We start from the raw sequence: 55004 nt of genomic DNA, 5'->3' as shown, positions 1-55004 counted from the left end.
GCGCGCACACACGCGCATTGACCGGCAACCCTGCCCCATCCGCCACCCAGGTCGTCGGGGACACCTCGCCGACACTGGTGGCGCTCGACTTGGGCACGACGCTGGGTTGGGCGCTGCGCCTATCCGGTCAGGCCATGAGCGGCACCGAGCACTTCAAGGTCGGCCGCTTCGAGGGCGGCGGCATGCGTTACCTCCGCTTCGTCCGATGGCTCGATGATCTGTGGCGCTTCGCAGGCCCGCCCTCGACGCTCTACTTCGAGGAGGTGCGTCGCCACCGCGGCGTCGATGCCGCGCACGTCTACGGCGGCTTCCTGGCGCAGCTCACCGCGTGGTGTGAGCGTCACGCCATTCCGTACCAGGGCGTGCCGGTCGGCACGATCAAGAAGTTCGCCACCGGAAAGGGCAATGCCGACAAGGCGGCGATGATCGAAGCGGCGAAACGTTGGGGCCATCGGCCGGAGGATGACAACGAAGCCGACGCCCTCGCGCTGCTGCATTGGGCTATCGCGCAGGAGGCGACGGCATGATCGTGTCCGAGTTCCGATACCGTTCGCCGCTGGGGCGCTTCGTGCCGCAGACGCTGGATCTGGATCGGCTTAAGCGAGAGGGCTGGCGCGACCAAGGCTTGCTCGTCGTATCGGCCGAGGACACACGCCTGGACTGGGTGGAGCGGCAACTACTGAGCCAGATTGCCGAGCGCCTGTACGGAAAGCGGGAGAAGGCGCATGACTGAGTGGACCGTGCAGAAAGTCGCAGATCAGTTCCAAGAAGCCGCCATCACGGCCCGCAGGTTGCCGGCGGCGAAGGTGCAGGGCTATGCATCGTACTGGCCGGACATCCAGCGACAATCGTGGGAGGGCTATGCCGACGAACGGATTGTCCTGCGCTTCGCCGCATCGCCTGCGGCGATCGACCGATTCGGCGAGACCGTGCGGTGGCTGCGGTGGCTGGACGAGGAGCAACGACGCCTGGTCTGGCTGCGGGCCCAGCAGGTGCCGTGGCGCGAAGTCTGCACACGCACGGGGCTGATCCGCAAGACGGCGTGGCGTCGTTGGCAACACGCCCTGGTGCTGGTGACCGTTCACCTCAATGGGCCGCTGCCCCGCTTCTCTACGGCGTCGTTGGAAGTATCGGCGGTGCCTTTGTCCTGCTGACACCGCATGTCACCTCGTGTCCCCAAGGTTGCGAAATCGGGGTGTCCCAACTACCCCGGTTTTGCCCTAGCCTAGTCGGCATGCTGATCGCGGTGCGTTGCGCAAGCTGGTCACCCGATGCTGTTAGGGACTACCTAGCGACCTCGATCTGAAACCGACGTGCCGAATGCTGCATGTTCCATACCGGGACACCCAATGATTCACATGCCTCTCGCACGGAAGCTTCACTTTCATTGCTGATGCGCGCTCCCAGATAAACGCCGATCGGACTAGGCATTCGGAACGGTCGTGCGGAATCTAGAAGGCCATGCGGAAACATCAGTCGCCATTCGCGCTCATAGCTCCAGTCCTTGGCCTTGAGAAGGCCAGCGAGAATTGAGTGACAAATATTTCGCTCTGCGGCATCACGCTGGAAGAATTCCGTGGCATCGAATATGTCATCGGAGTAAAGGACCGGGTACAAGGACCGCGCTCTCAGGTCAGATTCTGGAAGAGATCGAACGTCGTACTCGATGCAGAAGCCTTTGTGGCTATCCGCGTAATGTGACCACATCAGTGTCGAATCAACACGTTCCGAGAACGAGCAGAGCTTGAAAGAACTTCGTAGGGCCACCGAAAACTCGCGTGCCAAAGACTCGTTGTTCTCGTCGAGGAAGCGAAGTAGCAATGGCTTCAACTTCTCTCGCTCCTCGACTGAGTGGCCGGCATAGAGCGCATCGATCTTGGCCGAACGTGTTTCCTGCGTATCATCACACGCAGCGAGTAGCTCCTCGGGGAATCCACCTCGAACCAGGCGCTCAATAATCCCGTCCGGCAAAACCTTCGTGAGATCAAGTCGCAATCTCGCTGGATCAATCAACAATGAGCATTCGTAAGGGTCGTTCAGGGTTGCTGGATCGGCAAGCCAAACCGTTCCCTCGCGAAGGTTTTGCAATGACCGACTATCCACACTCCGATACTTGAATATCGAAATGGGAAGATTGTCGTGCTTCAGTTGGTAGGCTTTCTGTAGATCATTAAGATCGCTATTGATTGAGCAAAGCAAGGTCGCAAATTCGTCCTGCCAGGACATTGAATCACCTGTTTCTAGTTAGTACCGCTGAGCAATGAGGCAATAGAATACCGCCTTGCTTTCAATCTTTGAGGCAGGCGCCGAAGGCGCACACGTCGAGCACACACGGCTCACGTATCTCTGCCCACGGGGCCCCAGCCTCCACCGTCCGCTGCCCACGTCGGGCTGCACGTTGCGCCTTTCGGCCAGAAATCGCGGGTCCTTCCTGAGCGATTCCTGAAGCGGGGGGCCAAGCCGCAAAACCCCGCTAGCGTCAATCCTTTCATTCGGGTTTGCAGCCCCTGCAACCCGGTTCGCATTCGGACCTCCCTTGAGCCTTCAGATCGAACAGCGCCCGATCGAGGCGCTCATTCCATTTGCGCGGAACGCACGAACGCACTCCGACGCGCAGGTCGCGCAGATTGCCGCCAGCATCGTGGAGTTCGGCTGGACCAATCCGATCCTGGTCGATGGAACCAGTGGCATCATCGCCGGCCACGGTCGACTGCTTGCCGCACGCCAACTCGGACTTGCGCAGGTGCCGGTGATCGAACTGGCACACCTAACCCCGGCACAGAAACGCGCCTACGTCATCGCCGATAACCGGTTGGCTGAGAATGCTGGTTGGGACGAGGAACTGCTGAAGCTGGAGTTGGCCGAGCTTCGCGACGCGGAGTTCGATCTGGATCTGTTGGGCTTCACCGAAGACGAGCTGGATGACCTGCTGATCGATGACCAGGCCGGTCTAACCGATGATGACGAGGTGCCGGAGCCGACCGAGCATCCGGTTTCGCGCCCCGGAGACGTCTGGATCTGTGGTGGCCACAAGGTGCTGTGCGGCGATGCCACCAGCAGCGACGATTACGCCGCCCTGCTCGGCGATGAGCTGGTGGACATGACGTTCACTGATCCGCCTTACAACGTCGATTACGCCAACAACCCCAAGGACAAGCTGCGCGGCAAGCACCGCCCAATCCTCAACGACAACTTGGGCTCGGACTTCGGCGTATTCCTCCAGGCCGCCTGTCAGCAAATCCTGACGGCGACCAAGGGCGCGGTCTACATGGCGATGTCCTCGTCTGAGCTGGACCGCTTGCAGGAGGCCTTCCGTGCAGCGGGCGGTCGCTGGTCCACCTTCATCATCTGGGCCAAGAACAAGTTCACGATGGGGCATGCCGATTACCAACGGCAGTACGAACCCATTCTCTATGGCTGGCGGGACGGCAACGACCGGTTCTGGTGCGGCGCCCGTGACCAGGGCGACGTCTGGTTCATCGACCGCACCAGCAAGAACGACCTTCACCCGACCATGAAGCCAGTGGCGTTGGTCGAACGGGCGATCCGCAATAGCAGCAAGAGTCGCGATCTCATCCTCGATCCGTTCGGCGGTTCGGGCACGACGATGATCGCCTGCGAGAAGACCGGCCGCCGCGCGCGCCTGATCGAACTGGACCCGAAGTACGCGGACGTGATCGTCCGGCGCTGGCAAGACCACACCGGCCAGGCGGCCACCAGGCAATCGGATGGCGTCCTATTCGAGCATGCAGCGCGCGATGCTGAGGCCGAAACAAAGACCGCGCTCGCATGACCCGGCCCGCCTACTACAACGAAAGTGATTCCTACCTTTGCGGTTGGCTGCGCAATCTCATTGCGGCCGACCTGATTCCCCCTGGCGACGTCGATGACCGAGACATCCGATCTGTTCGCGCAGACGACCTGCGCGGCTACGGCCAATGCCACTTCTTCGCCGGCATCGGCGGATTCGCTTATGCCTGTCGGCTCGCGGGCTGGCCGGACGACGACTCGATCTGGACTGGCGGCTTCCCCTGCCAGCCGTTCAGCGTTGCAGGCCGCCAGCGCGCGCAAGCGGACGACCGCCACCTCTGGCCGGAACTGCGCCGCCTTATTGCATCGGCGCGACCCGCTCTATTCGTGGGCGAGAACGTTGCTGGCCTCATCGCGTTGGGGCTCGATGGAGTTCTTGCTGACCTGGAAGCCGAAGGCTACGCCGGCCGGGCGGTTGTTGTTCCAGCTTGCGCCGTCAACGCCCCGCATCGACGCGAGCGCGTCTGGATCGTCGGTCGCCGTTTGGCCGACTGCCGTAGCGAACGACGACAACAAGTCGCCCGAGGCGCATCTGGCCATGAAGTCGAGGATGCGAGGCGGGCAGCGACGGACGATTACGAGTTTGCAAGTGGCGGCAAAATTGGTCTGGCCGACCGCGACGGCGAACGATCCAGAGAAGCGCGGCGACTTTGCGGCCGAGCGACGCAATGGCCTACCGGGAGTCGTGAAGGCAGTCTGGAGCACGCCGCGCGCGAGCGACGGCGAGAAGGGCGGTCCGAATCAGCAGTTCGGCAGTGGGTCGACCCGACCGTTGGCGGCGCAGGCGGTCTGGGCGACGCCGACGACGCGGGATCACAAGGACGCGTCGAGCATTGGCAGCGCACCGGAGAATGGGATGCTTGGCAGACAAGTCAAACCCTCGCCGGTCGCCGGGTACCTGAATCCGGAATTCGTCTTCTGGCTGATGGGATATCCGCCCGAATTCCTAAGCTGCGCGCCGCCGGCAATGCGATCGTCCCACAGGTCGCCGCCGAAATCCTCCGTGCCCTGCGCGGCTGACGCCGCGCCCGGGGGCGACGCCAGCAGCGGCTTGGCTCAGTCGGTGCTCGCGAGGCCGGCGTAGCGCGGGTAAGGTGTCAGACGCGGACTCGGCTTACTCCGCCGCCAGCCCAACGGTGTGGGCGTAGTTGGTTCCCTTCGACTTCACGTAGAGCGTCGGGCGGCCCGGGCACCGCACTTCCAGTACCTCGTGGCAGATACCGTCGAAGTTGGCCAGCCAGTCTCGCGCGCGCAGCAGCCGTTTGGCGAACGCGTCGTATTCCTCGGCGGTCAGCTCCTTGACCGCGACGACCAAGGCAAGCTCGGCTCGGACGTTGAGGTCGCCCAGTTCCCGCTGTACCCAATACAGGCTCTCGGCCTTGCGCGTAAATCGGACCATTTGGTTGCGGGGCGCAATGCTCGTCGTGGTCATGTCGGTCTTCCGTGGTGGGCGTGCGGACATGAACGCTTCATTCCCGGAGGAAGCCAAGTCATTAATTGCGGAATCTCGCTGAAACTCCAAGTCATTAACGTGTCAGACGAGAACGGCCGTTCTCAACACAAACGCGGCACACATCCCGGCCAGCTGAATCGGAGAGAAGAGAACCGCCGCGCGGTCGGCGGCGGTGCAGGATTCAAGTTACTTCGTACTCGCCGCTGGCCCCGTTTGTAACGAACTCGGACAGCGCTGCGAATAGGTGTGTAGCAATCCATCCACATGTTGAGGCGGTACACGTCGCGGTAGCTCACCGCATGCCGGGCCTGTTCGTCGGTCAGGCCGATATCCAGTAGGTACTGCGCCATCTCAGCGTCGGTGGACGACTCATCATTGGATAGGGCGTCCTCGACCACAACGAGAATTCGTTCGGGCAGTGAAGCGAACACAGGGTCCGGGCCTTTGATTTCGTGTGGGTGCATCGTTTGTCTCCGTATTGCGGAGCCCATGAACGCTTCGCTACCAGGGAACTCCAGCGGGTCGGCGTCGGTTTCCGAAAGTGGCGACGGCCGGGGCCAATCCCCGGCCGTCAATCAGGTCATTTGGCCTCGTCGCTGCGGCCGGCCCGGTCGTCGTCGGCTTCGGTGCCGGCTTCCGTCGCGATCCGATACACGCGGTCGGCCTTGCCGCTCTTGTCGCTGACGAGCGTGTACCCCTTCTTCTTGAGCGCACCGGCAAAGAATCCGCGCGTGGAGTGCGGCAACCAGCCAGTCACCTCCATCACTTGGGGGATGGTGGCTCCTTCGGGCCGCAGCAACATGGCGACGACTTGCTCGACGCGGTTGGCCTTCGGCTCCTTCGGCGGTTTCGGCGCTTTAGCCGCTTTAGCCGCCTTAGCCGCGACCGGGCTCGGAGCGGGCGCAAGGCTCGTGTCGCCGTCGCTGGTGCAGTCGCCGGTCTCGGGCAGGCTATCGCCGGGTGCACCGACCGGCTCGTCGGCGACGACGCGTTCGGCGACAGTCTCGGCTTCGGTCTCAGTCTCGGCGTCGTCAGCATCGCTGTCGGCTTCCGCCCCTGCCGGCGGCTGCTTGCCGACCGCCTCGTAGCCGAAATCGGTCAGCGCGTGGCCCGCGCCTTCGGCAGCGATGAGGCCGTTGAGCAGCAGGCCGCGCATCACCGCCGAGCGCGCACCGCCACCAAGGTTCTTGGGGAAGCTTTCGACGCGCCCGTCGGTCTCGACGGCAAGTTCAAGGATGGCACGCTGGCTCGGGGTCAATTCGATCTTGGTCATGATGGTTTCCTTAGTGAGTGAGGTGTGTCTGGATAGGCGCGCCCCGTCATTGCAGGGCGCGCGGTTAGATCAGTCGCTGAGCACTTCGCCGATGGCGTTGCGGACGTCGATTTCGCCTTCGGCAATGGCGCAGATGACGTCGTCGGGAAGCTTTTGGAGGAAGAAGGTGGCGCGGCGTTCGATCTCGCGCTGAGCTACCTCTGTCCAGTCCTTCAGCACCGTGAGTTGGGCCAGCGCCGAGGGGGTGCCCGTCTTCATTCCGCTTAAGAAGTCCTTCAGGGTTTGCGTTCCGTCTTGCATGTCTGGCCTCCGTGGCCGTCGTTGGTGTGGCGACATGAACGCTTCCTTCGCCGACGAAGCCAAGCGAATGCAGCGATAAAGAACGATCGTCCTCAGCCTTAGACAGGTGTCGGACAGCTGCGCCGGACAGGAATGAAGACGCCCCCGCTTGGGGGCGTATGTGCTGCGCTTCGGGGAATGAGGTCAGGCGATACGGCGTTGCCGGATGGCGGTCGGAATGAGCAAATCGCAGGCCTTTCACTCAGTCCAGTGGTATGCCAGCAGCTCGATATCCGGGATAGGCAAGGTGACCAGGGCCTCGGCGCGCTGGTCGAGCGACCACTCGCGGGCTTCGCTAAGGATCGGGCGCAGTCCATTGTGTTCACCCATCAGACAATCTGATTGGGACGCGAGCACAAAAGGCGCCGCGATGGGCGCCTTCTGCCTTCCGGCTCGGCTGAATCACCGGCTGCTGAGGGCCTCTTTCGATAGGTGGAGTTCCCGACGCGCGCGGTTCAAGCCGATTCGGTACTCAGCGTTTCCTGGGGTGGTTTGTAGGTGGTCGTCGATGCTTTCGAGCATCTCGTCAAGGTTGGGCTTTAGCATCGGCGCGCTAGCATTTAGTAGGTCGAGGATCTCAGGCACATCGCGTGCCAGCTCTGCCAGATGCACCGCGTGCGCGCCTGCCTCCGCGAGCATCTCGATGATTGCAATGCTATGGGCCGCAATCTCGCCCGCAGCATCGAGCTCGTCGGCGGTAAGCGCGATTCCCGCCCTGCTGACGAGCGCTTCGAGCTCGGTGCGGCATCCCGTAAGGGCGGCCAGGGCGTGGCGAAACCGGAAGGTGTTGTTTGCGTTCATGGTGGCCTCCGTGGCCGTCGTTGGTGTGGCGACATGAACGCTTCCTTCGCCGACGAAGCCAAGCGAAAGCAGCGATAAAGAACGATCGTTCTCAGCCGTAGACAGGTGTCGGACAGCTGCGCCGGACAGGAACGAAAACGCCCCGCTTGGGGGCGTATGTGTTGCGCTTCGGGGAATGAGGTCAAGCGATACGGCGTTGCCGGATGGCGGTCGGAATGAGCAAATCGCAGGCCTTTCGCTCAGTCCAGTGGTATGCCAGCAGCTCGACCTCCGGGATAGGCAAGGTGACCACGGTTTCGGCGCGCTGGTCGAGCGACCACTCGCTGGCTTCGCCTTCTCCGAGCCAGACGCCGCCCAGCATCGTATGTCGCTCCGTGGTAAGCGCGTCGACGTGGCTGCCGTTGGCCGCGCGTACCGCCGCCGCGTAGCCTGCTAAGTAGGCGGCGGTCAGCGCGGCGTCGATGCCCCACACCGAAACGCTATGGAAGTCCAGGCTGTCGCTGCCGCGTGTCTCTAGTATCGCTACATCCAAGTGCTGCTGCGCGATGGTAGCGAGCGTCTTCTTGTTCATGACAGCCTCCGTGGCCGTGCGTGTTGGGTGCACGCATGAACGCTTCCGTTTCGCCGGAAGCCAAGCGAACCCGTCGCCATGTCCAGGTATCCACCGTCGCCAGACAACCGCGGTACAGCTGAGGCCGTTTGATTGTCTGGTAGCTAAACAGAACGGGGGAATGGTCATTCTTCTCTCAACATCCACTTGGCTTCCCGACCGAAGGAAGCGTTCATGTCGTTGCCGCGACGTCGCGGCCAACCAGGAACGACACCATGAACATTGAAATCCCCGACTCGCATCTGTTTCGCACCGCCTTGGTCTTGCACGAAGCTTGCGCAGAACGGCTAGCGGAAATGGGTACGCAGCTCGCCCCGCCGCTGTGTGCCGAGGAATTGGCGGCGGCCAAGCAATTGGCGGCTGGGGCCTGGGGTCTGATTGAGGGCTTGTTCGAAGCGCAAGGGATGCATCTTTCGCTTCAGCTAAACATGGACATGACGATCGAGCATCTGAACAACCTAGCCGACGTCTGACGCAGACCGAGAGCGAACACCCCAGCGCCTTATGGGCGCTGGGGTGTGCCCTCTTCTAGCGATCTGCAAGCGATATGAACGAGCCACTTTGTCCGTCCATCTGCCGACACGCGAACTGGGACGGAGTGCACTTTGCTTTTCCTTGAAAGGAAGCGTTCATGCCGTCGCCGCGCTTGGCGGCGAACGGAAGGACAAAGAAATGGAAGACGTAGAGCGAGCATTCTTTACGCTGGGTACGCTGCCCGGTCGCATCCGATGGTTGGTGGAACAGGCGCCGACGGATCTGGAGTCGCTATGGCGGAATGGCTTTAGCAGAACAGAGGCTTGTACTGCGCTGGCCGGTTTCCTCGAACCCTGGACCCGCCTCGACCGTGCGCGGCGTACGGAACCCGTCGAGCTCTGTGCACGCGTGGCGGCGGCTGATAGCGAACTTCGGGACTGGGAGCAGCGGTTACGAAGCGGGTTCAACCCAATCAAACGTCGGCCCAAGCGGCGCAATGAGGCCGTCGCCAGCGCCCTTGTGCAAACGGCCCACCAGATCGATGGCTTCCTCCTGTGCCGACCGACGCTGACGCCGCGCCAGTGGCTCGAACACGCACTCGCGGTGGCTGAGCGGTTGCACGAATGGCGGCCCGACGACGCCGAATACCAGCACGGAATCAGCTTCGCGCTCAGCGGACTGGAGCAAGCGCTAGGCCAATTGCCGGAGTAGACGCAGATGGCCTGTGCGAACCTGTCGGAGACCTGTCTGAAGTCGAAACGGCGCCGTCATGCTATTGGCTTCTGCTGAAAAGGAAGCGTTCATGTGGACGCCGCAACGATGCGGCGAAACGTAAGAGAGAGACGATGGCGAGTATGTCCAATTGCAGATTCCAGAACACCGCCTCGGGTCTGGCGGACTGCGTGCAGGCCTTGGAAGACATGACAGATGGCGATCCACCCCCGCTGAGTGAAGCGGAGTTGGAGGCGGCACACCGCTTGGTCACCAGTTGCCTGAGCATCGTGCGGCTGTTGGCTGAACGCGGATCGTTGGAGTTTGAGCCCGACATGGATCTCGCTATGGTGCTCGATGATCTGAACCACGCAGCGACCTGATTCGGCGAGAGAGCAGACCCCAGCGCCGAGTCGGCGCTGGGGTGTTCCCTCTTCCAATCCTATCCGTCCACACGCCGTACGGCGTCGGCGATACGCTCAGAACACCTTGATATTCCAGCGGGATGAAGCGTTCATGTCGTCGCCGCACAACGCGGTGAATCCATGGATACATACAATGAGAGACGTCTGTGTGGACGAAATTGTTGCGCATTCCCACTTACAGGGCATGCACAGATGCATCGAGCTACTGTTGCTATCCAACGCCCGGATGTTTGAAGGGCCTAGCCGCGCGCCCTTGGTTGGGTGCTATGCGCTCGCAAGCGCGTTGTCAGCCCACTGCACTTCCCTTCGGGCCAGTCGGCTCGACCCGGAAACGCTGAAATGGTTGCTAAGAGCTTGTAGAGACGAACTGGAGCCACTGGAGAAACCCGTCGGCGAGGGCAATGGTGGGTCTGAGAAGCGCCGCGTCCCTGGCAAGTTTTGCGAAGACGAAGTAGTCCTTCGATGGTTGCATAGCGCGATTGGCCGCTACCTGGACGATCAGGAGCCGCAATCGACGCCACGGCCGGTGCGTCAACTCGAACGTCTTCTGAGGCAGACCGAGTTGCTGACGATTTGGGACATACCGGATGCGGAGTACGAGAAGGGCTTGCGAGCAAGTATTAGGGGATTGAAACGCGCGGTGCGGGCGGCGTTCGGTTCACCGCCACATTGGGGGTAGCTCGACCATCCATACATGCCTGCGATGGCGGGCTAGACCGGCCCGCTTCTGAAACGCTTGCCTGTGGCTTCCTGTCCGTCGGCTGTCTCGTCCCTGCGGTCAGCAAACAAGTCGCTTGGCTTTGTCCCGAACGGAAGCGTTCATGACGACGCCGCACCGACGCGGCGATGCCAAGGAAACGAAATGCCGAACCTGTCGTACTGCCGGTTTCGCAACACGCTCGTGGATCTGAACGAGTGCCAATCGGCGCTGGAGTCGTTGATCCATGATGAGCCGCTGATCCCACTGTCCCGCGAGGAACTGGCCGCCGCGAAAGAACTGGCGAGGACTTGCTTGGGCATCGTGTATTTGTTGTGCGAGGCCGGGGGTGAAGAAATTGCCGACGAGCCGGACATGGCGAAACTGGTCGAGAAGTTCAATAGAGAAGCGGCTGCACCGTAAGTGCGGGAGAACGAAGGCCCCAGCGCCCACCGGGTGCTGGGGCCTTCGTTCTTCCAAAACGTAGTTCAGCAGCTTCCTGTCCGTCCGCTGTCTCGCCATTGATTTCAGTGCAGAAAGCGCTTGGCTTCCTCCCGAACGGAAGCGTTCATCACGACGCCGCACCGACGCGGCTCGATAAGGACAAAGCCATGAACGAGAATGCAGCCTTCGCCGAAGCACAGCTGCGTAGCCTGAGCGATTGTTTGGAACGGATACTGCTGTCCATCACGCCACATGAGGAAGCCGAGAACCGCCTGACGCTCTTCGCCTGCTACGGCCTCGCAAGCGCCCTCGCCGAACGCACCATCACGTTCCGGACCAACCGCCTCGGCGGCGATGTCCTTGAGCGGTTGGTGGAGGGTTGTCGGCAGGAGTTGGCCCCGCTGGAGTTGGATAGTGATGAGGCGAAGGGCAGGCTGGCGAAGCGCCCTGTGCCCAGCGAAATCGGCGAAGACGAGATGACCCTGCGCTGGTTGCTCTCGACCATCGAGCGGTACTTCGAAGGACTGGAGCCGGAGTATGTGGCGCTGCCGGTGCATCAACTCGGGCGCGTCGTGCGCGAGGTCCGATTGATGCAGGTCTGGGATGTCATCGATGCCGAGTACCAGCCAAAGCTCAGGTTAGCCCTGCGTCACTTGGAAACGGCGATCTCGGGTGCGGAATGCGCCCCGCGAAATTGAGTTCGCGAGAACGCCCGAAACTGCTTGGCTTCTGCTCGGAATGAAGCGTTCATGTCGTCGCCGCATCAACGCGGCGCAACGAGGCACGCGACTATGAGTGAACACCGGGACTTTCGCAGTACGGCTAAGCAGTTAGAGCGATTCGAGGTTTGCCTGCATGAGTTACTGCGCTGGGACGACACCTTGCAGCTGGAGTTGGACGACCTATTGGCGGCACGAACAATGGCGTCTAGCTGCTGGGCAATCGTGAAGATGCTGTGCGAGCACGCGCGTATTGAACTGCCGAGCGAACCCGATTGGTTCGCGATTCTGGACGAGGTCAACGAGGCGGCGGCGGTTCCCTAACGCGGAGTGGGAAAACCCCAGCGCCCCATGGGCGCTGGGGTTTGCGTGCTTCGCCTTCACTAACCTCCGCGCCGGGCCCGGCGGGCACCGGATTCGACTGCTTCTATTGTGGGAATTTCCATCCGCGCCTACGGCCGTCATCGGGGCGTGTCGGACACGGCGGTACGCAAAGCCATCACCTCCGGCCGCATCACCGCCGAGGCGGATGGCACCATCAACCCCGCGCGCGCCGACGCCGAGTGGGCGGCTAGCACCCGCGCGCCGGACCCGCCCCTGGCCGTGCCCGCGCGGCAGGCGCGGACGCGCGCGGCAACCGCCGCCGAGGACGATACGGCCGGCATGGCGCCGGTAGGTACCAAGAGCGGCAGCAACACCTACGCGCAGGCTCGCACCGCCAATGAGGTGCTCAAGGCGCAGCACCACAAGCTGCGCATCGCCCAGCTCAAGGGTGAGTTGATCGATCGTGCACAGGCGATGGCGCAGGTGTTCGCGCTGGCGCGGGCCGAGCGCGATGCCTGGCTGAACTGGCCGGCGCGGATCAGCTCGATGCTCGCGGCAGAGCTGGGCATTGACCCACACACCATGCATGTCGCGCTGGAGCGCGAAGTGCGACAGCACCTGACCGAACTCGCGGAGTTCAACGCCCGATTGGACTAATTCTTGTACGACGGCTTCGACCACGTTGAGAAGGCGTGGCGCGATGGCTTGACGCCCGATCCGTTTCTAGACGTGTCCGATTGGGCCGACCGGGATCGGGTGCTGTCGAGCACTTCGTCGTCGGAGCCGGGTCGCTGGCGCACCGCGCGCACGCCGTACCTGCGCGACATCATGAACGACCTGTCGCCGGCCTCGGCGACGGAGCGCGTTGTCTTCATGAAGGGCGCGCAGGTCGGCGGCACCGAGTGCGGCAATAACTGGATCGGCTACGTCATCGCCTGCGCGCCAGGCCCGATGATGGCCGTGGCGCCCACGGTCGAAATGGCCAAGCGCAACTCGAAACAGCGCATCGACCCGCTGATCGAGGAATCGCCGTCGTTGCGTGAGCGTATCGCGCCCTCGCGTGCGCGCGATGCCGGCAACACGATCCTGGCCAAGGAGTTCCGCGGCGGCGTCCTGGTCCTGACCGGGGCGAACAGCGCGGTCGGCCTGCGCTCCATGCCGGTGCGCTACCTCTTTCTGGACGAAGTGGACGGCTACCCGCGCGACGTCGAGGGCGAAGGCGATGCGGTAGCGCTGGCCGAGGCCCGTACCCGTACCTTCACCCGCCGCAAGATCCTGCTGGTCTCGACGCCGACGATTGCCGGCGCCAGCACCATCGAACGCGAGTACCTGGCCTCCGACCAACGCCGGTACTTTGTGCCGTGTCCGCACTGCGCCCACGAGCAATGGCTGCGGTTCGAGCAGCTGCGCTGGACCTGGGGCGACCCGCGGTCTGCGCGCTATATCTGCGAGGCCTGCGAGCAGCCGATCGGTGAGCATCACAAGACCGCAATGCTGGCGGCGGGTCGCTGGATCGCCACGGCGCCGAAGAACAAAGGCAAGACCGCCGGCTACCACTTGTCGTCGCTGTACTCCCCGGTGGGCTGGCGCAGCTGGGCCGACATCGCCGCCGCCTGGGAGTCGGCTCAAGGTTCGGCGACGGCGCTGAAGGCGTTCAAGAACACCGAGCTCGGCGAGACCTGGGAAGAAGAAGGCGAGGCCCCGGATTGGGAACGCCTGCTGGAGCGCCGTGAGGAGTATCGGATCGGTACCGTGCCCGTGGGTGGCTTGTTGCTGACCGGCGGCGCCGACATCCAGAAGGACCGGATCGAGGTGTCGGTCTGGGCTTTTGGCCGGGGTCGCGAGACCTGGCTGGTTGAGCACCGGGTGCTGATGGGCGACACCGCTCGCGCCGCGGTCTGGAATCAGCTGGGCGCGATCCTGTCGGAGCACTGGACCCACGCCAGCGGCGTGCTGCTGCCGTTGACCCGGCTGGGCCTGGATACGGGCTTTGCAACGCAGGAGGCCTATGCCTTCGCGCGCAGTGTCGGCGATCCGCGACTGTTGCCGATGAAAGGCGTCGGCAGCGGCGCCGCATTGATCGGCACTCCGACCGCCGTCGACGTCAGCGTGCCGGGCAAGCGGTTGCGCCGTGGCCTGAAGCTGTTCGCGGTCGCGGGCGGCATCGCCAAACTGGAGTTCTACAACGCCCTGCGTTTGTCGATCGAGATCGGTCCGGACGGGCAGCCGGCATTTCCGGCCGGCTACGTCCATCTGCCGAAGATCGACGGCGAATTCTTGCAGCAGTTGACGGCCGAACACTTGATCAGCCGCCGGGACCGCCACGGCTACCCCGTTCGGACGTGGGAGAAGCGACGGGATCGGAACGAGGCGTTGGACTGCTACGTCATGGCACGCGCCGCGGCTATGCAGGCGGGCGTCGATCGCTTCGAGGAGCGGCATTGGGTCGAGCTCGAGCGAAGTCTAAAGATCGTGAAGAACTGTGCATCAGTGGACACTGAGCCGTTGAGGGATATCCCCCATAGCCACACGATTACAGGAGCCAGTACCGTCGCATCCAGGCATCGATCGCGCAGGCTGGTGCGAAGCCAATGGCTCGGTGCATGATGGGTGGTGCCAATCGGCGGGAGCCGATAGGACGGCGCACATAGAATACTCAAGGAGCGGACTCATGATCCCGACATTCTTCAAGGGCAGTACCGACGTCAAGGACATGCTGCAAGACCTGGTGGACGACGGATTGATCGGGATTCAAGGCGGGCGGGTTGAGGTTCGTAAGCGTCTGAGTGAGCTGGACGCCCTGCTAAGACGAGAAGGGCTGCGGGGCTACAACACCGCCACCAGCATCAATCACCCCGATACCGAAATCGGCGTGGCGTTCTATATGGATCTGTTTACCTTCAACGAAGCGCGCGCCTCATTGCTTCGTGGATATGAGCTCCTGAACCGCCAGCCGGTCCGGTAGCGCGAGAGGAGCCCGACCCTGCGGTCGAGGCGCGAATACCCCCTCATGAAAGAAGCCGCCCGCTGGGCGGCTTCGTCGTTTCTGTCTCTCGATTTTCTCAATGTCTGATCTTCCCTATACCCATGAGCAGCTCAAAGCGCTCAGGGCGGCGCTTGCCCGCGGCGAGCGCCGCGTCAGCTTCGGCGACCGCCTGGTCGAGTACCGCAGCGTCGATGAACTGCTGGCCGCGATCCGCGAGATCGAAGCCGCGCTCGCCGGCACCGAAAGCCAGCCACGCCGCGTCCGCCGTTTGCGGGTGACCACGAACAAAGGATTCTGATGAGTTGGTGGTCCCGCCTCCGAACCTCGATGTTCGGAGGCTCGCCCGTGCATGAAGCATCGGGCTACGGCCGTCGCTCGACCGCCTGGCAACCCAGCAACCCGGGTGCCGTGGCTGCGTTGCTGGCGACCGGCGACGCGTTGCGGGTGCGCTCGCGCGACCTGGTCCGCCGCAACGCTTGGGCCAATGCCGCGGTCGAAGCGTTCGTCGCAAACGCGGTCGGCACGGGCATCAAGCCGCAGTCCTTGCTCGCTGATCAACCGCAACGCGAAGCGTTGCAAGCGCTGTGGCGGGATTGGTGCGACGAGGCCGATGCGGCCGGGCTGACCGATCTGTATGGCCTGCAAGCCCTGGCCTGCCGCGCGCTGCTGGAGGGGGGCGAGTGCCTGGTGCGCTTGCGTCCGCGTCGTGACGAAGACGGCCTGGTCGTGCCGCTCCAATTGCAGGTGCTCGAACCCGAGCACCTGCCGATGTCGCTTAATCGGGAGGAGCCGAACGGCAACCTGACCCGGGCCGGCATCGAGTTCGATCGGCTCGGTCGACGCGTGGCGTACCACCTGTATCTGTCACACCCGCAGGACGGGGCGATGGCGCCGATGTCGCGCCATGGCGGGATGGAAACGTTCCGGGTGCCGGCGTCGGAGATCCTCCATATCTTCCGGCCGCTGCGCCCGGGGCAGATCCGTGGAGAGCCGTGGTTGGCGCGCGCGCTGGTCAAGCTCAACGAGCTGGACCAGTACGACGACGCCGAGTTGGTTCGCAAGAAGACCGCCGCGATGTTCGCCGGCTTCATCACCCGAGACGGCCCAGAAGACCCCTTACCCGGCGACGGGCCGCCCGACGAATCCGGCAATGCACCGCTCGGTTTGGAACCGGGCACGTTACAGATTCTGGAGGCCGGCGAGAACGTCACTTTCTCGCAGCCGGCCGATGTGGGGTCGAGCTACGACCCGTTCCTGCGCGCCCAGTTCCGCGCCGTCGCCGCCGCGATTGGCATCACCTACGAGCAGCTGACCGGCGACCTGTCGGGGGTGAACTACTCGTCGATCCGGGCCGGCCTACTCGAATTTCGGCGCCGCTGCGAAATGGTCCAGCACGCGGTGCTGGTCTATCAGCTGTGCCGGCCGATCTGGAATGCGTTCGTCGATGCGGCAGTGCTGTCGGGTGCGATCGAACTGCCCGGCTACCGGCGGCGTAAGCGCGAATACCGCGTCTGCAAATGGGTGCCGCAGGGCTGGAGCTGGGTCGATCCGGAGAAGGAGTTCAACGCGATGATCCTGGCCATCCGGGCGGGGCTCCTTTCGCGCTCCGAAGCCATCGCCAGTTCCGGCTACGACGCCGAGACCATCGACCGCGAGATTGCCGCCGATGCGGAACGGGCCGATGCGCTCGGCCTGGTCTTCGACACCGATCCCCGTGTCGTCGCCCGCAACGGCGTCAAGCACGCCCTACCGCCGGCTGACACGCCGGCCCTCGAATCGAAACCTACGCCATGACCGGACTGCCCCACCTAGCGGCGCGCGTATTCAACACGCCGCTGCTCATTCAACGCGCCAAGTTAGAGGTGATCCTGGGCGTGCTGGCGCCGAAGTTCGAGTTGCAAACGGTGCCCCCCCCGCAAATGGCGCCGCCGGGTCCGACACCTCCATCCACCCTGCCGACACAGAACGGCATTTTCGTCCTTCCGGTCCACGGCACCCTGGTGCAGCGGACCGTTGGATTAGACGCGCTGTCTGGGTTGACCAGCTACCAGTCGATCGCACGCCGGTTAGATGCGGCGTTGGCCGACGAGTCGGTCCGCGGCATTGTTCTCGACATCGACAGCCCCGGCGGCGAAGCCGCGGGCGTGTTCGACCTGGCCGACCAGATCCATGCGGCCCGAACCCGCAAGCCGATCTGGGCCGTGGCCAACGACGCCGCCTTCTCGGCTGCGTACGCGATCGCCAGTGCCGCCGACCGCGTATTCCTGACGCGCACCGCCGGTGTCGGTTCGATCGGCGTCATCGCCTTGCACGTCGATCAGTCGCAGTCGGATACGAACGCGGGGTTGAAGTTCACCCCAATCCACGCGGGTGCGCGCAAGAACGACGGCACCCCGCATGGTCCGCTGACCGATGAGGCCCGCAACTCGATCCAGACCGAGGTCAACCGCCTCCACGAACTGTTTGTCCTGACCGTCGCCGACCAGCGCGGTCTCAGCGCCGAGGCCGTACGCAAGACCGAAGCGGCGCTGTACTTCGGTCAGGACGCCATCAACGTCGGCCTGGCCGATCGCCTCGGCACGCTTAGCGATGCCGTACAGCAAATGCACACCGAACTCGACGCCACCGCGCGTCTTCCTTTCATGGAGACCCCCACGATGTCCACTCCCGAAGCGACGGCGCCGGCCGTCGTTGATCTTGACGCTGCCCACGCACAAGTCCGCGGCGACGCCCTGGCTATCGCCGAGCTGTGCGAGTTGGCCGGCCAGCCGCAGATGACCGCGACCCTGCTCGCCGAAGGTGTTACCCCCGCCATCGCACGCCAGCGCTTGCTCGCGGCCAAAGCCAATTCCGCAGAGATCACCAGCCACTTGTCGCCGAGCGCGCCGATGGCGACCACTGCGGTCTCGCTCGACGACAACCCGTTGATCAATGCCGTTAAGGCGCGCGCCGCAGCCGCGCGAAAGGAGCGCTGAGATGCGACTGACCACGTACCCGCCGGTCCACGAGGGTCAGAACTTGGGCGATCTGCTCAAGTTCGAAGCCGACAACCTCTATTCGCGTGACCAAGTCACCGTCGCCGCGGATCAGGTGCTCAAGCTCGGTCACGTCGTCGGTCGCCTGACTGCGACCGGCGAGATTGCCGCGCTCGATCCGCTGGCCACCGATGGCCGAGAGATCGCCGCCGGTGTCGCCATCGTGCCGATTACGACCACCACCGACCCGAGTCCGGACGGCCTGATCGTCGCCCGGCTCGCAACGGTCGCAGACCACGCCTTGGTCTGGCCGATCCGAGCCACCCCTGAACAACGCGCCGCCGCCACTGCGCAGCTGCGCGGTATCGGCGTCCTCGTGCGCCGTGGAGTCTGATCCATGTCGATGAATAACCCGTTCCACAACCCCGCGTTCTCGATGAGCGCGCTGACCACCGCGATCAACATCCTCCCGAACCAGTACGGCCGTCTGGACGAACTGAATCTGTTCCCGGTCAAGCCGGTGCGCACGCGGCAGGTCACGGTCGAGGAGCGCAATGGCGTGCTGTCGCTGCTGCCCACCCAGCCGGTCGGCTCGCCGGGCACGGTCGGCAAGCGCGGCAAGCGTGCCCTTCGCGCCTTCAACGTCCCGCATATCCCGCATGACGACGTGGTGTTGCCTGAAGAGGTGATTGGCGTTCGCGCCTTTGGCTCGGAGAGCGAGCTGCAAACGGTCGCGGGTGTGATGGCCGACCACCTCCAGACAATGCGCAATAAGCACTCGATCACGCTCGAACACCTGCGGATCGGCGCGCTCAAGGGCGTCATCCTCGACGCGGACGGCAGCGAGCTCGCAAACCTGTTCGACATCTTCAATATCACGCCGAAGACGTTCGAGTTCCAACTGGCTGATCCGAAGACCGATGTGCGCGCCAAGTGCATCGAACTGAAGCGCTACATGAGCAAGTCGCTTCAAGGCGAGCGCATGAGCGGCATCCATGTGCTCGTGTCGAGTGAGTTCTATGACTTGCTCACCGCACACCCGAAAGTGCAGGAGGCCTACCAGCGTTGGCAGGAAGGCGCCGCACTGCGCGACGACATGCGCTCGGACTTCCGCTTCGCCGGGGTTCGATTCGAGGAATATGCCGGCGAAGCCAGCGATGCCGAGGGGAATACCCGGCGCTTCATCGAAGTGGGCGAGGCGCATGCCTTTCCGCTGGGCACCTTGGACACCTTCGCGACCTACGTGGCACCGGCTGACTTCAACGAGAGCGTCAATACCCTGGGCCAATTGCTTTACAGCAAGCAGGCACCGCGCAAGTTTGACCGCGGCACCGACTTGCATACCCAATCGAACCCGCTGCCGATGTGTCATCGTCCGGCGCTTCTGCCCAAGCTCAAAGCATGACGTCTTCGTTCGAGGTAATGGACGATGTACTCTTCGAGACGCTCGGCGTCGTCGCGCGGATTGAACGCGATGGCGGTCACACGGTGAGATCGCATATTTTGGTGCGCGACGGCGTCGAGCGTCTCGGAGAGTTCCAGCAGGTCGTCGGCCGATCCCGCCATGTGCTGGCCCGGAATCGGGAGTGGGTGTTCAGGCGCGGCGACGTCGTCGCGCTATCCGATCGTACCCAGATGGTCGAGGCGATGGTCAAGGACGACGGCCTGGTCAACGAAGCCGTCCTGCATGGCTAGTCCCGCCTCCAGCTGGACCTTGTTGCAGCGGATCGCCGAACGGTTGACCGACATCCGTACCGATCGCGACTATCGAACCAACATCGGTTCGGCGGTCGCGCTGGAGCCGGCCCAACATCCCGACGACGATGCGCTCGGCCTGACCCTGGCGGCTTTGGCTATCCAGCGCGATGCCAGCAAACCCCATGGTCAGCATCGATTGCTACAGGCGCTGGTCGAAGCAACCGTGCCGGCGTCGCTGGTCGACGCCCATGCCCGGTCGCATGCGATCGCTGCGGACATCGAAGACGCGCTGGCTGACTGGCTACCGTTGCCGAACGGTCTGCCGGTGCAGGTCGAGGACATCGTGTTCCTTGATCGGCCCGAAGGGCTGCCGGTGGTCGCCGTCCAGGTCGCGCTGACGATCCGCTATCGCCGCTGATGGACCTGTCTATCGATGCGGATGGTGTGCTCGACGCCGCCAGGCGGATCAGCGCGATCCCGGCCAAGGTCACTCTGGCTCAGCGGCGAGCCTTGGGCACGTTGCGCCGCCGTTGGCCGGTGATCGCCCGTCGCGATATCCAAGCCGAGTACACCCTGTCCGCCGCACGTACCCGCGCAGGCTTGAGCGTGCGAACGACCGCGAGCGGAATGGAACTGGTCGGCGTCGCGCGCGGCGTCGGTCTGCGGAACTTCGCCTCCAAACGCAGCGCCGATGACCGCGGTCTGGACTACACCGCGGTCCGCGGCCGGCGCAGCTTCAAGCGTTCCGGCTTCCATCGCCGCCACGGCGGCGCCGACATTGCTTTCGAACGCACTCCGATCGCAGGCCCGAAGCGGGTGCCGCGCACCCCAATCCGTCGCCTGTACGGGCCGTCGCTGGCGCAGATGCTGCGCAAGGGCGACCGGCCCGAGCGCATGGGCCAAGCCGGCCTGGATGTGATCACCGCCGAGATCGATCGGCTGCTGCTGCGCTCGCTGCGCCGTTGAACCCGCGGCCGTCTGGCCGCCCGACACTATATATAGGAGCACGCGACCCGATGGCCGCGCAGGATCTGTTTTCCTTTCAGGGCAAGGTCTACCTTGCCCAACGCCACACCAACGGCAAGCCCGGCCCGCTGAGGTGGGTCGGCAACGCACCCCAGCTCCAGCTCGCGCTGGAGGTGCAGAACTCCGACAAGACCGAGTCGTTCAGCGGCAATCGCATGCTGTACGGCCGCCTGGTCCAGAGCAAGACCGCCAACGTCAACCTGACCCTGGACGAGGCCACCCCAGAGAACCTGGCCGAAGGCCTGTACTCCATTCCGGCGACCTTGCCGGCGGGCGCGATTAGCAACGAGCTACTGCCGCCCGGTCTGAAGGCCAACGACGTGATCGCCCTCGACCGCGGCTGGATCAGCGAACTGTCGTTGACCGACAGCGCCACGCCCCCGGTCACAATTCCTCCGGCTAACTGGTGGACCGAATCGGCGTCGTCGGGACTGATTGGCCTGCGCAAGGTCGATGGCCATACGCAGCCATTCAAGGCTACGTATCAGCACGGCGAGACGGTCAACATCGCCCTGTTCAACACCCCACCGCCGGAGCGGATGCTGTTTCTGGATGGCATCAACACGGTTAATGGCCGCCGGGCGAAGGTGACGCTCTATCGCGTCGCGTTCAATCCCATCGAGCAACTGGACCTGATCTCCGAGGAGTGGGGGAGCCTGCAACTGTCGGGTGCAGCCCTGTTCGACGAAACCCGCGCGCTCGATCCGAACCTAGGCGGATTCGGTCGGATCGAGATGGTGAGGGCGTAATGGCACGCAGGATCAAACGCCCCGAAGCGCTATCGGCCGATGACCTGACCGTGTTGCAGCCCAACCGCGTGCTGCCGCTCGGAGAACGCACCGTGACCGTCCGCGAATTGGGGTTCTTCGAGAGCTTGCGGCTGCACAGCGAGATTGCCGCGCTCGTCGCCGACCTGGTCGAGCGAACCGACGACGGCAACATCGACCTGGGCCGTCTGCACCGGGTCTGCGCCCAGCATCCGGACGCCACGATTAGATTGCTTGCACAGGTCAGCGACCAATCGGTCGAATTCGTGCATTCGCTCAACGCCGCGCAGGGGGACTTGCTGCTGCTGACGTTTTGGGCGGTGAACGCCGATTTTTTTCTGCAGCGCGTGATCGCGGCGCTGGAGCTGCGGCACGCCGCCCCGGGGGCGACTGGCCCCTTGTCCTCGCCACCCTGATCGATCACGGCCACGACTGGTCGTGGATCGAGCGCGCCACTGCGCGACAACTGTCCCTGTTCTATCGCGCCGCCGCCGAGCGGGAGCGAAACGCGCGGGCCGACCGCATCGAAGACACGAATGCTGGCTTTAACGGCGGGCGCGATGTGGCCCGCTTTCTGAAACAACTTCGAGAGACTCCATGAAACTGATCGATAACTGGCGCTGTGCCTGGCGCTTTCTGAGCGTGCAGGCGATGTCGCTCGCATTGGCCGTCCAGGCGACCTGGCTCTCGTTGCCCGACGACCTGCGTGCGCAGGTGCCGCTGTGGGTGGCGGCCAGCGTGACCGCCTTCCTTCTCATCACCGGCCTGATCGGCCGCCTGTTCCAGCAGCGAGGTTCCGATGGCACGCCTCTCGGCTGAAGCGGCCGGCGGCATGAATGTCGTCGCGTTCCTCGACATGATCGCCCACGCCGAGGGAGTTGAGCGGTTCAGTGAACACGGTGGCTATGACGTAGTGGTGGGCGGGGGGCGCTTCACCAGCTACTCGGAGCATCCGCGCCGACTGGTGTGGTTGCCGAAGTACCGAATCCATTCGACGGCGGCTGGTCGCTACCAGTTCCTGTGGCGCACCTGGAACAGCCTGCGCAACGAATTGAAGCTGCCGGACTTCGGTCCTGCATCGCAGGACCGCGCCGCCATCGAACTGCTGCGCGAGAACGGTTCGCTGGCCGACATCAAGAAGGGCTGGATCAGCTCGGCCGTGCGAAAGTCGCGCAAGACCTGGGCCTCGTTGCCCGACGCCGGCTATGGCCAGCGCGAGTTGCCCCTGGAATCGCTGCTGGTCGTATACCAGCGGGCCGGCGGGCAATTGGCATGATCGCCCGCCTTCAAGCCTGGGGCATCGCCCTAATTGCTGTCTGCACCGCGGTGCTGGTGGCCTTTGGTTGGGGACGCTGGCGCGGTGCCGAGCGCGCTCGTAAGTCGGCTCGAGAACAGATCGTCGTCGGCGAACAACGGGCTTTGAACGCCGAGCGCGTCGTCGAGCATTCCGAAACTCGATCCGAGGTCGATACCCTTGTCCTGCAATTACCTTCCGCCGACGCGGTGCCGGTGGGCGATGCTGCTGCTGACTCTGCCGCCGCTCGGCTGCGCGACGAATGGTCGCGTGATTGAGTCGAGCACTTCAGGGTGTGAGTGGACACGCCCCATCTATATCTCGAAGCAAGACGTCCTGAGTGATGCGACAGCACGGCAAATCCTGGCTCACAACGAGGCCGGTCGTCGCCTCTGCAAATGGAAATCCGCTGCGAATCTACCGTTACGATCAGAATGATGAGATTGAGGATCAAGTTGGATTCATGCGGGCGCGGAAGGAGCACGTCGCATTTCCAATAAGCGCAATCGCCATGCTCGCGATCCAGAGCCAGTAGCCGACATCTTTGGAGAGAATCGTGCCGGAGTGACCAGCCTCGTTGATGATTATCTCGTGGCGAAATAGGAAGGCGCCGCCGGTAACCAATGCGACCGCTGCAAAAATTGCTCCAGCGATAAAATGCTTCTTCCAGAGCAGCAGCCAAGAAAGCAGCAAAGCTGGATTGGCATACCACTCAAAGACACCGATGAGCGGGCCGAGGAACCCCATGAGCAGTTTCTCGTAGGAAAGGCCGCTATGCATCTCGCTGCTGGCCGACCCCACCGTATATGCCGGCAACACCAGGCACACGATGAAGGCGAGCAGACTTAACCCAAGAAACCCTTTGATCACACGTCGTTCGGTTTCATTGGAAGGCCCCGGCGTATCTATGCTCATGAGATTTTGTCGTCCTTGAACGCTGTATCGAATCCGGGGAGTCTATCGGAACCGAACCTAGCTGTTAGGGCGAGGATTTTACGCGCGCCGCAAATAGGCCGAGGAGAAAGCACATTACCGTGCGGCACACTCTCGGGATCGTTTCTGACTTTGAGTCTCTCGCTGTGGTTTAAGGAGGGGGTTTTCAGCGAAGAACCGTGACCCGCCTCACCGTCCGCTTACCGGCGCCCTCGGTATTCTGGGTTAGGCCTGGAGGGCTGTGGATGGAAGGATTCCGAAGGCAAATTGGTCGGGTGCTAGCGCTGGTAGCGCTGTGGACATTCGCGACAGGCGGCTGGGCGGCAGACTTCCGCTTGGAACGCTTGGATGCGTCCAGCGCTTTACCACCGGAGCAAATCGTTGCCGGTGCCCGTGACAGCGATTTTCGTTCGGTCGGCACAGCCGAACTGGTCAATCCGACTGGAGCCCCACGGTGGTGGCGGGTGACCTTGCTGCGTTCGGTCGCGGACACGGAACTGCCCCAGTTGGTTTTCACCCACCCGAGCCGCAAGACTATCGAGCTTTGGCAGCCTGGAGCCTCGGCGCCGTTTCGACGTGCCTCGCACGATCCCCAAAGTCGGGGAGCTCGATCCACGCGCTTTCATGTTTTCGGCCTGGAGCCAGATCTCCAGGCCGGGGATGTCCTGTACCTCAGGGTGACCTCGAAAACCCGAACACCGTCCGTTCTTTCGATCGTTCCGTTGGCAGATGTATACGAAGCGGAGCTTGCTCATGTCCGCTACCGGACGTCTGTGTTGGTAGCCCTGGCGCTGATATCGGTGCTGGCGTTTGGCTACTTCATAGCGTTGAGCGAGCGCGGCTATGTCTACTTGGGCCTGACTTTGGCGGCTCAGCTGAGCAAGCTAATGATCGACGGCGGCGAAATTGCTCAGTGGCCCTGGCTTGCCGAGATGGCGGCTGATCGAAGGGCGGGCATCGTGATCAGTACAGCCGCCGTGCTGACGGGAATCCGGTTCATCGCCTTCTTCCTCGGTCTATCCCAACATCAACCTCGTATCGCACGTGCATTAAATGTCTGCAGCGCCCTCCTGGGCGGACTGCTATTGATTTCGGTGATTCAGGTCTGGCCGATTAGCGCTTACTTCGGCAACACTGTAATGCTCGCGGCTTTCAGCATAGTCGCCATTGCTGGACTTCGAGCACTGCGGCGGCACCAACGCGAAGCGTTGTACTTGCTCATCGCTTGGGCGCCAGTGATGGCCATTCTGGTCGCGGTCGTGGGGGGCTATCAAGCTTGGTGGCCCATGACCGATTGGATCGAATCGTCTTTACCTGCCGGTCTCGCTTTTAGCGGCTTCGGTCTGTTTCTTGGATTGACCGACCGCCTTCGTCAGCTGCGAAAAGACCGCGACGCCGCGCAGCAACGATGGACGTTCGACAGACTGACGGGCGTCATCACGCGCGACGCGGTTGAAGTCATGCTTCTGGAGCAGATGAAGCGCGCTGTTCGCTATCGACAGCCACTGGCCGTCATCTTCATCGACATTGATCGTTTCAAAGAGATCAATGACCGCTACGGTCACGTGGTCGGGGATGACGCCATCCGTATCGTGGCGATGCGCGCACGAAACTGGCTCCGCGCGGAGCATTTGATCGCGCGCTATGGTGGCGACGAGATGCTCGTGGTGCTGTATGGCCAAGATCAACGCGCGGCCGTCGAGGTCGCCGAAAGTTTGCGCATGGCCGTGACCCTACATCCCATGTCGATGCAGGGACTCCAGTTGCCCGTCACCCTCAGCATGGGGGTCGCGGATCTGCAGGCGGGCGATACCCTGACCGATTTGCTGAATCGGGCAGATGCTGCGCTCTACCAAAGCAAGATGAATGGGCGAAATCGAGTCACTGCCCATAGTGCCGTGGTGGACACTTCCTCTCAGCCCCCTGCGGCTCGGAGACTATCGCCCGAATCTGTGAAAGGCATCAATCTCTAGCGCAACGGCACCGGAGCCTGGGTCGACGCGGGCTAGATTGGGGAGCGGCCAAAGACACACGGCCGCACTTATCCGCCAATCCATAGGGGCTTTGCCATGAAACTTCACAGAATCGCTGCGGTACTCGTTATGTTCGGCCTGTTGTTCTGCGCCGGCTGTGAGGTGCCGACGCCGCCGAACCTTGTCGATGCCAGTGCGAAAGCGGCGGGTGCTCAAGCGCAGCGCATTCTCGTTGAATCGGCTGCGGTCGCCGACACCAAGTAGGGTTGGACGTCCAAACCCGCGCTACTGGTAAGTCGCTGTCGTTTTGTTGTTCCGCTGAGACGTAGTCGAGGCGGCAGCAACAATTTTTGACGCTCACCGCGTTCATTCAATCCCTGCCTCTCGTGCTCTGGTCGCCGACGCGACCGGAGCGCTTTCCTGTGCGCGAACTCTTGATGGCTAACCGCAACACCACTATCACGCTGCTGATCAAGGCCAACGCCGCACAGCTTAATCAGGTCCTGGAGCAAGCCGGAATGCGCGCGCGCGTCTTCGGCGCCGATGCCGAGCGTGCCGGACGCCGGGCGAAGGACGGATTCGACCACTCGCGACTGAGCGTTGAGGCGATCGCCCGACAACTGAGCCAGGCGAGAACGCAGCTGGTCGCAATCGTAGGCTTGCAGCAAGCCGGTGAAGCGATCGGCGGTTTGGTCCGCGCCGCCGACAGCTATGCCAACCTGACGGCAAAGATCAGGCTCGCCACCAACTCGCAGGCGGGTTTCAACCAAGCCGAATATGCAGTCTTCGCAATCGCACAACGAACGTCGACAGCGCTCGACTCGACCGCGTCGCTGTTCGGTCGTTTGAATGCGGCCCTGAAGGAGCAGGGGACGTCGCAGCGCGAAGTGCTCGGCCTGACCGAAACGATCAACAAGGCCTTGGCGGTCTCGGGTGCCACGGGCGCAGAAACCGCGTCGACGATCCTGCAGCTCAGTCAAGCGTTCGCCTCCGGCACCTTGCGCGGCGACGAGTTCAATTCGGTCAACGATGCGGCGCCGCGCCTGATGAAGGCGTTGGCCGACAGCATGGGCGTGTCGGTCGGGCAGCTGCGCAAGCTGGCCGAGGCGGGCAAGCTCACCAGCGAGCAGTTGCGCATCGCTTTCTCCGGTGAGCAGGCGCAGAAGATCGCGGCCGAGTTCTCGCAGCTGCCGTTGACCATCGAGCGGAGCATGATCCAGCTCGACAATGCATTTACGCGATTCATCGGTCAGCGCGATCAGGCGGTGGGCACCTCAACGGCCGTGGCCCAGTCGATCCGAGGGTTGTCCCAGAACTTCGAGGGCCTGGCCAACATGGCCGGTATTGTCGTAGTGGCTGCGTTGGGTCGCCTGATAGCGAACCTGATCCAGGCCGGCACGGCCAAGGTCAAGGCCATGCGCGAGGCCCGGCAGCTCGCTTTGGAGGAATTGGCCCAGGCGCGCGCTGCCGAGACCGCAGCGCAGGCCGAGCTGGCCCGCGTCCGTGCATTGGCCACTGCCGGCGCCGGCACGACGCGGGCGACCGCCGCCGAGGCGGCCTTGGCAGCAGCGCAGACGCGCACCGCCGCTGCCACTCAGGCGGCCACCGCGGCAGTGGGCGCCAAAGCCTTGGCGGTTCGAGGCCTGTCATCGGTGCTGACCTTGATGGGTGGGCCGTTGGGCCTGGCCATTACCGGCGTGACCTTGCTGGCGCTCGCCTTCGCGACGGCGAGCGAGAACGCGAAAGCGGCCCGAATCGAGTTCGAGGGGACGATCAAAGCGGCGCAGCGCTTCCGCGACCAGCAGGACATCGACAGCGGTGTAGATGTTGGCAAGCGCTTGATCGCCCAGCGCGAGCAGTTGCAGAAAGAGCTCTCGGACCTGGAATGGATCAAGGCCGGCTGGGGCGGTTCGCAGACCAACGGCGGGCAGAGCGCCGGCCGGTTCTTGTTCGGGGACGACCTGGACGGTGAACTCAAACGTGTTCGGACCCAACTGGCACGAACGAACAAGGAGTTTGAGGATGTTCGCCAATCGTTGACCGACCTGCGGAGCGCTCAGGCCAAGGGTGGCCGGACACAACAGCAAGTCACCCAGCAGACGGCCGACTTCACTAAGGCGCTGGGCGAGCAAAACGAGAAGCTCAAGATTGAGCGCATCGAGCGCGAGAAGGGCCTGCGGGCTGCACTGGAGTATCAAGCCGTAAAGGCGGCAGGACTCAAGGACGCAGCGCAATTGCCCAAGAACACGCGCGAGGCGATCGACGAGCAGGTTCGCGAGCGACAAGCGGCTCAGTCGGCAGTCGATGCTGGCAGAGCCAGAATCCGCGGCGAGCGAGACGCGGCACGGCACCAAAAGGCACTTGCGGCTCAACAAAAGCGCGATGCCGCCGAGCAGGCGAAGCTGAAGGCGCAGGAGCAAAAGAGCGACGACACGTTAGCGCGCACGGTGAAGGATGCCGAGATCTCCCTCATGCGCAACCGTGGGCAGGGGGCTGCGGCCCGACGTGCCGAACTCAACGAGGAGTACAAGCAAGCCCTGGCGGACCTACGTGCGAAAGGAAACAGCGCCGACGAACTGAAGATCAGGTTGCGCATCGATACGGACGTAGCCAAGGCCGAACTCGAAGATCTCCAAAGTCAGGTAGATCGGGTTTTCGGAGAACAATCGAGACAGGAACAGTCGATTCAAACGCGCCAGCAAGCCGGATTGCTGAGCGAGCTAGGCGCTCGGCGCGAGCTGGTGGACCTGCATGCGCGCACCGCCGCCGAGGTCGGCCAACTCCTACCGCTGCTGGACGCCGCCGCAGCCCGAACCGGCTCACCCGAGTCGATCGAGCGGGTTAAGGATCTGACGGCGCAAGTGGCTGCGCTCAAAGTCCAATCGAACGAACTGGTGGTCACCCTGACCAGCGGCTTCGAGTCGGGACTCAGCAATGCGCTCGAAGGTTTGGCGACCGGTACGCTGACCCTGCGGCAAGCCCTGACCGGCCTGGTGCAGGACATGGCGAAGTCGTTGGCGCAGTTAGCGGCGCAGCAGCTGGCGGCGATGGCGACTGCCAAGCTGATGTCGGTTGTCGGCAAACTGGCCGGCGGCAAGAACACCCCGGATCTCGCGCAGCCCGATCCGGTGCAGGCCGCCGCGGCCGGCGCCGCCTACGCCGTGCCGATCACCGGGGCCTCGGTCGCGCTCGGTGCAGCGGGTGCGGTGGTGATGAAGGCCGCGATCGCGATGCAGGCCGCAGCGACGACGATGTTGGCGGCCAAAGCGACCAAGTCGATAACGGGATACTCGAGTGGCGGCTTCACCGGCATCGGCCCGAAGTACTCACCGGCCGGGGTCGTTCACCGCGGCGAGTTCGTCCACCGACGCGAAGTCGTGCGACAGCCTGGTGCGCGGTCCTTCCTGGAACGGTTCAACCGGCTTGGTATGGCCGCGCTTGACGGGCTGCGCGGGTACGCCACTGGCGGATTCGTCAGTCCAGCGCCCCACACGTCAGCACCGGCACGCGGTCCCATTGCCGAACGACCCGGGCGTTCGGCGGACAGCGAAGGCGGGCGATCGCAGATCACCAACGTGCTCTACCTCGACCCCCGCGAGATCGTGAACGTCATGAGCACCCAGGCCGGTCGCCAGATCATCCTCTCGACCATTCGAGCGAATGCGCCGACCGTTCGTCAGGACCTCTATTGAACGTGATGAACGTCGCAATTTTCATGATAAATAGGGGTCAAGGCCGACGTGCTTCTTCCCCTAGAGCGCATCGCCTGAGGAGGCGGCTTGTCTCCGTGAACAAGCCGCCTCCGCTTTTTAGGCTGCGACTTCGTTTCTCCGGGTCTCGGTCGAGTTTTCGGCGCAAATTCCGGAGCAGCATTGCACTCGGGCAGACGGTCCCCACCCTCCGTTAAGGGCCTACGAGGCTGTCCGACTGGGGAGGGGCGCGTCGCTGCGCGCCCCCTCCCTTTTGTTGGATGTTTACGCTCGACTCAGCTGTCGAGTGAATCCGCCAGTGGCCTGTGGCCAAGCGTGCCGACTGAACCACATTTCTCTTTCTTCAGGCGATTGATAGCCTGGGCGGAAGGTTGCTGCTTCCCCAGGAGGTTCAACCCCACGCGATCGGAGCACACGCCGATCGCGTTTTCATTTTTGTCTTTGGCTTCGTTGAACATATTCATCAAGCACATTTACGCCTGCTTGAAAGCACACTGGCCGGAACGATAAAACTGATTCTGAAGACGGACACTCTCCCCAGAGGCCCTCGGCACGTCCGTCTGCGGGAGGGGCTTGTCCCACAGCAAGCTCCCCCGCTCTTACTCGGAGCTGTGTAACGAACTTTGACGCCGCTCCAGAGAGCGGCGTTCTTTTTGCACAGCTCGCTCTGCACTGTTAGTGCAACTCCTACTTACCCAATGCGATCGGCTCCTCGGGCCGGTCGCATTCTTCTTTGCGTGATCAGATGACACTTCGTACCGGTATTGCGACCGACTACTTCAATTTCCTCAATCAGCTTGAGGCCGCACTGTGTAGCGAGGGTCACGCCTGGGGTTTGCTGTACACCGGAGTGGGCAACGGCTCGCTGACTGGCCTGGACGGTACAACCGGTGGCTACCGCGGCGGAGCGGCGTCGGTCGCCGAAGCCTTCAACGTCACCGCGCTCGACACCGAGCGCTTCCAAGTGATCGGCACCGCCGCGGGCGATCTCGGCACCGCGCGGGTCGGCCAACCCTTTGAAACGGACCGGCTACGATTCCGGATCAACCCGGGTTCCGTCCCATTTGTCGCGGGCGACCGCTTCACCCTGAACACCTCGCCGGCTTGGACGTTGGTGCGACGCTATGGTTGTCGTAGCACCAACACACGGACTACGAACTTCGTCAATCCGACCGCCGTCTTCGACAACCGCATGGACACCACAGCTACGCGTCCGGTCGCGGATCTGCCGGCACACGCGACGATCGAAATGATCGGACCGGCTTCCGTCAAGGCGATGACACTCGGTATCGGCGACAGCGGCGCGCGCGGCCCGGCCGCGTTCGCGCTGCAACGCTCCGATGACGGCGCGACTTGGGCGTCCGTGCAAGCCTGGTCGGGGCAGACGTGGCCGACCGCCAAGATGCGGCGCACGTACCCGATTACAAGCGCGGCACCGTCTGCACGGTTCTGGAGGGTGATGATCACCGCGGCAGCGGGGGGTGATCCGCTGGAAGTGAACGACGTCAGCTTCCACACCGATCTCAATGCCGACTTCGAGCTGGAGGACCGGGCGCAGTGGATCGTGCAGGCGCCGGGCCTGGACGGGCAGAAGGCGATCTACATCGGCGCCGAGCTGTACGAAGATGCCGCTCGTGCTGCCTACAACCTCAATTGGTACGGTTTCCGCTCTCACAACCCGCTGCGCAGCCTGCGTACCCAGATCAACGTCAGCGGGCTGCGCTGCTTGCCGCTCCGCAACGGCCCATTTACCTACTGGCTGGCCATCAACGGCCAGCGCGTCGCCATCGTCGCCCGAATCGGCACGGTCTACGTCAGCGCTTACCTGGGCTTCGTCAACGCCTACGAGCCGCCGTCGATTCACGAGTACCCACTCGCGATCGGTGCGTGCGGGTCCACTGAGACGCTGACGCCGGATGCGACCGATGCCAACTTCCGCAGCTTCTTTGATCCCGGTCGATATGGCTTGGTGGTGAACTATCCGGACAACGTTTGGCGTATACACGCCAACCGCTACGCCTCCGGAGCGAATGAATACGGCGACAGCGAAACGCCGGGCAAGGTCTACCCGAGCGCGATGTCCACCTCGGGCGATCGCGCGTACTTGCGCGAGAACCTCGACGGTTCCTCGCCGGTGCTTCCCCTGATCCTGGGCAGCTCCAATCCGCGGCATTCGCTGGGCGAGTTCGACGGCTGCGGCTGGACCACGGGCTTCAGTACCGCGTCTGAGTCCCGCATCGACCAGGACGGTTCGGCCTGGATGGCGTTCCAGAACGCGTTTCGCATCTCACCCGACAACTACTTTGCCTTGAAGCTGGACTGATGGCGTACGCGACCTCCGCAGCAAACGATCCTAACGAGCTGCTCGACAAGCTGCGCCTGTTTGCCCAAGGCAACGGCTGGGCCATCGATGGGCTGCGTGATCGCACGACCAAGACTGGGAGGGCGCTGAGCCTGCATGCAGGTCCGCTGTATGCAACGTTCCTGACCGAGCTGACCGGCGGGGACGGCAATCGGCCGCCGCCGTTCGTAGGGGCCTTCGGCCACACCGGTTACGTCGCCAACGCTAATGCCGACGTACAGAACGAAGCCAGCGCGATTGCCTGGACCAACTACGCCCAGGGGCCGTACAGCGCCGTCCACTTCTTCAGCCAGGTCGCGCCTCAGCCGTACCTGCACATCGTGCTGGAAACACAAGCTGGCACGTTCAAGCACTTTGGCACCGGGCGCTTGGTCACGGCGGGAGCCGTTCATACCGGCCAGTACGTCTACGGCAGTCAGTGGTTCTACGACGCTAACCACATCAACAGTCCGGACGATCAACGCCATGCCGTGGCGTTTGACGATGCCTGGTACAACTTCGTCTCGCCGGTCACCCGTGTGCGCGCCGACTACGACGGCGTTGCGTCACGTTGGCATTCCGTTTCCGATTCGGACACGGATACACGCCGACTGCTGTGCGGATGGCGCGGTCGAGCTGCGCCGATCAACCTACTCAAGGATCTGGGACACAGCACGCTTACCGGCCGGGCGCCGGGTCAACCGCTGTGGTGCGCGGTGCCGCGTGGGGCGGGATTGTTCTCGGATGTCGGCCATCCGCCGGATCTGCGTTTCATCCGCTTGGACAGCTACGCCCCGGGCGAGGAGCTGACACTGGGCAGCGACCGATGGAAGCTGTTTCCGGTCCATCGCAAGAACGGACCGGCCGGCACCCCCAACAGCGGCATCTACGGCTACGCCTACCGCATCACCGACTGAGCCGAGCCCTATGCCGTGGACCGCCCTGTGGCCGCTGACCTTCAGCGGTCAGGGCGACTACTTCACCTCGCCGCCGGTCTGGGACGGTCGCGCCGGTGGCGCGCTCGGCTCGGAGCCGCGCTTCGGTGCACGCTCTGTGGCTGTGCCTCAGCACGTCGCGGACCAACGTCGTGGCGCGCTGCAGGCGATGTTCGGCGAAGACTTCTTCGACCGCATCCACGTCGAGCCGCGAGTGCTCAACCTGGGCAACGTCAGCAGCGTCCAGCAGCGCGCTGTGCGCGTCTGGAACGCCTACCGCGCCCGAGCCCTGACGCTGACGGATGCCGCGCTGGTGGCCGGTGAAGGCATCGTACTCACGGCCCCCGGCGCAACGCCGCTACCGTTCGCTCCGCTGTCGGAGCGGACCTGGCAAATCGCAGTCGGCACTGATGGCCCTCCGGTCATTGCCGCAACGCTTTCCTTTCAGTTCGCCGGGTTCGGCGCGATCCCAGTCGTCATCACCGGCCAACGGATCGTCGCCTGGGCGTTTGCGCCGGATTGGTCGCGCGGCGTGCTCGAACGGCTGGCGTGGAAGACCGACATTCTGACCAGTCCGACCCAGGTCGAGCAGCGCCGCGGCTTACGTTCCGCGCCGCGCCGTTCGTTCGAGGCCAGGATGATCGTGGACGGCCGCGAACGGGTACTGCTGGACCTCGCCGTATTCGGCTGGGGCGGACGGACCTGGGCGCTGCCGATCTGGCCCGATGTGCAGTGGCTGGCCAACGAGCATGCACTCGGTGTGCGGGTCATTGCCTGCGACCCAGCGCATCGCGACTTCCGTGTGGGCGGCCTGGTGCAGTTGTGCGGCAAGACCGCCTTCGAGGTCGAAGTGGCCGAAGTCGAGGCCATCGGCGCCATCTCGATCACGCTGCGGCATCCGACGACGAAGGCGTGGCCGCGCGGCACTCGGCTGTATCCGGTGCGGACAGCGCGACTGGCCGAACTGCCGAAGGTGACGCGGCTGTCCGATCAAGCCGCGGCAATCAGCGCCCGCTTCGACATCGTCGAGTCCTGTGACTGGCCGACCGTGGCGGACGCGCCGATGTATCGCGGACACCCCGTGTTGGCGCAGCGGCCGGATGAAACCGAGGCCCTGTCGAATGGCTGGCAGCGGGTGCTATTGACGCTGGACAACGATTTCGGCCGACCCTTCGTGATGGACCCGGCCGACTGGGCGGCGGTTTCGCAGGCCCACCATTGGCGCATGCACGGTCGCGCCGAGCGGTCGGCGGTCCGCTCCTGGCTGTACACCCTGCGCGGGCGCCAGTGTGCGGTCTGGCGGCCAACGCATGCCGACGACCTGGTCCTGGTCGCTAACGTCGCCGGCACGGCCACGGCGCTCGATGTGGCGAACGTAGGGCTGGCGCGGTTCGCCGGCTTGCGACCTGGCCGACGCGACTTGCGGATCGAGTTGCGAAACGGCCAAGCCATCCACCGCCGGATCACCGCAGCGGTGGCCCTGGACGACGAGATCGAGCGACTGACGATCGATACCGCGATCGGTGTGGACATTCGTCCACAAGCGGTCCAACGCATCAGCTTCCTGGTGCTCAGCCGCGGCGACAGCGACGAGGCCGAAATCGAGCACCACACCGACAGCGACGGCGCCGCCGACGCCTCCCTAGTCCTTCGCGCTGTGCGCGACCCCGATAGCGACGACAGCGGCCCCGCCCCGGCATGAGCTTTGAACAGTTGGAACGATCGACTGCCGCGGGCAACCCGCGGCGGCTTTACGAGTTCGTGCGCGGCGCTCGGCGCTGGCGCTACACCGGTGGCGATCGCGACTTCGCGCTGGATACCCAAACCTATCGGGCCATCGCCGTTCGGGATGATGGAATTCGCCAGTCGGGGCATGCGGCCAGCGACATGCTGACGATCACCGCGCCAGGCGACTTTGAAGTCGCCCGTCTCTATCGCGGGCTGCCGCCTTCGAGCGAGGTCGCCGTTGTCGTCCGCGATGTCCACGAAGGTGATGGCGATGCGCGCGTGGTCTGGATGGGCCGCGTAGCGGGCGTTAACCGGCCGTCGCTGGAAAGCACCGAGGTCCGGTGCCAATCGCTTGATGCCGCGCTCGGGCAGCCTGGCCTGCGTCTGGCCTGGACGCGCGGTTGCCCGTACACGCTCTACGACCGCAATTGCCGGGTTAACCCTGAGGCTCATCGCGTTCCGGCCTCGCTGACCACGCTCGCCGGCAACGTCGTTACGGCCGGCATCTTCAGTCAGTACCCGGACGGCTGGTTCGCCGGCGGCTTTCTGGCGTGGGATCTGGGCGAGGCCGGTTTGGAGCGGCGGGGCATCCGTACGCATGTCGGCGAGCGTTTGGTCCTCCTCGGAGCGGGTGACGGTCTGCGTATCGGCCAGGCCGTCGTCGCCTATGCCGGCTGCGGCCGATCGATGTCGATTTGCCATAGCAAGTTCAACAACGCCCCCAACTACGGCGGCGTACCCGGCCTGCCCGGTAAATCGCCGTTCGACGGCACGCCCCTCTTCTGATTCGCGGAATCTCCTCATGAACATCTGGGTCCAGCTTGCGATCTGGGTCAGCAGCTACTTCGTCTCGGCAGCCGCACGGCCGAAACCGCCGCAGCCCAAACCCGCTGCGTTCGGCGACTTCCAGTTCCCTCAAAGCACCGAGGGCACGCCGCAGTCGGTGGTGTTCGGCGATGTGTGGACGCCGGACTGGATGGTGCTCGGCGTCGGCCAGTACCGGACCCAGCCGATCAAACAAAAGGGCGGCAAGAAGTGATCGTGACCCTCGATCACCTACGCCGCGCGCCGGGCTTTGGGCCCCGCCCGGGCTTCTGTGCGCGGGGCGGACGCGAGTGGTTTGCCTACTACGGCCTGGACTGGAACGCATTCCTACGCAACGGCATCGACGCCGAGACCATCGAAGCGACCGGCGACGCATTGGGGTTGCACCTGGTCGCGTTCGCGCGCGCGGAGGCCGAGCGTGGGCAGCAGTAAGAAGCAGACGGTCGGGCATCGCTATCTGTTCGGACTGCATATGGGCCTGTCGCGTGGCCCGCTGGACGAGCTAGTCGAGATCCGGGTCGGCGACCGCGAAGCCTGGAAAGGCTCGGTCACGAAAACGAGTCGTTTCTTCATCAACAAGCCTGACCTGTTCGGCGGCGACAAGGGGGAAGGCGGAATCAAGGGGTGGTTGGACGTGCTAATGGGCGAAGCGGCCCAGGCGGTCTTGCCTGCGTTGGGCGCACTGCACGGCGTCCCGACGCCGGCCTTCCGCAACGTCACCACCCAATACTTCGACGGCCAGATCGCGGCCAACAATCCGTACCCGAAGCCCTGGAAGATGCGCGTGCGCCGCGCGCTGGCGGGATGGGACGGCGCACCCTGGTATCCCGAGAAGGCGGTGATCTGGCTCGCCAACGGCGCTATCCGGGCGATGAATCCTGCGCACATCCTGGTCGAGTGTTTGACCAACCGCGATTGGGGCCGAGGCCTGGACCGGGGCGTGCTGGATGAACCCAGCTATCGCGCCGCCGCCGACACGCTGCACGCCGAAGGGTTTGGGTTGTGCCTGCGCTGGAACCGACAATCGCCGATCGCCGACTTCATGCAGGTCGTGATCGACCATGTCGGTGCCGCTCAGTACACGGATCGCTCGACCGGTAGGCTGACGCTGAAGCTGCTGCGCGATGACTACCGGATCGAAGACCTACCAGTGTTCGACTATGAGTCGGGCCTGCTGGCTATCGAGGAGGACGAGGGCGCGGCGCAAGACGGTGCGATCAACCAACTGATCGTGACGTGGTACGACCCGATCAAGGACGAAGAGCGACAGATCCGGGTCGAGGACTTGGCCGGTATCCAAGCCGCCGGCGGCGTGGCTTCCAGCACGACGGACTATAAGGGCCTGCCGACCGCAGAGCTGGCAGGGCGGGTCGGCATGCGAGACCTGACCGTTGCCTGTTCCGGGCTCAAACGGTTGAAGCTGCGCTTCGACCGCCGCGGCGGCCTCCTGGCGCCCGGCGGCGTCTTCCGTGTTCGCGAGCCGTTTCGCGGCCTGGACAACCTGGTCTTGCGGGTCGGGACGTTTGACGACGGCAAGCTGGCCGAGGGGGCGATTACAGTCGCCGCAGTGCAAGACGTGTTCGGCTTGCCTACGACGGCCTATTTGGAGCCGCAACCTCCGGTCTGGATGCCGCCGGACCGCATCCCGCAGCCGTCGCCGAATCGGCGGTTGATCGAGGCCAGCTACCGCGACCTGGCCAGCATGCTCAATGCCACGGAGTTGGCGGCTGTCCCGGTTGATGCCGGTGCCGTTCTGGCGGTGGCCGAACAGGCGGGCGGCCTGGCGCTGAACTACGTGCTGACGACCCGTGTCGGCAGCGGCGAGTTCAGCGAGGCCGGCGTCGGCGATTGGTGTCCGACCGCTGTGCTGGCCGAGGCAATGACCGCCACCACGGTGGCGATGCAACTGGCCGCGGGTCGAGGGCTGGATCAGATCACGGCCGGCACGGCCGCGTTGGTCGAGGACGAGATCGTCCGCGTCGTCGCCATCGACCCGCAAGCGCAGTCCGCCACGTTGGCGCGGGGGTGCGCTGATACGGTGCCCGTGTCACACGCGGCCGGTGCGCGCATTTGGTTCTACGATGATTTCGCAGCCAATGATCCGACCGACTACAGCGTCGGCGAAACCGTGCAAGCGAAACTGCTGACGCGGACCTCCAGCGCGCAGCTCGATCCCGCGCTGGCGCCGGTGGACACGGGCAAGCTGGCCCAGCGGCAGGCGCGGCCATATCCACCCGGCGACCTGAAGCTCAACGGTCTGCGCTATCCGCCGTCGATCGACGGCGACCTGGTGGTGTCCTGGGTCCACCGCGACCGAAAGCTTCAAGCGGACCAATTGGTCGATCACGGGCAAGGATCGATTGGCCCGGAGGCGGGAGCCACCTACGTATTGCGGCTGCTTGACGACATCGCCGGGAGCGTACTGGACAGCCCGATGGCGATGGCCGGTACCAGCTATGCCGCGCCCCTCAAGGGCGCCTTCCGGCTGCGTGCCGAAGTCGGATCGATCCGCGACAGTCTGACGAGCTGGCAAAGGGCAACTCACACCTTCGATTTCAAGAATGGATTGCTGCGCACGGAGACCGGCGATGAACTGGTCTCGGAGGCGGGCGACTACCTGCTCATCGAGTAAATATGGCGAATCAGAAACTCTCCCAACTTCCTGCAGCCAGCGCGCTGACCGGCGCCGAGCTTGTACCCGTCGTGCAGGGCGGGCAAACGCGAAGTACGAGCGCGGCAGCGATTGCCGATCTCCGTAAGGGCGCATGGCAGGCGCCAACGCTCAATGCGCCGTGGACGAACTACGGCGACGTCTTCGCGTCAGCCGGCTACCGACGCGATGGAGGCCGGGTCCAGTTGCGAGGGCTCGTGAAGGCCGGTGCTGGCGGAACCGTCATCTTCGTGCTTCCGGCAGGTTTCCGCCCGCCCGCGCAGCAGATCTATACGGCCGTGAGCGATTCGAGCGCTCAGGCACGTGTCGACGTGAAAACAAATGGCGAGGTGCTGGTATCGCAACCGGGTGCCGGCGTACTCGGTTGGCTATCCCTAGATGGCATAGGCTTCTTTACCGATCCGTAGACAAGAACTAAGAGGGCGCTGAAGCGCCCTCTTAGCGTCAATCGGACAATTCCAGAGAGACCGCCTAGTGAGGCCCGCTAGATTCGGTGGCATTCGAAACCTGAAATGGTTCTGAAGGCAGCCAGCAGCCGCGCATCTGCCGAATCTTGGCGCGATAGGTATCCGGCCCGGCGGGTCTACTCTGACCTAGGAATGTCAGCCGATCACCCGGAGGAACTGTAACTGTTGCAGTTGCGGCCTCCGGGTGATCGATAACCGTCACGTCGTCGCTCCACCCGTCGACTGTCTGCTTTTCAATTGTGAAAACGAGTGGGTACAACTTAACCGGCTCTCGCTCACCCTTATACGTGGCGAATCGCAAGGTCTTCTTTGAACCGTTGATCAGCACGTACTTTCCATATACATAGCCCCAATCACGAGCCCGATCAGCATCCACCCCACTGTAGATGATCTGAACCCCATCAATTGGCTTATCGCAGTCACCGTTCGCATGCGATGTGGTGGGAATTACGAGAGCAACTGGCAGCAAAATCATGGCCAATAGATTCACAATTGGTCCTCAGATTAATATTCAATATGTCCACCAACATAGTCCTGACCGCATATCTTCTGCGTAAATTCGCGCCTCGTTCTGAGGCGCTGACCGTGTTCGCACCTGGACTTCTTTCTGAGCATTCGCTTACTAGTAAGAGCCTGTCGTGAGCAGCGAGGAGTCAACTGCAAGGAATTTCCGGAGAGAAATGGGTTGGTGCAGCAGCCTAGGCGTTAGCTTCCTGAAACCTTTCGCTTTGTATGTTCAAAGCGAAAAGGAGCCGAATAAAACCAGCACCCTTTTGGAGTTCTTATGCCTAGACGATAATCTTTGTCGGCACTATCGCGCGTGTCTGCGAAGAACTGAAATGAACCACCCGGCTTGATGCGTAGCACTTTGTCGGGAGCCTCGTAGTGACTCAACGAAAGCACGTTGTCTGACCAACCACCTTCGGTGTTTTGGATTTGAACGGTCGTGTCCATTGGATACAAGACTGGCAACGCGTACTTGGTGTACACCGCGAAGCTGAGGGAAATCCGCGACTGATTCCGCAGTTCGTACCTCCCCTCCTGGCTGAATATTTTTGCCTGAGCCTCGTCATTTCCAAGGTAGCGGATGGTTACCGTCTCCGCAGCCGCGTTCTCCTTGCTGCATCGGTGCGCGTAAGAGGTAGCCGGAATTGCAGAAAGGCACAGGCCAAGAGTGAGAAGAAGTCTCTTCATGAGCATCACTTTCCCTTATACGTATGGATTTTAGACTCGTCCCATCGCTGCCAGGACTTGAACGCCGCGAACTCAGCGCTCGCCGAAAGATAGAACTTCAATTCTAGATGGTTCTTTGCCTTGCACTCAAGGTCGCTAGAGTAGAGATCGCTTCTCAAGCGTCCCTCTAGAAACTCCGTGCCCTTGCGAGCATCAGCCATCCAGGCATTCAAATCCTTCACATGCTGCTTTTCTGCTTTGATCGTGTCCCACTTCTTTATGCTGTCGGCATAGCTTGGGCGTAGATACATTAGAACACCCACATCGACCTTAAACTCATCAAGCCGGTACTGGCCATTCTCGCATAGGCAATTCGTATCGGCGGACCAGTCCATAGTTGTGCGCCCCAGGCCATTTTCCTTGAATAGAGTCACCGGGGCGGTTGGATACGTTCTGACAGGGTTGCCTGCAATCAATGTATTCAATGTTTGTAATGGACGTTCCGACCATTGCAATAGTCCCAATGGATCTGTCCATAGCATCGGCGAGTTACTAACGTAGTTGTAAGTGTTCAGGCCACCTTGTAATCCGATGGGATCGCTTTGAAGGTAACGGCCTGCCAGAGGATCATAGTCGCGGTGAATGTTGTAATGGGTCCCGCTGACCGCGTCGTATTGTTGTCCGGGGAATCGCAGGTCGAAAACGAAAGCCTTGCCATCCTGATCTGGGTCTTGGCTTGGGGCAGACGCGCCGAAAGCATCACCTGTCATGTCCCACTTCCAGACTCCTCGCTGCCGGACTGGATCGATAATGACTCGTGGCGTGCCCAGATGATCAGCTTCGATATAGTGCAGCTTTCCAGCCGCTACGATACCGACCGGCAGATCCCCCAGCCAAATTACCTCCTGCGTCGAAACACCGGTAGCGTCGTAACGGCCCAGGAAGCGACCGACCGTGTCGTAGTTTGTATAGTCCACGACAGAGCCGAGCTGTCGCTGGACCCGCTCTCCAACACCGCTATAGCGATAGGAGGCCTTAGTCAGGCCGTTCACCTTCACGGTGCTCATGCGGCCAGCTGCGTTATAGGCAAACTCCTTGGCTGCGCCTCCGATGCTGATCGTGTTTCCAGAGGAATCATAGGCACGTGCTACGCCGTTCCATTCCGTCAGGCGGTCCACCGTGTAGACCGAGCTAATGCTCGTCGCACCATTGGTGATCTCTGTCGTTCGGTTCTGAGTAAAGTCATGGTAAAGGTAAGTCTTGAGCGGAGCGTCTGCTCCCGTTTTGACGTCGGTGAGCTGATTGAGCGCGTCATACCCGTACTTTCGCAAGGCCGGTGTGGACTGGTCGCCCTTCCGTAGTTCGACCAGATTCCCCACCTCATTGAAAACGAAGCCCGCTGAAAGACCATCCACTCCGGTGTCTTGAATGCTGGTCGGCTGATAGTTCAGGTTGAACTGTCGGCGCAATCGGCGGCCATTACCAAAGACGAACTCACCGGCTGGGCCGAACGGGTAGTAGGTGATGCTAGTCAGGAGTGCCTGGCTGGCTTGGCCTGGTCGGGTCACAGTGATGTTTGCGACATTGCCCTCGCTGTTAGCCCCGTACGCGACCAGCGTACCGCTTGGGTACGTGATTGACTTAAGCCGACCGCCCTTGGTGTATTCGTATCGCGAAGTGAACGTCTTTCCGTTGACCGCCTGGATCTTCCTGACAATGTTTCCGTAACGGCCATAGCAATAGTCGGTGTAGCCGGTCGAGTCGGTGACGCGGGCCAGGCGGCCCTTGCCGAACTTCTCATCAGCCGCACACGCCACGGACGGGACGTCGTAAGAGCGAGTTACGTTCAGGGTGGGGTCGGCCGGGTAGAGTGTTGCCAACGATCGGTCGAGTGCGTCATAGGTGTGCTGAGTGACCCGTCCGTCCGCGTCGGTCCCGGACGTACGGTTTCCACCACTGTCGTAGGCGTAGCTACTCGATCCGGTTGCCGGGCTTCTCAGCGTCAATATTTCGCCAAAGCGATTGCGATCGTAGCCGGTCTCGCGACCTACACCGTCATAGGTCGACGCTAGCTCGCCTGCGGCATCATAGAAATGATTGGAACCTGTCGTGCGACCGGCCAAATTGGCGCGAGTTTGGTCCGTCTGGCGAAACCAATTGGCTGTTTCCGTGCTTTGTCGCCCTAAAGCATCGGTCGTATAGCTCGGCGTTCCGGCGGCCCAGTACGTGAAGTTGGTCGCCCGTCCGTAGGCGTCCTTTACGGACTTGATTTGCCCCATTTGATTGCGCAAGGTCGACAGGGTGCGCTGAATGACACCGCCCGGGTCTTTGATGTCCGTCTTCTCGGGGCGACCTTCGTTGTCCAGGGTGTAGTGGATTCGCGAGCCGGTCGAGCTGATCACATCCGTCAGGCGACCGGCCGGATCATATTCGAAGCGAGCAATGACGCCATCGGGGTCTGTAGTCTTCTTCAAGAGTCCGACAGTGTCGTACTCCATGACCGTAATTGCATCATCCGTTTCCGCCGCGTTGTCGCTTCCGCGAACGATCTGCCGGAGCAGCCAGCCTCGGGGGTGATACTCGAGATCCGTCACGACGCCATTGGCGTCGCGACTGGAGACGGCTCGGCCGCTGGGGTCATACTTCAGAATCTCTTCGACCTGACCCATGGCATTGGTCACCTTCCACACGTCGCCCTTCCGATGGCCGCAGCTGCCGGTAGGCGTGGCACATCCAGCCTCATCCTGAAGGTAGTAGGCAAAGTACGTGCTGTCGTTGACGTCCGTGCGCGGCCCGTCCACCTGCGTAACCAGCCCAATGATCGGGCAGTGGCCCGCCTGCACATCGGTTGTCTCGCAATAAGTCGTTACGCTAGTGCGAGCGGCTCCCGTCAGTGGGTCGATCTTTGTTGCAGTGAGTTCCTGCCCACGCCCGTTATATGTCCAATGGCGCTTCGTCCAAAGCTCGCCGTCACGATTGTAGACGCGCTCCTCTGTCGGAACATCAAACGTCGGATGCCAATCAATCTGCGTCAGTCGCTCCTCTCGATTCCCGATAGCTTCGCGCTTCTGAGCCACCAATCCGCGAGCGTTGTAATCGTAATCCGCAGACGTGCGCCCGAAGTCACCAACCCGATCGGGAAAGCCGTTGGCATCGTAGGTGTAGACGGCCGTCGCACTGGCGCAGCCGTCCGTACAGACCCGCTCCGCATCGGTCGTAAGCTTTCGCCCATTGATCGTCGTGAACTTGTACTTGTATCGAAGGCCGTTCGAATATACGACGTCTGTGGTGCCGTACTGCCCTCCTTCGACGACGTAGCGCTCCGCTCCCTGGGTGTGCTCAGTCGAGATGGGATTGCCCGTGTTGTCGTAACCAAACTTTGCTTTAACCGAACCGGTCTCGTCCAGGACACTGGTCAGCAAGCCGCGCATCATGGATTCAGTGCCTGCGTAGTACTGGTACTCCCGCTTATACCCTGAAGTTGCCACGACCTTTTCCAGACGCCGCTCTGTATCGTCCGGGAAGGTCGGATAATTCGGACTCAGATAGGTGTAGTCATACCTGACGCCGGTCGGATCGGTCACTGACGAGATGAGGCCGTTGCTGTCATGATCGATCTGCAAGACCCGACCTTGCGCGTCGGTCACCTTGCTGAGCAGGCCGGCAACGTAATTCAGGGTGAGGTGATAGCCGTCGAGGTAGTCGATGGCCAACAAGCGGCCTTCTGCGTCGTAGGTTTCGACGGAGCCGTCGGCGGCGTTGGCCAGCTCCCAGCTAATGGGAAGGCCGGCTTCCAACACCGGGGTCAAAACCATCCTAACCTCGGCACTGGGCAACCAGGCGCCATCCACCCTTCGGAACAGAATCTGCATCCCATCGTCTCGGTGGATGGTGATGGCTTTACTTTCGGTCGAGAACGAATTGAACTCGAGGCTTCGGCTGTAGGTATGCCGCCAGCTCTCGCCGAGATCGGCCAAGCCGACTTCGGGCGCGCTGTTGTAGTAGCGATGGAACTTCAAGCCCCGACCGCCATTGCCTGCGTAATCGGTCTCGTCCTGGAATTTATTTGCGGCGTTAACGACGATTGGATTTCCGATGCAATTGTTGCTGCAGTCGCTTCGGCCCAGGTTCTTGCCGGTGTCTTCCTCGCGCTCTTTCAATGGCCAGAACGCATTAGTGGTCCCGTAATAGTAGGCATAGTGGTCCACTGGCGGATCTATAGAAGGCGGTAGATCGTATCGATTGGCCATCTCCAGATGGATGGTGAGCAAACCACCTGTCGCCTCGGGCGCGATGACCGCCTTCTTGCAGTCGGTGATGGTCCATGTCCTTTGGTTGAATCCGTCCTGCAGCGGCGGGTACTCAATCAAGTCCTCGGCACGGTCGATCTTGTGTCGCTCGCAAGCTGCCATCGCCTCACGAAGTGTGTAGGTGCTCGGCCATGCGCCGATCCAAACTGGGCCAGGCGCATGCCCCCCCGGAAGTGCCTGGCCGGTCTCAACCGGGAACGCGGCCATGGCCGAGAAGGGGGCCAGGGCAGTCAGCGCGACAGCCAAGCTTGCTGCTAGCGGATTTGGTCTTTTCCCAACGAGCATCTTCATTCCTTAGAAGTGTGGTTTTTGTCTTTGGCCATGCTCGCCGTGACGCCGCAGCGAATCATATTCTTGGCCAGTCTTGAGCAAAGGCGTCTCTCGATCTGAGATGTCGCGGCTAGAATCGATGGCTGGCTCTGTGGGCCGACGAGCCCTCAGTTCCGTGTCCAGATACAACGGAGCCGCGTTGCAGGATCAGCGTCCGGTCTGCACTAGCGACCGTCTCCGGCCGGTGAGCAACAATCACCTTGGTGATCGCGAGTGACCGCACTGCCTCGTTGACAAGACGCTCCCGGTCGACATCCAGGTGGCTGGTCGCCTCGTCCAAGAACAAGATGCGGGGGCGCCGAAACAGAGCGCGTGCCAGAATGATGCGCTGCTTCTGGCCTCCGGAGAGGGTGTTCCCCATGTCGCCGATGACCGTCTGGTAGCGCATCGGCATCGCGTCAATTTCGTCGTGAATGCCGGCCAGGATCGCCGCGCCTACTACTTGTGTCGGATCATTGCTCTCGTCGAAGAAGCTGATGTTCTCGGCGATCGTTCCGGCAAACAGTTGATCATCCTGCAGTACCGCGCCAAAGTGCGCACGCGCCTGCGGCGGAGCTATCTTCGACATATCTTGGCCGCCGATAGAGATCGAACCGCTGGTGGGAGTTAGGAGTCCTAAAAGCAACTTCATTAGGGTCGTCTTGCCACAACCAGAAGGGCCGGTGATGGCGACAGATTCACCGGCTTCGATCCGAAAACTGCAATCGTGTATGACCCAGGGCTCGTCATCGGCGTACCGGAAGGACAGATGCTCGACCACAATGTGGGCGTCTCTTAGGTCGATGTCGCCCTGTGGGCCGACCGACGCTCGCTCGGGTGGGGTTAGCGCGATGTCGGCCAGTCGCTCGCCAAACAGTCGCAGCATCCGGAACTCGACACCCTTATCGATCAAAGCCGCGACGCGCTGTGCGAATAGCTCTCGATAGGCGAGATAGGCGACGAGCATGCCCACCGAGAATGTACTATCCAGCGCCATGGACGCTGCGATCAACACGACGACGATACGTTCGATCCCGAACACCAACTGGTTGACGCTGGCAAAAGCGATGCCGGCGCGAGCCAGCCAGATGTCGTGGTTGGCCGTAACCACCATGAGGTTCTCGTATACCGCGCCGCGCATCGTCTCCCGATTAGCCACCTTGAGACTCTGGATGCCGCGCAGAGATTCGAGTAGGTGGCTTTGTTGCTTCGCGGCAACGATTAGCTGATGCTCGGTCCGCTCCCTGGTGTAGCTGTAGGCGACTATCCGAGCTCCAAGGTACAGGCCGACCGCGGCGAGGCTGACCACCATTAGCTTGACGCTGTATACCGCCATCATCGCGAGGGTGACCGCAGCCATGAGGCCATCGACCAGCGCCTCGACGGTGCTGACGGTTAGCGTCTTCTGGATCGATTGTGCCGCCCCCATGCGCGAAGTCACATCGCCCACGTGGCGCTTCTCGAAGAACTCCAACGGAAGTTTCAGCAGATGGGCATGAAGATTTCCGACCCACTGGAGGCCTAAGCGAGTAGACAGCAGCACGACCGTGGTACCGCGAAGCCAGACAACGGCACTTTGGACGACTAGCGCTAACGTGAAGCCAATCGCTAGAACGAAGAGTAGGTTCCGGTCTGCCGAAACGAGGACTTGATCGACGACCCATTGAATATAGAACGGTGCGATCGCCACAAACAGCTGGAGCACCAGAGAGAGCAGGAGCACTAGTCCGAGCGAGCGCTTTAGGCCGGTAATCGGGCCCGTTAGCTGCCTAAATGTCACCGTAGGTTTCGGCGGGGCGCGGGTGAAGTCACTTGCCGGTGCCAACTCCAGGGCTACACCCGTGAAGTGCTGCGATAGGGCGGACAGTGGCAACCGTCGCCTTCCCACTGCGGGATCAAGTACGACCGCATGACGCGACGAGAGATCCGTTAACACGACGAAGTGGTTCAAATCCCAATGCAGTACACAGGGCAGCGCGAGGCGCGGGAGTTGGGACAGATCCAGCCTCAGCGCCCTGCCTCGGAGTTTTAGTTCTCCGGCTATTTCAATCAATCGCTGGAGGGTTGTGCCTTTCGCGGACACGGGGAATCGCTGGCGTAGCTCGCGCAGGCCGAGACCGGCCCCATGAGCATCGGCAACTATGGCGAGGCAGGCCAGGCCGCATTCGGTAGCCTGCGACTGCAGGATGATTCGTGGCTGCCTCATGGTTTGGAGGCGAATTGCAGGCAGCGACCGCCCTTTTCGTCACTTGCGCCCTTGGACGGTTGTATGGCGGCATCCCCTAACGCCCGATTGCCTTCTAGGGTTTCGCGTACCAGCCGATACCGACCCACGGGGAGCATGAGAGTTACCTCTTTCGCCCCTGACGAAATGAGGACCTGATCCATGGGTATAGCCCGCGGCTCCTCCGAAGCGACGAAGGCCCTGATTAGAGACGGCTGCTGGTTGGGCTTGAACTGGACCCGGCACGGGGATCGGTACCCGTTCATGCCGAGCCAGGTCGGCCGACCGTCCGACAAGAGCTGTCTCGGGTGGAACACCACGATGTCGAAGCCCGGAACCGTCAGCATCCCGGTCGTCGACTGAAGTACGGAGGGGGAGGACAGGGCTGAACCGACTGAGCGATAGAGTGCACTGTCGAGTTCGGAGCGACTACGCGGGGTGCCCAGAACCTGATTCACCGTGAGCGGGTCGATCCCATGCTCCTTCTTGAGCATCAGGGCCATCCACTCACGGCCATCCGGCTCAGTCGACTCAGCGATATGGCCCGAGCCCGCATAAATGAAGATGCGAGCGGTCGGATCTCCGTTGAGAATGGCGGCAATGTTCTTGGCTTGGGCCCGCTCACGGGCCAAGCGTTGGTCTTCGGGCGAGCCGTCGTTGGACTCCTGATCCGGGCGTTGCTCGTAATCGAATAGCGAGTAGCCCAGGGCTGCGGCCTGGCGGGTCATGTCGGCATAGAGTGGATCGGTCGTGTAGACACCCGTGCGCAGGTCGGGCGCCCCGTCCGCCATGCTTTCCTGAAGCGTGCTGCCAAAGGTCTCAGCGCCGAAATGGGTGAAGCCAGCCTTGCGCAGTTCCTTGAGCAGAAGCAAGCCGAAGGCGCGGTGAAGTTGGTGATAGTGGTCTTCGTTGAGCATCACCACCTGCTTGCCCGTTGACGCTCGAACGATCTCGGCCACAGCCGGGCGGGCATCCCACGAGGCCGGGAGGGGCGGCAGCGACTCTTCTTGGCTGGACTTGCCCCCCCGATCGTTCATTTGCGCGGTCCCGATCGCATCGCCCGAAATCGCGTAGAACTGCGCCGAGGTGGCTGCGGGGAACCTCCCGGACTCAACGCCCGTGCGCAGCATTTCCAGGGCCGGCAGTGGCCTGCCTTCCTTAAGAATCAGGTTAAGCGCTGTGGACAACGATGGCGCTTCGGCTTCCGCTGCTTTTGCAGTGCAAGTCACCATCAAAGCCATGCCGATACCGGCGGCGGTGCTGAGTCGTGCGAACTTCATGTGCGCTCCCTGGACCATCCGTTACGTCCGTGGTCAATATAGCCGCTAGGCGGCAATTTGCTGAGCAGGCGATGTCTGTAGCTTCTGAAGCAGGACATCTGCAAAGGCGTCGGTGATTTCCCCGTCGACGAGATCATCGAGCCAGGCCCAGACACCGTCCTGATTGCACTCCAGGAACCAGTTCTCGCCGGCCCTGTCGACGATGAAGTCCAGGCTTCCTGTCGTGAGGCCCATCGTCTCCATGAAAGCCGAGATTTGAGCTTCCAGCTTCGGATCAAGTTGGCAGCGGGAAAAGGTGTTCAGACCAGTAGCCTTGCGCCAATCGACCTGTGTGGACTGGAACTTCTGAGAGTCAATACGAAACGGAATGATGCGAGACCCGGCCACAACGACACGCAACTCATGAGACTTTGCAATCTCCTCTTGGGCGAAGTGAGGGCAGATCTCAAAGTCGCCTGCATCTGCTGCGGCGATATCCTTTTCGGGAACGCGCATCGTCATCACGACATAGGGGACTTCCTCGCCCTCACCCTTCGTCGAAACCTTGGCGCCCGACAGGGATTTCATGATCATGCTCTCGGATGCACTGGCAAAAGCAAGGAAATCATTCTTATCGTTCGAGACCAATGTCCTCGGCGCCCTCATTCCGACCGAGGCCGCCACCGTTTGCTGGTAAGGTTTGATCATGCATTGGCGAGAGCGGAGCGTATTTACGGCGCCTTCGCCGCAGAAGGCGGTTAGCAATGCGTAATACGATCTCCACTCCTGCGCGGCGTAGCCTACCTCGGGCTCGGCGCCGCGAATGTAGTACTCCGTCCCCGGCAGAATTTTGGTCTTGTCCCAGACCGTCGAATCGTTAGCCAGACGCCTGCCGTCTACCTTGATGATTCGGTTTGCTTGCTCATCGAGCTCCAAAGAAAACGTTGTGCCTGCGTGATAGTCGATAATGACGACATCTTTGCAGCCGCGCTCTTCGAGTCGACGAGCGACACGATCAACGTGCGGATCGGTTCTGGTGCCAAGCACCAGGATTACCTTGTCATTCAACGTTTGATTCCTCCTGCTGTATGAGTGAAGCGGGAGAAGGTACGCGTCCCTTCTCCCACCCGATGCTCACTTAGGCCGAATCGCAGCCATCGTCCTTCGAGCCGGACTGGGTGACGGTGGTGGTGGTCTCCTTCCCGCCCGGACAGGCGTAGGCGCCGCCGACCGAGGCGATCTCGTCGTCCCGCAGGTCGCGGAACTGGTTGAAGTCCTGCTCGTACTGCTTCAGTGCAAACGGAGTCATAGCTACCTCTACTTCGTGATACGCAGAACCCCTGCGCAGGGACTGGCGACTACCGCCGGTATGAATGCGTGGTGCTTTGGCTGGCGAGCGAGTAGAGCGGCTCGAACAGCCACTGGAAGAGGGGGCGCGTGTCGCCGAGTAAATCGGCGTCAACGACCATGCCGGGTCGCAGCGGTTCCAAGCGGCCATACGCCGCGACCGCCTGCTGGTCGAGCTCGACGATGACGCGATAGAGCGGCTCTCGATCGGGATCGGGCAAGTCAAGGGCCTTGGTCTCGGCTGGGCCGAGAGCATTGCGGCCGATATGGGTGACATGGCCGGTGTGATGGCCGAACTTTTGGTAGGGGAACGCCTCGTACCTGAGGAGAACGACTCCGCCCGGCCGCAGAGTCGGGATTGCTCGACTAGGAACCAGAAGTTCTGCCCGCAAATCGCTCCCCTTGGGCAGCAAGGTGAACAAGGGCTGCCCGGCCTGGACTGATTGGCCTGGAGTAATGACCTGCGTGGACACAACGCCGGCAGTAGAGGCGGCGATACTCAGCGCGCCATTGCCGTCTATGTCGATCTCCTCTTGGCTCAGCTTGGCCAGGTCGCCGCGATAGGCGGCTGTAGTGCTCGCGCGTTGTACCGGGACTTGGGCCAGTGCCTGCTCGATCTGAGCGGCAGAGCGCTGTAGAGTTGAGACCTGCCGCTCAACCTCCTGGGAAGCAGACACCCGGTCCAGGGCTGCTGCTTCTTGCTGTTTGATCTGGATGTCGCTGACGTACTTTTCCGACTGCAGCCGGCGCAAGCGTTCCAGCACCTCATTGGCTAACCGGGCCTGCGACTGGCGGGTCTGCCGTTCCTTTTGAAGCTGGGCCAGTTCGTGATGCATGGAACGCAATTGAGCCCGTAGGCTTACCTCGTCGACTTCCAGTCGATCTTGCTGCGCCACCTGATTGCCTTCGATACTGGCTCGGCGTTGCTCGACTACTTTTCGCAAAGCAGCGGAGGTGTCCCCATGTCCTACGGTCAAGCGCGGCACTCGAATGAGGCCGAGGACTTGCTCCTCCCGCACAGTATCTCCTTCGATGACGGCTACTCTCTCCATCACCCCAGACGCCGGGGCGACGACGCTGACGAGCCCCTGAGCAGGGACCAAGCGGCCCTGAACCCGCGAACGCTGGGTGTAGGTCCCAAAGATCAGAAATAGAATGAGAGCGCAGCCGAGGCCACTGGCGAGAATGGTCAACATCCAAGTTCGCCGGGGCTGCGTGAGGCTAACGCTTCCAAGCCAACCGTTGCTCTGGGCCTCGATGACCTGCCGACGAAAGAGATCAGACATCGCCCTTCCCTTCGCGGAAGGCCCGGTCGCGGGCGCCTTTGCGCGGAGGGCGAGAAAGAAGTTCCTCGCGGACTACGTGGACCGTGCTCGGCGCAGTAATGCCGACCCGTACTTCACCCGCGAAACGAGGTGGTAACAGGCGCAACTCAATCTTGTCGCCGATCATTAGCGCCTGACCGGGGCAACGAGTCAGTACGAGCATCGAAGTTCGCCCTTTGACGTTCATGGGCGTGCGTGGACCAGGCCGTAGACATCGCATGCTTCGCGCAACAGGCGGCTACTCCCACTTTCGGTCTCGACGCAGAACTCAAGCAGCTCATGAGGCTGCATGTAGACGACGACGGACTCCAGCCTTCCGTCTATGTCGGGCGCTCGAACCTCTGTTGGAACTCCTTGGTCGACGTGGCGCTGGCGGGCTCGAGCCTTGGCAGCGGCGACGCATGTCTGTTTGGACGCGAAGGGCACATGCTCGTCCTCACCGTTTACCGAAACACGCCAGTTCAGCGATCCACGACAGACCGCGTCAAAATGCACAACTCTGGTGCTTACCATCCCTCGTACTCCTTGAGGATGCCGATTCGACGTGCGAATCCTTCGCCAACCCATTGTGGGTGATAGGTGCGCTCTAGCAACTGGTCCGGATGCAAGAACAGGCCGCGCGCCTCATGCTCGGCTGCGCCGCATAGCGCAGGGAAAACCGCCCAGAAGGTGGGGTCCACGATTTCGTGACTGGGCAAGGTCAACCAGGCGTGCAAGCTGACGCGAGCCCCCGGGGCGATTCCGGTACGCAGCATTTGCTCCAAGCCTTCAATGGGCGTGTGGCAAAGCTGTTGGCCGTCCTGGTAAACATAGCCGAGGGTATAGGCGGCCGAACCCGGAGCTGGGCCTCCAGCATTCCACGCACCATGGCCACGACGCCAAACCGCTGAGCAGCGATGACATCTTCGCGCAGTCGTCCTAAGCCGTAATCCCGGAGTCGCCGAGTCGATTCGATCGCTTCGGCCGAAGCGAACCGCACCGGGAGTGGCTCAAAGCGAGGTGGATTCAGTCCCCAGAGGACGGCGCGCGCACGCGCGGCATCGAACTTGGCTTCATAGACGCCAATAGCAGTCTCCGGCGAATGCTTCGCCTTCTTGAACAGCCAACCTAGCCAGTTCGGCAGATGGAGGGGCATATACGTTGGTGACTGGAATTGAGACACAAAGCCCTCCTGACCACCCCTTTCGGGACGGTATGGCTGAGGTCGGGTTGGAAGGGACGGGCTTACGCTGCCGGCGGATAGGAGTCCGCGTCTGCATTCGACCGTGCTAGGGATTCTTCAGTTGCATCTGTAGCCTTCGACCGCTGGATGCGAGATAAGCTCGCTTAGACCGAGATCCTGCAGGCAGGGTGTACGTGGCGAACATTCTCGATTTCGCGACGGATGGTCCTTCGCGACGCGATTTGGCTAGCAGATTGAGCTGCAGATACGAGCATGTGGATACTGAAGATGGCGATCAGTTCGGGAAGCTCGTAGGCAGACCGTATGGCGAAGAGCACTGACGAAATTGCCGCTGCGACTACCCACGCCCAGATCGTTCCCCTGGCCAAGTGATCAACACGACTCCTGAGCCACCGGAGTTCAACGACTTCGGCGTCCCCCAGCGATCATGGAGAAACTGCCTAAGCTCCAACACGTAACTTCGTTGCGCTATGGCAAGCCAGACGTGGAGGACAATCACCGCTAGCCAAAGAATCGCACCGAGCGTAGCCAGAGACGGCAGAGATAGCTTCACGGCGAGATAGAGCAGGGCAAGCGATAGCGCGACGCTGAGAGTGGAGGCCCAGGCAAGACGTTCGTGCGTCCTATCGTCACTGGACCAAGCCACAACTTCGTTATGAAAGGGAATCGTGTTCATTCGGTACGCCAATCACCTGTTGCGGGCCGGCAAGCTGCAGCCGCTGTAATGGACGCGGCACTCGGCGCCATTGCTACCTCTCTTGCAGCCCGCCAGGCTGTCTTGCTGCGCTGACGTCTCGTCGGGAGCTCTCGCCGTAGTAGATGTGACGTCGCTACTTGCTAGAGCGATGCATTGATCCCGGTAAGTCATGTACACGGTGCACTTCGTTCCGCCGCGCGATTTACAGTCCGCCACAGCCGACTTCTCGGCCCTTCTCTGACTCGATTCGTTTGCACTTGATCCGAAGCTGCCGGCGCCATCATCTGCGAGGGCGCCCCAACGACTGCTCCACTGCCTTGCGGGCGTGTTCGACGGAATCGGGCCGCAACTGGCCATGGATTGGGCCGACCCCATCGGCGCCGTAGCGTTGTAGGGCATCTCACCCGGCGGGCACCCGCCCTCCGCGCGGACAGTGCTGGCGAGGATGAGAATCAAGCACGCTGGGACCAATTGGACTGCTCGCATGGCTATTAACCCCTGTCCTTCTTCTTAATCTCGTTGGAATGTTGCGGCGTCGAGTCGCTCATGGCTACCCGGACGGGCGGGCGCTGAACTTCGTCTCGGGTCTGCTGCGGAGCCGGCGGAAGCGGGTTACTCGCTGTGTTGGCGGTCGCCCCGGATGCCCCGTACTTCCCGAATGCTGAATTGGACATGACACTACCGATCTGGCCTTGGAAAAAGACGGCAGCCATCGGTGGGACGGCGATGATGACCACGGTCAAGATCATTCCCACGCTTCCTTGCTGCATCGCCTGATTGCTGATGCCCTCGGTGCTGAGTCCGGGGATATTCACGAGCTTACTGAGCCACATGAAGGTGGCGATGCGAACGGTAAGATCGAGAAGCAGATTCGCTACGAAACTGAGCATGCCGAGGGAAAAGAGGGTGCCTAGACCGTACTTCAGCCATGTGGTGAACATTCCCTTTGTTGCAGGAAACGCCAAGGCAAAGATGAAGAGGGGCCCGAGCCCAATCCACAGATTAATTGCGAACGTCCACAGCAGGAGCATACAGCCGGCCGCGATGGCCGGGCCGGCGGAGCCGATCGTAGCCCACATCTTCGCGGACCGCTTCTCCTCTATGAGCTCCGGGTCGGGCTCAAGGAGCTGAACCCCATCAATAGCCGTCATGGCGATCTGGACGACGGCCAGGGACCTGTCGATACTGCTCGCAGTGGATTCGTTTTCCTTACCGGTCACCAGATAGTGGACGGCCTTGTCCATATCCTTCGTGAGGAAGGAGTTGAGCGGGATGCTGTTGACCGCCATCGTGGTAGCGATGCCGAAGATCAAGGCGATCCTCGTTCCCTGTAGGACCAGGCCCATCATCGACTCTCGGGCTCCGCTGAGGATGCGGTAGCCTTGGAAAAGTAGCCAGAGCGTCACTAGGCTGAGCCCGACTCCTCCGACGAACGCCATCGATCTCCCCATCAGGGCGAGGCCGAAGTCTTCGACGCGAGACGTAATCCAGCCACTGACGAGCCGGAACAAGGCGTAGTCAGCCAGGCCGCTTTGCGAGGATGGCGAGAGCCAAGTGAGTACGTCGGTGAGCAGTTGCAGGAAGTCCATTTCGATTTACCCGTAGATTTCAGTTGCCGAGTGCCGACTTCACAACATCGGTGGGAACAATGCCGTCCAGGGCGCCCTTCTTGCCGCGCATGGCGCGCTTCGCCAGGCGGGTGTGATCCCACTTGAGGGCAGCGATGTAGTCGTCATACGCCTTCATGCGCGCCTGCCAGTAGTCGAGCTCGAGCTGGTTCCTCGCGACAAAGCGGCTGGCTTCGTTCTCGTTTGCAGCCAAGGCTCCCTGGCTGCTGCTGACACTGTCGCGCTGTTTCTCAATCTGCCCGAACTCGCGGCTACGTTGCATCAGCGTTCGTAGCATGGTTACCGAGTCGTTGTATTTGGCGTTTTCGGCGTAGACCATGCGCTGGCAGATCGCCTGTTGCTCGCCAACGACGTTTCCATCCATCTGCGGCATCGCCTGCCGGAATACCTTCGTCAGCTGATCCTTGACGCCCCGGCCGGGGCCAGGACACATGTCTTCCATGCCGTAATCGGCAGCCCGCGGCGGGAAGTTGTCCTCCATCTGCGTCTGTCCAAAGTTCAAACGCTGCAGCTTGATCACCTGCTGCTGATAGTGGCTGGCCGTTTCCTGCCATCGCTTGGCGTTCTTGCCGAACTCGACCGCGTCCTTGCTGATCTGCTCCATCTTGGCCATGAGGCCGAACGGGTCCTTTACGACCATCTGCGCACCCACTTGACCAAACCCGAGCCCACTGGCGGCGATTAGCAGTGCAGCGACCTTCTTGACGGAGCGACGATGCGCCGTGCTTCGAGATTTCATAGCGACTCCATGTCGTTTCTGTGGGATACAGCTCAGCCGATGGGTGGGTATTGTCCAGAGGCCCAACTGGCTCGGTGAGCTATGGGCCCTGCAACTGCGCAATGCTCGTGAATTCTGTTCGGTAGTGGAGGAAGCGATGCTTGCCCTGGTCAATCACGATCAGCACCAGGCGCTTGCCTTTCCGCTGCTTGAACTTCCACTGGGCAACGCGAAAGCGAAATGCTTGACTGTCCAGCTGCATGACAGCTCCATCCAGACGAAGGCGTCGGACCATGTCTGCCAACGACTCCGTAGTGACCTCTAGACGGGACAGCGGCACATCTTCGCCGTTGCAATAGAAGTGAATGATCGCCTCGATAACATCCGCGTCCTCACTTGAGACGTTAGCGACGGGAAACGGA

General features: G+C 62.2%; 61 protein-coding genes (1 of these 61 only partly in view). 38 read left to right on the top strand and 23 right to left on the bottom strand.

The window, feature by feature from the left end; genetic code table 11:
* The 3 genes in view from GLA29479_RS16595 to GLA29479_RS16585 are tightly spaced (each overlapping or abutting the next) and all read left to right on the top strand, a layout consistent with a single transcriptional unit that may run on beyond the window.
* Positions 1-527: the 3' portion of a crossover junction endodeoxyribonuclease RuvC gene (locus tag GLA29479_RS16595; protein WP_248842750.1), read on the top strand. 28 nt of this gene lie to the left of the window's left edge; the window shows 527 of its 555 coding nt (coding positions 29-555); the start codon falls outside the window, past its left edge; the stop codon is at positions 525-527.
* Positions 524-733, top strand: a complete 210-nt coding sequence (locus GLA29479_RS16590) for a hypothetical protein (RefSeq protein WP_057972254.1) — start codon at positions 524-526, stop codon at positions 731-733. Before GLA29479_RS16595 ends, GLA29479_RS16590 begins: the two co-directional genes overlap by 4 nt.
* A complete protein-coding gene (locus GLA29479_RS16585; RefSeq protein WP_057972253.1) occupies positions 726-1154 on the top strand; it encodes a DUF6362 family protein in 429 nt (142 codons plus the stop codon). Before GLA29479_RS16590 ends, GLA29479_RS16585 begins: the two co-directional genes overlap by 8 nt.
* 130 nt (positions 1155-1284) lie before the next feature.
* On the opposite strand, the gene GLA29479_RS23845 is transcribed toward GLA29479_RS16585, so the two are convergent.
* Entirely contained in the window at positions 1285-2226 is a 942-nt protein-coding gene (locus tag GLA29479_RS23845; protein WP_082638757.1) for a DUF2971 domain-containing protein, read from the bottom strand.
* A gap of 310 nt (positions 2227-2536) precedes the next feature.
* On the opposite strand from GLA29479_RS23845, the gene GLA29479_RS16580 reads away from it, so the two are divergent.
* Positions 2537-3793 carry a site-specific DNA-methyltransferase gene (locus GLA29479_RS16580; protein WP_057972252.1) on the top strand — a complete coding sequence of 419 codons (1257 nt, stop codon included), beginning with the start codon at positions 2537-2539 and terminating at the stop codon, positions 3791-3793.
* On the top strand, positions 3790-4830 hold the full coding sequence (locus GLA29479_RS23840; RefSeq protein ID WP_082638756.1) for a DNA cytosine methyltransferase: 1041 nt from the start codon (positions 3790-3792) through the stop codon (positions 4828-4830). Before GLA29479_RS16580 ends, GLA29479_RS23840 begins: the two co-directional genes overlap by 4 nt.
* 94 nt (positions 4831-4924) lie before the next feature.
* On the opposite strand, the gene GLA29479_RS16570 is transcribed toward GLA29479_RS23840, so the two are convergent.
* From GLA29479_RS16570 to GLA29479_RS16550, 7 genes are all read right to left on the bottom strand, one after another.
* On the bottom strand, positions 4925-5242 hold the full coding sequence (locus GLA29479_RS16570; RefSeq protein ID WP_057972250.1) for a hypothetical protein: 318 nt from the start codon (positions 5240-5242) through the stop codon (positions 4925-4927).
* A gap of 122 nt (positions 5243-5364) precedes the next feature.
* The gene (locus GLA29479_RS25800; protein ID WP_248842749.1) at positions 5365-5727 is read right to left on the bottom strand and encodes a hypothetical protein; all 363 of its coding nucleotides are present in this window, start codon (positions 5725-5727) and stop codon (positions 5365-5367) included.
* A 116-nt stretch (positions 5728-5843) separates the two neighbouring features.
* On the bottom strand, positions 5844-6536 hold the full coding sequence (locus GLA29479_RS16565; RefSeq protein WP_057972249.1) for a DUF3489 domain-containing protein: 693 nt from the start codon (positions 6534-6536) through the stop codon (positions 5844-5846).
* Positions 6537-6605: 69 nt separating this feature from the next.
* On the bottom strand, positions 6606-6836 hold the full coding sequence (locus tag GLA29479_RS16560) for a hypothetical protein (protein ID WP_144436571.1): 231 nt from the start codon (positions 6834-6836) through the stop codon (positions 6606-6608).
* Between the two features lie 237 nt (positions 6837-7073).
* Positions 7074-7205 carry a hypothetical protein gene (locus tag GLA29479_RS25990; RefSeq protein WP_282955852.1) on the bottom strand — a complete coding sequence of 44 codons (132 nt, stop codon included), beginning with the start codon at positions 7203-7205 and terminating at the stop codon, positions 7074-7076.
* A 72-nt stretch (positions 7206-7277) separates the two neighbouring features.
* Positions 7278-7676 (bottom strand): hypothetical protein, encoded by a 399-nt coding sequence (locus tag GLA29479_RS16555; RefSeq protein ID WP_057972247.1) that lies wholly within the window; start codon positions 7674-7676, stop codon positions 7278-7280.
* Positions 7677-7857: 181 nt separating this feature from the next.
* Positions 7858-8247 (bottom strand): DUF6900 domain-containing protein, encoded by a 390-nt coding sequence (locus tag GLA29479_RS16550; RefSeq protein ID WP_057972246.1) that lies wholly within the window; start codon positions 8245-8247, stop codon positions 7858-7860.
* 254 nt (positions 8248-8501) lie between these two features.
* On the opposite strand from GLA29479_RS16550, the gene GLA29479_RS16545 reads away from it, so the two are divergent.
* From GLA29479_RS16545 to GLA29479_RS24710, 22 genes are all read left to right on the top strand, one after another.
* The gene (locus GLA29479_RS16545; protein WP_057972245.1) at positions 8502-8759 is read left to right on the top strand and encodes a hypothetical protein; all 258 of its coding nucleotides are present in this window, start codon (positions 8502-8504) and stop codon (positions 8757-8759) included.
* An 88-nt stretch (positions 8760-8847) separates the two neighbouring features.
* Positions 8848-9471: a hypothetical protein gene (locus GLA29479_RS16540; protein ID WP_144436570.1), complete on the top strand. Its 624-nt coding sequence runs from the start codon at positions 8848-8850 to the stop codon at positions 9469-9471.
* Between the two features lie 134 nt (positions 9472-9605).
* Positions 9606-9854: a hypothetical protein gene (locus GLA29479_RS16535; protein WP_057972243.1), complete on the top strand. Its 249-nt coding sequence runs from the start codon at positions 9606-9608 to the stop codon at positions 9852-9854.
* 904 nt (positions 9855-10758) lie between these two features.
* Positions 10759-11016 (top strand): hypothetical protein, encoded by a 258-nt coding sequence (locus GLA29479_RS16530; protein WP_057916364.1) that lies wholly within the window; start codon positions 10759-10761, stop codon positions 11014-11016.
* 188 nt (positions 11017-11204) lie between these two features.
* On the top strand, positions 11205-11735 hold the full coding sequence (locus GLA29479_RS16525; protein ID WP_144436569.1) for a hypothetical protein: 531 nt from the start codon (positions 11205-11207) through the stop codon (positions 11733-11735).
* A 93-nt stretch (positions 11736-11828) separates the two neighbouring features.
* Positions 11829-12080, top strand: coding sequence for a hypothetical protein (locus GLA29479_RS16520; RefSeq protein ID WP_057972241.1), 252 nt, complete (start codon positions 11829-11831; stop codon positions 12078-12080).
* Between the two features lie 108 nt (positions 12081-12188).
* A complete protein-coding gene (locus GLA29479_RS24715) occupies positions 12189-12737 on the top strand; it encodes a hypothetical protein (RefSeq protein WP_057972240.1) in 549 nt (182 codons plus the stop codon).
* Between the two features lie 3 nt (positions 12738-12740).
* Positions 12741-14687 (top strand): phage terminase large subunit family protein, encoded by a 1947-nt coding sequence (locus GLA29479_RS16510; protein WP_057972239.1) that lies wholly within the window; start codon positions 12741-12743, stop codon positions 14685-14687.
* A 64-nt stretch (positions 14688-14751) separates the two neighbouring features.
* The gene (locus GLA29479_RS16505; RefSeq protein ID WP_057972238.1) at positions 14752-15045 is read left to right on the top strand and encodes a hypothetical protein; all 294 of its coding nucleotides are present in this window, start codon (positions 14752-14754) and stop codon (positions 15043-15045) included.
* Between the two features lie 100 nt (positions 15046-15145).
* Positions 15146-15364 (top strand): phage head-tail joining protein, encoded by a 219-nt coding sequence (locus GLA29479_RS16500; protein ID WP_057972237.1) that lies wholly within the window; start codon positions 15146-15148, stop codon positions 15362-15364.
* 47 nt (positions 15365-15411) lie between these two features.
* Entirely contained in the window at positions 15412-16860 is a 1449-nt protein-coding gene (locus tag GLA29479_RS16495; protein ID WP_248842748.1) for a phage portal protein, read from the top strand.
* Positions 16857-18041 carry a S49 family peptidase gene (locus GLA29479_RS16490; RefSeq protein WP_057972235.1) on the top strand — a complete coding sequence of 395 codons (1185 nt, stop codon included), beginning with the start codon at positions 16857-16859 and terminating at the stop codon, positions 18039-18041. Before GLA29479_RS16495 ends, GLA29479_RS16490 begins: the two co-directional genes overlap by 4 nt.
* A 1-nt stretch (position 18042) precedes the next feature.
* Positions 18043-18435: a head decoration protein gene (locus GLA29479_RS16485; RefSeq protein WP_057972234.1), complete on the top strand. Its 393-nt coding sequence runs from the start codon at positions 18043-18045 to the stop codon at positions 18433-18435.
* A gap of 3 nt (positions 18436-18438) precedes the next feature.
* On the top strand, positions 18439-19446 hold the full coding sequence (locus GLA29479_RS16480; protein ID WP_248842747.1) for a major capsid protein: 1008 nt from the start codon (positions 18439-18441) through the stop codon (positions 19444-19446).
* The gene (locus GLA29479_RS16475) at positions 19443-19736 is read left to right on the top strand and encodes a hypothetical protein (RefSeq protein ID WP_057972233.1); all 294 of its coding nucleotides are present in this window, start codon (positions 19443-19445) and stop codon (positions 19734-19736) included. The genes GLA29479_RS16480 and GLA29479_RS16475 overlap by 4 nt, the downstream gene beginning before the upstream one ends.
* A gap of 19 nt (positions 19737-19755) precedes the next feature.
* Entirely contained in the window at positions 19756-20157 is a 402-nt protein-coding gene (locus GLA29479_RS16470; RefSeq protein WP_057972232.1) for a hypothetical protein, read from the top strand.
* Positions 20158-20366: 209 nt separating this feature from the next.
* Positions 20367-20705, top strand: a complete 339-nt coding sequence (locus tag GLA29479_RS25400) for a hypothetical protein (RefSeq protein ID WP_169795684.1) — start codon at positions 20367-20369, stop codon at positions 20703-20705.
* A gap of 50 nt (positions 20706-20755) precedes the next feature.
* A complete protein-coding gene (locus tag GLA29479_RS16460; RefSeq protein ID WP_057972230.1) occupies positions 20756-21514 on the top strand; it encodes a phage tail tube protein in 759 nt (252 codons plus the stop codon).
* Positions 21514-21948, top strand: a complete 435-nt coding sequence (locus GLA29479_RS16455; protein ID WP_057972229.1) for a DUF6631 family protein — start codon at positions 21514-21516, stop codon at positions 21946-21948. The genes GLA29479_RS16460 and GLA29479_RS16455 overlap by 1 nt, the downstream gene beginning before the upstream one ends.
* Before the next feature lie 181 nt (positions 21949-22129).
* On the top strand, positions 22130-22351 hold the full coding sequence (locus tag GLA29479_RS16450) for a DUF7940 domain-containing protein (protein WP_057972228.1): 222 nt from the start codon (positions 22130-22132) through the stop codon (positions 22349-22351).
* Positions 22332-22808: a glycoside hydrolase family 24 protein gene (locus GLA29479_RS16445; RefSeq protein WP_057972227.1), complete on the top strand. Its 477-nt coding sequence runs from the start codon at positions 22332-22334 to the stop codon at positions 22806-22808. The genes GLA29479_RS16450 and GLA29479_RS16445 overlap by 20 nt, the downstream gene beginning before the upstream one ends.
* A complete protein-coding gene (locus GLA29479_RS24710; RefSeq protein WP_144436567.1) occupies positions 22805-23104 on the top strand; it encodes a hypothetical protein in 300 nt (99 codons plus the stop codon). The genes GLA29479_RS16445 and GLA29479_RS24710 overlap by 4 nt, the downstream gene beginning before the upstream one ends.
* 172 nt (positions 23105-23276) lie before the next feature.
* Here the strand turns inward: GLA29479_RS24710 and GLA29479_RS16435 are convergent, their stop codons facing one another.
* Positions 23277-23741: a hypothetical protein gene (locus GLA29479_RS16435; RefSeq protein WP_144436566.1), complete on the bottom strand. Its 465-nt coding sequence runs from the start codon at positions 23739-23741 to the stop codon at positions 23277-23279.
* Between the two features lie 263 nt (positions 23742-24004).
* Between GLA29479_RS16435 and GLA29479_RS16430 the strand changes: the two genes are divergently transcribed.
* The 3 genes from GLA29479_RS16430 to GLA29479_RS16425 all read left to right on the top strand — a co-directional run bounded on the left by GLA29479_RS16430 (position 24005) and on the right by GLA29479_RS16425 (position 29424).
* Entirely contained in the window at positions 24005-25732 is a 1728-nt protein-coding gene (locus GLA29479_RS16430) for a GGDEF domain-containing protein (RefSeq protein ID WP_082638754.1), read from the top strand.
* 96 nt (positions 25733-25828) lie between these two features.
* Positions 25829-25996: a hypothetical protein gene (locus tag GLA29479_RS25395; RefSeq protein WP_169795683.1), complete on the top strand. Its 168-nt coding sequence runs from the start codon at positions 25829-25831 to the stop codon at positions 25994-25996.
* Between the two features lie 86 nt (positions 25997-26082).
* Positions 26083-29424 (top strand): tape measure protein, encoded by a 3342-nt coding sequence (locus GLA29479_RS16425; RefSeq protein WP_057972223.1) that lies wholly within the window; start codon positions 26083-26085, stop codon positions 29422-29424.
* Positions 29425-29717: 293 nt separating this feature from the next.
* On the opposite strand, the gene GLA29479_RS24705 is transcribed toward GLA29479_RS16425, so the two are convergent.
* Positions 29718-29906 (bottom strand): hypothetical protein, encoded by a 189-nt coding sequence (locus tag GLA29479_RS24705; RefSeq protein ID WP_144436565.1) that lies wholly within the window; start codon positions 29904-29906, stop codon positions 29718-29720.
* 281 nt (positions 29907-30187) lie between these two features.
* Here GLA29479_RS24705 and GLA29479_RS16420 point away from each other — a divergent pair, with 281 nt between their 5' ends.
* Genes GLA29479_RS16420 through GLA29479_RS16385 form a run of 8 tightly spaced genes read left to right on the top strand, consistent with a single transcriptional unit; the run spans position 30188 to position 38349 of the window.
* Positions 30188-31765 (top strand): hypothetical protein, encoded by a 1578-nt coding sequence (locus GLA29479_RS16420; RefSeq protein WP_144436564.1) that lies wholly within the window; start codon positions 30188-30190, stop codon positions 31763-31765.
* Positions 31765-32700 (top strand): hypothetical protein, encoded by a 936-nt coding sequence (locus GLA29479_RS16415; RefSeq protein WP_057972221.1) that lies wholly within the window; start codon positions 31765-31767, stop codon positions 32698-32700. Before GLA29479_RS16420 ends, GLA29479_RS16415 begins: the two co-directional genes overlap by 1 nt.
* A gap of 10 nt (positions 32701-32710) precedes the next feature.
* A complete protein-coding gene (locus GLA29479_RS16410; protein WP_057972220.1) occupies positions 32711-34420 on the top strand; it encodes a hypothetical protein in 1710 nt (569 codons plus the stop codon).
* Positions 34417-35232, top strand: a complete 816-nt coding sequence (locus GLA29479_RS16405) for a phage BR0599 family protein (RefSeq protein WP_057972219.1) — start codon at positions 34417-34419, stop codon at positions 35230-35232. Before GLA29479_RS16410 ends, GLA29479_RS16405 begins: the two co-directional genes overlap by 4 nt.
* Before the next feature lie 16 nt (positions 35233-35248).
* Positions 35249-35485: a hypothetical protein gene (locus tag GLA29479_RS16400; RefSeq protein ID WP_057972218.1), complete on the top strand. Its 237-nt coding sequence runs from the start codon at positions 35249-35251 to the stop codon at positions 35483-35485.
* A gap of 2 nt (positions 35486-35487) precedes the next feature.
* The gene (locus GLA29479_RS16395) at positions 35488-35703 is read left to right on the top strand and encodes a hypothetical protein (RefSeq protein WP_343123767.1); all 216 of its coding nucleotides are present in this window, start codon (positions 35488-35490) and stop codon (positions 35701-35703) included.
* Entirely contained in the window at positions 35690-37903 is a 2214-nt protein-coding gene (locus tag GLA29479_RS16390) for a phage tail protein (protein WP_082638753.1), read from the top strand. Before GLA29479_RS16395 ends, GLA29479_RS16390 begins: the two co-directional genes overlap by 14 nt.
* A gap of 2 nt (positions 37904-37905) precedes the next feature.
* Positions 37906-38349: a hypothetical protein gene (locus GLA29479_RS16385; protein ID WP_057972217.1), complete on the top strand. Its 444-nt coding sequence runs from the start codon at positions 37906-37908 to the stop codon at positions 38347-38349.
* A 64-nt stretch (positions 38350-38413) separates the two neighbouring features.
* On the opposite strand, the gene GLA29479_RS24700 is transcribed toward GLA29479_RS16385, so the two are convergent.
* The 13 genes from GLA29479_RS24700 to GLA29479_RS25385 all read right to left on the bottom strand — a co-directional run bounded on the left by GLA29479_RS24700 (position 38414) and on the right by GLA29479_RS25385 (position 54844).
* Positions 38414-38899 (bottom strand): hypothetical protein, encoded by a 486-nt coding sequence (locus GLA29479_RS24700; RefSeq protein ID WP_144436563.1) that lies wholly within the window; start codon positions 38897-38899, stop codon positions 38414-38416.
* Between the two features lie 215 nt (positions 38900-39114).
* On the bottom strand, positions 39115-39603 hold the full coding sequence (locus GLA29479_RS24695; RefSeq protein WP_144436562.1) for a hypothetical protein: 489 nt from the start codon (positions 39601-39603) through the stop codon (positions 39115-39117).
* A gap of 5 nt (positions 39604-39608) precedes the next feature.
* The gene (locus tag GLA29479_RS16380; protein ID WP_082638752.1) at positions 39609-44183 is read right to left on the bottom strand and encodes an RHS repeat-associated core domain-containing protein; all 4575 of its coding nucleotides are present in this window, start codon (positions 44181-44183) and stop codon (positions 39609-39611) included.
* Between the two features lie 109 nt (positions 44184-44292).
* On the bottom strand, positions 44293-46407 hold the full coding sequence (locus tag GLA29479_RS16375; RefSeq protein ID WP_057972215.1) for a peptidase domain-containing ABC transporter: 2115 nt from the start codon (positions 46405-46407) through the stop codon (positions 44293-44295).
* On the bottom strand, positions 46404-47705 hold the full coding sequence (locus GLA29479_RS16370; RefSeq protein ID WP_144436561.1) for a hypothetical protein: 1302 nt from the start codon (positions 47703-47705) through the stop codon (positions 46404-46406). Before GLA29479_RS16370 ends, GLA29479_RS16375 begins: the two co-directional genes overlap by 4 nt.
* A 45-nt stretch (positions 47706-47750) precedes the next feature.
* A complete protein-coding gene (locus GLA29479_RS16365) occupies positions 47751-48752 on the bottom strand; it encodes an MvdC/MvdD family ATP grasp protein (protein ID WP_144436560.1) in 1002 nt (333 codons plus the stop codon).
* Positions 48753-48822: 70 nt separating this feature from the next.
* Positions 48823-48993, bottom strand: coding sequence for a hypothetical protein (locus GLA29479_RS25390; protein WP_169795682.1), 171 nt, complete (start codon positions 48991-48993; stop codon positions 48823-48825).
* A 49-nt stretch (positions 48994-49042) separates the two neighbouring features.
* Positions 49043-50227, bottom strand: a complete 1185-nt coding sequence (locus tag GLA29479_RS16360; RefSeq protein WP_248842746.1) for an HlyD family secretion protein — start codon at positions 50225-50227, stop codon at positions 49043-49045.
* An 82-nt stretch (positions 50228-50309) separates the two neighbouring features.
* The gene (locus GLA29479_RS23825) at positions 50310-50519 is read right to left on the bottom strand and encodes a carbon storage regulator (protein WP_144436559.1); all 210 of its coding nucleotides are present in this window, start codon (positions 50517-50519) and stop codon (positions 50310-50312) included.
* Between the two features lie 1708 nt (positions 50520-52227).
* A complete protein-coding gene (locus tag GLA29479_RS26145) occupies positions 52228-52593 on the bottom strand; it encodes a DUF4189 domain-containing protein (RefSeq protein ID WP_425599986.1) in 366 nt (121 codons plus the stop codon).
* A 134-nt stretch (positions 52594-52727) separates the two neighbouring features.
* On the bottom strand, positions 52728-53825 hold the full coding sequence (locus GLA29479_RS16350; protein WP_057972210.1) for a TrbL/VirB6 family protein: 1098 nt from the start codon (positions 53823-53825) through the stop codon (positions 52728-52730).
* Positions 53826-53844: 19 nt separating this feature from the next.
* A complete protein-coding gene (locus GLA29479_RS16345) occupies positions 53845-54603 on the bottom strand; it encodes a hypothetical protein (RefSeq protein ID WP_248842745.1) in 759 nt (252 codons plus the stop codon).
* A gap of 79 nt (positions 54604-54682) precedes the next feature.
* A complete protein-coding gene (locus tag GLA29479_RS25385) occupies positions 54683-54844 on the bottom strand; it encodes a hypothetical protein (RefSeq protein ID WP_169795680.1) in 162 nt (53 codons plus the stop codon).
* Positions 54845-55004 lie beyond the last annotated feature (160 nt).

Origin of the sequence: Lysobacter antibioticus (genome assembly GCF_001442535.1) — a bacterium.
GTDB lineage: Bacteria > Pseudomonadota > Gammaproteobacteria > Xanthomonadales > Xanthomonadaceae > Lysobacter > Lysobacter antibioticus.
This window is presented reverse-complemented; position numbering and strand designations above follow the sequence as displayed.

Excerpts from the sequence above, each read along its gene's own strand:
- GLA29479_RS16590 (WP_057972254.1), top strand. The coding sequence starts at position 524 with ATGATCGTGTCCGAGTTCCGATACCGTTCGCCGCTGGGGCGCTTCGTG.
- GLA29479_RS16585 (WP_057972253.1), top strand. The coding sequence starts at position 726 with ATGACTGAGTGGACCGTGCAGAAAGTCGCAGATCAGTTCCAAGAAGCC.
- GLA29479_RS23845 (WP_082638757.1), bottom strand. The coding sequence starts at position 2,226 with ATGTCCTGGCAGGACGAATTTGCGACCTTGCTTTGCTCAATCAATAGC.
- GLA29479_RS23840 (WP_082638756.1), top strand. The coding sequence starts at position 3,790 with ATGACCCGGCCCGCCTACTACAACGAAAGTGATTCCTACCTTTGCGGT.
- GLA29479_RS16570 (WP_057972250.1), bottom strand. The coding sequence starts at position 5,242 with ATGACCACGACGAGCATTGCGCCCCGCAACCAAATGGTCCGATTTACG.
- GLA29479_RS25800 (WP_248842749.1), bottom strand. The coding sequence starts at position 5,727 with ATGCACCCACACGAAATCAAAGGCCCGGACCCTGTGTTCGCTTCACTG.
- GLA29479_RS16565 (WP_057972249.1), bottom strand. The coding sequence starts at position 6,536 with ATGACCAAGATCGAATTGACCCCGAGCCAGCGTGCCATCCTTGAACTT.
- GLA29479_RS16560 (WP_144436571.1), bottom strand. The coding sequence starts at position 6,836 with ATGCAAGACGGAACGCAAACCCTGAAGGACTTCTTAAGCGGAATGAAG.
- GLA29479_RS25990 (WP_282955852.1), bottom strand. The coding sequence starts at position 7,205 with ATGGGTGAACACAATGGACTGCGCCCGATCCTTAGCGAAGCCCGCGAG.
- GLA29479_RS16555 (WP_057972247.1), bottom strand. The coding sequence starts at position 7,676 with ATGAACGCAAACAACACCTTCCGGTTTCGCCACGCCCTGGCCGCCCTT.
- GLA29479_RS16550 (WP_057972246.1), bottom strand. The coding sequence starts at position 8,247 with ATGAACAAGAAGACGCTCGCTACCATCGCGCAGCAGCACTTGGATGTA.
- GLA29479_RS16545 (WP_057972245.1), top strand. The coding sequence starts at position 8,502 with ATGAACATTGAAATCCCCGACTCGCATCTGTTTCGCACCGCCTTGGTC.
- GLA29479_RS16535 (WP_057972243.1), top strand. The coding sequence starts at position 9,606 with ATGGCGAGTATGTCCAATTGCAGATTCCAGAACACCGCCTCGGGTCTG.
- GLA29479_RS16530 (WP_057916364.1), top strand. The coding sequence starts at position 10,759 with ATGCCGAACCTGTCGTACTGCCGGTTTCGCAACACGCTCGTGGATCTG.
- GLA29479_RS16525 (WP_144436569.1), top strand. The coding sequence starts at position 11,205 with ATGAACGAGAATGCAGCCTTCGCCGAAGCACAGCTGCGTAGCCTGAGC.
- GLA29479_RS16520 (WP_057972241.1), top strand. The coding sequence starts at position 11,829 with ATGAGTGAACACCGGGACTTTCGCAGTACGGCTAAGCAGTTAGAGCGA.
- GLA29479_RS16505 (WP_057972238.1), top strand. The coding sequence starts at position 14,752 with ATGATCCCGACATTCTTCAAGGGCAGTACCGACGTCAAGGACATGCTG.
- GLA29479_RS16500 (WP_057972237.1), top strand. The coding sequence starts at position 15,146 with ATGTCTGATCTTCCCTATACCCATGAGCAGCTCAAAGCGCTCAGGGCG.
- GLA29479_RS16490 (WP_057972235.1), top strand. The coding sequence starts at position 16,857 with ATGACCGGACTGCCCCACCTAGCGGCGCGCGTATTCAACACGCCGCTG.
- GLA29479_RS16485 (WP_057972234.1), top strand. The coding sequence starts at position 18,043 with ATGCGACTGACCACGTACCCGCCGGTCCACGAGGGTCAGAACTTGGGC.
- GLA29479_RS16480 (WP_248842747.1), top strand. The coding sequence starts at position 18,439 with ATGTCGATGAATAACCCGTTCCACAACCCCGCGTTCTCGATGAGCGCG.
- GLA29479_RS16475 (WP_057972233.1), top strand. The coding sequence starts at position 19,443 with ATGACGTCTTCGTTCGAGGTAATGGACGATGTACTCTTCGAGACGCTC.
- GLA29479_RS25400 (WP_169795684.1), top strand. The coding sequence starts at position 20,367 with ATGGAACTGGTCGGCGTCGCGCGCGGCGTCGGTCTGCGGAACTTCGCC.
- GLA29479_RS16460 (WP_057972230.1), top strand. The coding sequence starts at position 20,756 with ATGGCCGCGCAGGATCTGTTTTCCTTTCAGGGCAAGGTCTACCTTGCC.
- GLA29479_RS16455 (WP_057972229.1), top strand. The coding sequence starts at position 21,514 with ATGGCACGCAGGATCAAACGCCCCGAAGCGCTATCGGCCGATGACCTG.
- GLA29479_RS16450 (WP_057972228.1), top strand. The coding sequence starts at position 22,130 with ATGAAACTGATCGATAACTGGCGCTGTGCCTGGCGCTTTCTGAGCGTG.
- GLA29479_RS16445 (WP_057972227.1), top strand. The coding sequence starts at position 22,332 with ATGGCACGCCTCTCGGCTGAAGCGGCCGGCGGCATGAATGTCGTCGCG.
- GLA29479_RS24710 (WP_144436567.1), top strand. The coding sequence starts at position 22,805 with ATGATCGCCCGCCTTCAAGCCTGGGGCATCGCCCTAATTGCTGTCTGC.
- GLA29479_RS16435 (WP_144436566.1), bottom strand. The coding sequence starts at position 23,741 with ATGAGCATAGATACGCCGGGGCCTTCCAATGAAACCGAACGACGTGTG.
- GLA29479_RS16430 (WP_082638754.1), top strand. The coding sequence starts at position 24,005 with ATGGAAGGATTCCGAAGGCAAATTGGTCGGGTGCTAGCGCTGGTAGCG.
- GLA29479_RS25395 (WP_169795683.1), top strand. The coding sequence starts at position 25,829 with ATGAAACTTCACAGAATCGCTGCGGTACTCGTTATGTTCGGCCTGTTG.
- GLA29479_RS24705 (WP_144436565.1), bottom strand. The coding sequence starts at position 29,906 with ATGAATATGTTCAACGAAGCCAAAGACAAAAATGAAAACGCGATCGGC.
- GLA29479_RS16420 (WP_144436564.1), top strand. The coding sequence starts at position 30,188 with ATGACACTTCGTACCGGTATTGCGACCGACTACTTCAATTTCCTCAAT.
- GLA29479_RS16415 (WP_057972221.1), top strand. The coding sequence starts at position 31,765 with ATGGCGTACGCGACCTCCGCAGCAAACGATCCTAACGAGCTGCTCGAC.
- GLA29479_RS16410 (WP_057972220.1), top strand. The coding sequence starts at position 32,711 with ATGCCGTGGACCGCCCTGTGGCCGCTGACCTTCAGCGGTCAGGGCGAC.
- GLA29479_RS16405 (WP_057972219.1), top strand. The coding sequence starts at position 34,417 with ATGAGCTTTGAACAGTTGGAACGATCGACTGCCGCGGGCAACCCGCGG.
- GLA29479_RS16400 (WP_057972218.1), top strand. The coding sequence starts at position 35,249 with ATGAACATCTGGGTCCAGCTTGCGATCTGGGTCAGCAGCTACTTCGTC.
- GLA29479_RS16385 (WP_057972217.1), top strand. The coding sequence starts at position 37,906 with ATGGCGAATCAGAAACTCTCCCAACTTCCTGCAGCCAGCGCGCTGACC.
- GLA29479_RS24695 (WP_144436562.1), bottom strand. The coding sequence starts at position 39,603 with ATGAAGAGACTTCTTCTCACTCTTGGCCTGTGCCTTTCTGCAATTCCG.
- GLA29479_RS16380 (WP_082638752.1), bottom strand. The coding sequence starts at position 44,183 with ATGAAGATGCTCGTTGGGAAAAGACCAAATCCGCTAGCAGCAAGCTTG.
- GLA29479_RS16375 (WP_057972215.1), bottom strand. The coding sequence starts at position 46,407 with ATGAGGCAGCCACGAATCATCCTGCAGTCGCAGGCTACCGAATGCGGC.
- GLA29479_RS16370 (WP_144436561.1), bottom strand. The coding sequence starts at position 47,705 with ATGAAGTTCGCACGACTCAGCACCGCCGCCGGTATCGGCATGGCTTTG.
- GLA29479_RS25390 (WP_169795682.1), bottom strand. The coding sequence starts at position 48,993 with ATGACTCCGTTTGCACTGAAGCAGTACGAGCAGGACTTCAACCAGTTC.
- GLA29479_RS16360 (WP_248842746.1), bottom strand. The coding sequence starts at position 50,227 with ATGTTGACCATTCTCGCCAGTGGCCTCGGCTGCGCTCTCATTCTATTT.
- GLA29479_RS23825 (WP_144436559.1), bottom strand. The coding sequence starts at position 50,519 with ATGCTCGTACTGACTCGTTGCCCCGGTCAGGCGCTAATGATCGGCGAC.
- GLA29479_RS26145 (WP_425599986.1), bottom strand. The coding sequence starts at position 52,593 with ATGGCCAGTTGCGGCCCGATTCCGTCGAACACGCCCGCAAGGCAGTGG.
- GLA29479_RS16350 (WP_057972210.1), bottom strand. The coding sequence starts at position 53,825 with ATGGACTTCCTGCAACTGCTCACCGACGTACTCACTTGGCTCTCGCCA.
- GLA29479_RS16345 (WP_248842745.1), bottom strand. The coding sequence starts at position 54,603 with ATGAAATCTCGAAGCACGGCGCATCGTCGCTCCGTCAAGAAGGTCGCT.
- GLA29479_RS25385 (WP_169795680.1), bottom strand. The coding sequence starts at position 54,844 with ATGCAGCTGGACAGTCAAGCATTTCGCTTTCGCGTTGCCCAGTGGAAG.